Source organism: Denitratisoma sp. agr-D3 (assembly GCF_054658675.1).
In genome coordinates this window covers 958,826-1,014,304 of record NZ_BAAGIA010000001.1, presented here as the reverse complement: position 1 = coordinate 1,014,304, position 55,479 = coordinate 958,826, and the positions used below count along the sequence as shown (strand labels likewise).

The window sequence follows — 55,479 nt, the reverse complement described above, 5'->3', positions numbered from 1 at the left end:
ACGGCCCTGGTATCGGGCGGATTCACCTTCTTCACCGAACGACTGAAGGACCGGCTGGGCTTCGACCATGCCTGGGCCAATGTGCTGGAGGTGCAACAGGGCAAGCTGACCGGCCGCGTGCTCGGCGAAATCGTGGATGCCCGGACCAAGGCGGCCCGCCTGGCCGAGTTGTGCGCCGCCCGAGGCGCCAGCCGGGACCAGGCCATCGCCATCGGCGACGGCGCCAACGACATCGAGATGCTGATGAATGCCCGTATCGGCATCGCCTACCGGGCCAAGCCCATCGTCCGCGAAGCTGCGGCTTGTGCCTTCAACCACACGGCCCTGGACGGCATCCTCAACCTGTTCGACTGACCCGGCGAGTCACCGTTGCCCGTGAAAAAGCCCGGCAATAAGCCGGGCTTTTTCACGGCAGGCAGGGCATGTCCCTGCTTGGGGCACCTCAATGGTGGTGATGGCCCTCGGGGCCGTGCACATGACCATGGGCCAACTCTTCCGCCGTGGCAGGCCGAACCTCGGCCACCGTGCAGATGAAATTGAGCGCCACGCCGGCCAAGGGGTGATTGCCGTCCACCACCACCTTGTCATCGGTGATGTCGGTGATAGTGTAGAGCTCGTCGTCGTCGCCATCCTCGGTGCCGCGCTCGAACTGCATGCCGACCTCGATGCTGTCAGGGAACAGGTTGCGGGACTCAATCAGGACCAGCTCGGCATCGTAGTCGCCGAAAGCGTCCTCGGGCTCGAGGCGCACTTCCAGCTTGTCACCGACATTCTTGCCTTGCAGGGTTTCTTCCAGCAGGGGGAAGATGCCGTCGTAACCGCCGTGGAGATAGACCAGGGGTTGGGCGCCCTCGTCCACCATGTTGCCCTGGGCATCCGTCACGTGGTAGCTCAGTGTGACGACGGTGTTTTTTGCGATTTGCATGTGTTCTTTCCGGAACCGTTGAGTTCCTTGACCAGTTGAAAAACCTGCGCCGCGTGCCCCTTGGGACTCACGTCGTAGAAAGCGTGGCGGATGACGCCGCCCTTGTCGATAATGAAAGTGGAGCGCACCACGCACAACTTGCGGTGCCCGTCCTTTTCCAACATCTTGCACACCCCGTACTTGCGGCAAACCTCGCCATCCTCGTCCGAAAGCAGGCGGATGGACAGGCCATGCTTGTCGCGAAAGTCGGCATGGCAGAGGAAATCGTCCCTGGATACGCCGATGACGGCGCAGCCGAGGCGGCGGAACTCCTCCTCGTGGTCGCTGAAGTCGATGGCCTCCAGGGTGCACAGGGGCGTGCCGTCCTTCGGATAGAAAAACAGCACCACATGCTGCCTTCCCTTCAGGGAATCGAAATCGAACCACTCCATGTCCGCATCAGGCAACCTGAAGGCGGGGGCGCTTTGACCAGGATGCAGCACCATACGATTCCCCTCTGTTGAATCGACGGATTCATTCTAACCGAGGCCTTGTGAGCGTGGACGAACGGGAGTCGCCCCTTGTTTCACGCCGATTACAGCCGAGAAAACCGTCTGAACGGCTTGGTTAAGACAAATCAACGTCCGCTATAATTCTGCGGTCTTTTCTCAGGGGTACCGCAATGGGTTTTCTCGCCGGAAAAAAAATTCTGATTACCGGTCTGCTCTCCAACCGTTCCATCGCCTACGGCATCGCCAAGGCCTGCCATCGTGAAGGCGCCCAACTCGCCTTCACCTACCAGAACGAGCGCTTCCAAGAACGGCTGGCCAAGTTTGCCGCCGAGTTCGACAGCACGCTGATCTTCCCCTGCGACGTGGCGGAAGACGGCCAGATCGAGCAGCTTTTCGCCGAACTGGGCAAGCAGTGGGACAGCCTGGACGGCCTGGTGCACTCCATTGCCTTCGCCCCGGCCGAGGCCATTGAAGGCGACTTCCTCGACGGCCTGAGCCGGGAATCCTTCCGCATCGCCCATGACGTGTCCTCCTACAGCTTCCCGGCCTTGGTCAAGGGTGCCCGTTCCCTGCTGCTGAAGGGCAGCAATCCTTCCGTGCTGGCCCTGTCCTATCTAGGCGCCGAGCGCACCATGCCCAACTACAACACCATGGGCTTGGCCAAGGCCAGCCTGGAAGCGGCCACCCGCTACCTGGCCTTCTGCCTGGGCCCCCAGGGCGTGCGCGCCAACGCGGTGTCCGCCGGCCCGATCAAGACCCTGGCCGCCTCCGGCATCGGCAACTTCGGCAAGTTGCTGGCCTACAACGCCCACCACGCCCCGCTGCGGCGCAATGTCACCATCGAGGAAGTGGGTAATGCCGCCGCCTTCCTGCTGTCCGATCTGGCCAGCGGCATCACCGGCGAAATCATGTACGTGGACGGCGGCCTCAACACCACCGCCCTCGGCAACGCCGATCCCATGCCCGCCTGAAGGCCGTCACCGTAAAAACAAAAGGGGGAGCCCACGGGCTCCCCCTTTTGTTTGCCGTTAACGGTCAGCGTTTGCGGAACTGGCCGGGACGGCTCGCAGCGCTGGCGGCTTTTTCATCCTTGTGGCGGAAGCTGATGCGCGCCTTGGTCAAATCGTAGGGGGACATCTCCAGCGTTACGCTGTCCCCTTCGATGATGCGGATGCGGTGTTTACGCATCTTGCCCGAAACGTATGCCGTCACCTCCATGCCGTTTTCCAGGGTGACGCGAAACCGGGTATCCGGCAGCACTTGGGCGATGGTGCCCTGCATTTCAATGACTTCTTCCTTAGCCATAAAACCTTTCCCGCCCCGCCTGCCCGATTGACGGCAGCGACGCGAAAACAAAAACTGCGGATGAGTAGACGAAAAAAGCCCGGCGAACCGGGCTTTTTACAAGACCTGAAGCAGGACGCTTATTCGGGACGAATATTGGCGGCTTGCTTGCCCTTGGGGCCGGTCACCACATCAAAAGAAACCTTTTGATTTTCGGCCAGGGTCTTGAAACCATTGCCTTGAATGGCGGAGAAGTGAGCGAACAGATCGTCGCCACCGTCATCGGGAGTAATAAAACCGAAACCCTTGGAGTCGTTGAACCACTTAACAGTACCAGTTGCCATGATTGACAGCTTCCTTTGCAAAAAATGAATTCGGGCGATGCGAAGCTCCACCCAGGAAAACGAGAATCAAGACTGAACAGCTGACAAACTGGAGTACCGCTTGAGGCACAGCGTAGGCGCTAATACACAACCTGAAAATCCCGTGCGCGCAGTATGGGGGCGTTAGGCGAATTAAGCAAACACTATTTGCATTCACGCCACCCGGTTGCGCATCATTGCGGCCAGGCCGCCAGAAAACGGCGCCAATGCTCGGCACCCGCATCGGCAAGAAGCGTCAGGGATTGGCGCACCAAGGCCAACTCGTCCTCGTATTCCGCGATGGTCAATTCAGTGCGCATTTTCTGGAAACCGAGATAAACGAGGTAGGTATTGACCACGTCGGTTTCGCAATAGTCGCGGATGTCGTCGATCTTGCCATCCAGCCAGCCCTGCCAGACAGCGGAACCGTCCATGCCCAGCTTGCCCGGGAAACCCATCAGCTTGGCCAGTTCGTCCAGGGGCACGCTGGCCCGGGGCTGGTAAAGGGCAAGCAGGTCCATCAGGTCCAGATGGCGCTGGTGGTAGCGGCTGATGTAATTGTTCCACTTGAAGTCGCTGCGGGTGCCCTCGCCCATGTCCCAATAACGGGGCGCCGTCGCGCCGTGGATCAGCCCCCGGTAATTCAGCACGGGCAGGTCAAAGCCGCCGCCGTTCCAGGACACCAGTTGCGGCGTGTATTTCTCGATGCCCTTGAAAAACATCTGGATGATGTCCGCCTCGCCCGACTGGGGCTCCGCCAGGGAGACCACCTTGAAGCCCTCGTCACTGCGCAGGACGAAGGAGATCACGGCCACCCGTTGCAGGTGATGGGGCAGGAAATCGCTACCGTTCTTGGCGCGCTGCTTCTGGAAGGCGTACTCGGCCACCTCGCTGTCCGACAGCTCGTCGGGCAACTCATGCAGGCGGCGCAGGCCGGCAATGTCGGGAATGGTTTCGATGTCGAAGACAAGGACGGGCGTCATGTTTTACTCAGTGATGAATTGCTCTCCCCCACGACAGGGAGATTGAGAGGAGGCAGTAACTGCATGCGCTGGCACAGCATCGATAGGACGAGAGGCAGCGCCGCTGCTATGCAGGAAACACTCCCGTCGAAAGATAGCGGTCGCCCCGGTCGCAGACGATGGTGACGATGACGGCGTTTTCCACCTGGGCCGCGATCCGCAGCGCCACGTGCAGGGCACCGCCGGAGGAGATCCCGGCAAAGATGCCTTCCTCCGCCGCCATGCGCCGTGTCATGACTTCCGCCTCGCCCTGGCTGACGTATTCGATCTGATCCACCCGGGCCTTGTCGTAGATCTTGGGCAGATAGGCCTCGGGCCACTTGCGAATACCGGGAATCTGGGAACCGTCCTCAGGCTGGCAGCCGATGATGCGGATAGCGGGATTCTGTTGTTTGAGATAGGCGGAACAGCCCATGATGGTGCCGGTGGTGCCCATGCTGGAAACGAAGTGGGTGATGCTCCCGGCCGTGTCGCGCCAGATTTCCGGCCCGGTGCCTTCGATGTGGGCCATCGGATTGTCGGGATTGCCGAACTGGTCGAGCATGGTGCCCTGCCCCTCCTTCACCATGCGCTCGGCCAAGTCACGGGCGGCCTCCATGCCCCCGGCCTTGGGGGTGAGGATCAATTCGGCACCGTAGGCTTTCATGGTCTGGCAGCGCTCGATGCTCTGGTTCTCCGGCATGATCAAGACCATGCGGTAGCCCTTGATGGCCGCCGCCATGGCCAGGGCGATGCCGGTATTGCCGGAAGTGGCCTCCACCAGGGTATCGCCGGGCTTGATGTCGCCCCGGGCCTCGGCACGGGCGATCATGGACAGGGCGGGCCGGTCCTTGACGGAGCCGGCCGGATTGTTCCCCTCCAGCTTGGCCAGGATGACGTTGTTGCGACGGTCGTTCTCGACACCGGGAATCCGCTGCAAGCGCACCAGCGGCGTATTGCCGACAAAGGCCTCCAGGGTCGGGAAAACGGGCCGCGCCATGGTCTTATTGCCCCAGCAGCGTTTGCACGTACTTGCCGACGCCCTGCTCCACACTGTTGAAGGCTTCCGTGTAGCCGGCGGCCCGCAGCTTGCCCAGGTCGGCCTGGGTGAAGCTCTGGTATTTGCCCTTGAGTGCCTCGGGGAAGGCGACGTATTCGATGATGCCCTGACTCACCAGTTCCGCCAGGCTCAAGGCCGGCTTGCCCTCGGCTGCCCGGCAGGCATTGACGGTGGACACCGCCACGTCGTTGAAGGGCTGGGCGCGACCGGTACCCAGGTTGTAGATGCCGGACACCCCGCTATCGAGGAAGTGCAGATTCACCTTGACCACATCCTCCACATAGACGAAGTCGCGGCTCTGTTCGCCGTTACCGTAGCCGTCGTAGCCCTCGAACAACTTGACCTTGCCCTCGGCCCGGTATTGGTTGAAGTGGTGGAAGGCCACGGACGCCATGCGGCCCTTGTGCTGTTCGCGGGGACCGTAGACGTTGAAATAGCGGAAGCCGGTAATGGGCGCGGTGGCCTCGGGCAGGCGACGGCGCACGATCTGGTCGAAGAGGAACTTGGAATAGCCGTAGACGTTGAGGGGCCCCTCGTGGGAACGCTCTTCCTTGAACACCTTGCCACCACCGTACACCGAGGCAGAGGAAGCGTAGAGAAAGGGCACGTCCTGCTCCTGGCACCAGTCCAGCAACACCAGGGAATACCGGTAATTGTTCTCCATCATGTAGTGGCCGTCGGTTTCCATAGTGTCGGAGCAGGCGCCTTCGTGCAGCACGGCCTCAACCGCACCGTCGAAGATGCCGTGCTCGGTCATGTGGAGGAATTCCTCCTTGTCCAGGTAATCGGAGATTTCGCAATCCACCAGATTCTTGAACTTGTCGGCCCGCTTCAGGTTGTCCACGGCGATGATGTTGGTCACGCCGCGGTCGTTGAGCGCCCGGACAATGTTGGAACCGATGAAGCCGGCGGCGCCGGTGACGATGGTGTAAAGGGACATGGTCAATCCAATTGTTTCAGTTCATCCAGTGTAGCAACTGCCGTACCCAACTTGGCCACCACGATGCCGGCCGCCCGGTTGGCGAGGGCCATGGCCTCCGCCAGACTCGCGCCGCTGGCCAGCATGACCGCCATGGTGGCAATCACCGTGTCGCCGGCGCCGGAAACGTCGTAAACCTCACGGGCCTGGGCGGATTGATGGGTTTGTCGCCCTGCTTCAAACAGGGTCATGCCTTCCTCGGAACGGGTCAACAACAAAGCCTCGAGCCCCAATTCCTGGCGCAGCGCCTCGGCCTTGGCGGTCAGATCGGCTTCATCCTTCCAGCGCCCCACCACCTCGCGCAGTTCGGAGCGATTCGGGGTGATGACGGAAACACCGGCGTAGCGGCTGTAGTCGTCGCCCTTGGGATCCACCAGCACCGGCTTTCCCGCCGCCTTGGCCAAGCGGATCATCTCGGTGATGTGGGTCAGACCGCCCTTGCCATAATCCGACAGGATGACGGCATCGCAATTCGCCAGGCGCTGGGCGTACTCGGCCAGCTTGGCCTTGAGCACCTCATGGTCCGGCGCGTTCTCGAAATCGATGCGGATCAACTGCTGCTGACGGGCCACCACCCGCAACTTGACGGTGGTGTTGAGCTGGGCATCCTCATGCAAGCTGGCGTCAATACCCGCCGCAGCCAGCAGCTTAGACAGGCTTTGACCGGCTTCGTCGGCCCCCACCACGGACAACAGGCTGGTCTGCGCGCCCAAGGCGACGCAATTGCGCGCCACGTTTGCGGCACCGCCGGGACGGTCCTCGGTACGCTCGATCTTGGCCACGGCCACCGGCGCCTCGGGGGAAATACGGCCCACGTCGCCGAACCAGTAGCGGTCCAGCATGACGTCGCCAACAACCAGGACCCGGGCCTTGGAGGTGTCGGGAATACGCATGGGTCGCTTACTTTCGGCCGATGGGGAAATACTCCAGACCCGCCTTGCGGGGATGCTGGGGATCGTAGAGGTTACGGCCATCGAAAACCACCGGGTGCTTGAGCTTGACCTTGATGGCGTCGAAATCTGCCGCGCGGAATTCCTTCCACTCGGTGACGATGACCAGGGCGTCGGTGCCGGTCAAGGCATCCATGGGATTCTCGGCGTAGGCGATGCGGGATTCGTCGGCGAAAATGCGCTGGGCCTCGTGGCTGGCGACGGGGTCATAGGCGCGCACCTTGGCGCCACGGGCCAGCAGGTCAGCGATCAGGACGCGGCTCGGGGCTTCGCGCATGTCGTCGGTGTTGGGCTTGAAGGCCAGGCCCCAGAGGGCGAAGGTCATGCCGGACAGGTCCTCGCCGAAGCGCTTGACGATCTTGCCGGTGAGCACGGTCTTTTGCACCTCGTTGGCGGCTTCCACCGCGCGGAGGATTTGCAGTTCCTGGCCAGCCTCCCGGGCCGTGCGCTCCAGGGCCTGGACGTCCTTGGGGAAGCAGGAGCCGCCGTAACCGCAGCCGGGATACAGGAAGTGGTAGCCGATGCGGGGATCGGAACCGATGCCCTGGCGCACGTTCTCGATGTCGGCACCCAGCTTTTCCGCCAGGTTGGCCAACTCGTTCATGAAGCTGATACGGGTGGCCAGCATGGCGTTGGCGGCGTACTTGGTCAGTTCCGCGGAACGCACGTCCATCATGATCAGCCGTTCGTGATTACGCTGGAAGGGGGCATACAGCTCGCGCATCAATTCGATGGCGCGGGCATCCTCGGCGCCCACCACGATGCGGTCGGGCTTCATAAAATCCTCCACCGCCGCGCCTTCCTTGAGGAACTCGGGATTGGACACTACGCTGTAGTCGATGGCGGCGCCGCGCTGCTTGAGTTCGTCGGCAATGGCGGCCCGCACCTTGTCGGCAGTGCCCACGGGCACGGTGCTCTTATCCACCACCACCTTGTAGTCGCTCATGTGCTTGCCGATGTTGCGCGCAGCGGCCACCACGTACTGCAAATCGGCGGAACCGTCTTCATCGGGCGGCGTGCCGACGGCGATGAACTGAATGGTGCCGTGGGCCACGGCCTCCTCGACGTCCGTGGTGAAGCGCAGGCGACCGGCGGCAACGTTCTTCTTCACCATGGCCTCCAGGCCAGGTTCGTAGATGGGAATGCCGCCCTCCTTGAGAATGCGGATCTTGTTGGCATCCACATCCAGGCAAAGCACGTCGTTACCCACGTCGGCGAGACAGGTACCGCTGACCAAACCGACATAACCGGTTCCGATGACAGTGATTTTCATAGTGGCTATCGCAAGTAAAAATAAAATTCGTCAAATAAGGGAAAGCCCAGCGGCATTCCCCGCTTAAGGCGTCAAATCGAATTCCTCGGTACGCCGGGGCGGATAGGTTTCCCAACCGCCGCAGCCCGGACAGCGCCAGTAGAACTGGCGGGCCTTGAAGCCGCAGCTATTGCAGCAATAACGGGCGACCCGCCGGGTGTGACCGTGGATCAGGTTCTTGATCAACTCCAGATCGGCCCGTCGCTCCGGCGGTGCCAGCAATATCTGGGATTCCAGCAATTTATTGAGGCCCAGCAGGGTGGGGTTGCGGCGTAATTCGTCCCGCACCAGCACATAGGCCGCCTCAACGCCGCCCTGTTCTTGCTCGGCCTGTACCACCACGTCCAGCAAATCGAGGGAGGAATGGCGTTGCAAATAGCCCCGCAGCAATTGCAGCCCTTGCTCCGGCTGCCCCAGCTTGCGATGGGCCTCCATCATTTTTTCCGCCACCAGAGCCAGATATACCGGGCTTTGGGTTTCCACCCGCTTCCAGGCCTCGATGGCGGCGTTCACATTGCCTTGTTGCCAGGCCACGTCCCCTTGCAGGATGTTGGCCCGAACGCACTTGCGATTGGCCTCTAGGGCCAGGTCCAATTGGCGCATCGCTTCATCGGCGTGGCCATGGAGCAGTTCGGAGGAGGCCAGCTCGCAATGGAATTCGGCGATTTCCTTTTGCCACAAATGCTCGGCATGGCCGGGCAGGCTTTGGGCGATGGCAATGGCCTTGGCCCACTCTTTTTCCTGTTGGTAGATCTCCAGCAGGAACTTCAAGGCCTCTTCATCCCGAGCCGTATGCCGCAGCTTGATGAAAATATCCTCGGCCCGGTCCAACAGGCCAGCCTTCAGATAGTCCTGGCCCAGTTCGGACAAGGCGTGCAGCCGCTGCTCGTCGGACAGGCCATCCCGATCCACCAGGTTTTGATGAACCCGGATGGCACGATCCATCTCCCCCCGGCGCCGGAACAGGCTGCCCAGGGCGAAATGCAATTCCAGGGTTTCCGTATCCAACCGCGCGGCTTCGAGGAAGGCCTCGATGGCCTTGTCCGGTTGTTCGTTGAGCAGGAAGTTCAAGCCGCGGAAATAGGATCGCGGCAGGGCGCGGGATTCCCGCACCAGATGCTTGATATCAATCCGCGCGGCGACCCAGCCCATGACGAAAAAAGCCGGGAGCGCCAGCAACCACCAGAGATCGATTTCCACCGTGAATATTTTTTCTTTTCGAGTTGATCAGGGCTTACCCGTCGACGCGGTGCCGCCACTTTTACCGCGCAGGGCGGCGATTTCCCGCCGCTGGGCAACCAAGGTGGCGGACAAGGCCGTCAAGCCAACCACGACACCGACAATGAAAGCCACCAGCAACGCCAAGGATAACGGAGCCGCCAGGGTTTGATTGAAGAAAAAGCGCAGGTCTACCGTGCCGCTGTTCTTGACGGACAGGCCGAACAACGCGATGAACACCATGATTCGCAACAGCCAGAGCAGCAGCTTCATAAGGTTTTCGTCAAATTGAAAACGGGCGGCATCCCCAAGGAACACCGCCCGCCGGATCCAGCACCCGTCAACACGGGCACCCCATCGGATACAGACTAGGCCGCAGGCAAGTCCACACGTTCCCGCAACTCCTTGCCGGCTTTGAAATGGGGCACGTACTTGGCGGGCACCTGCACCTTTTCACCCGATTTGGGGTTGCGCCCCGTACGGGGGGGGCGGTAGTTCAAAGCGAAACTACCGAACCCGCGAATCTCGATGCGATCGCCCTTCGACAAAGCGTCGGACATCGCATCAAGAATCACCTTCACCGCATAGTCCGCATCCTTGGCTACCAGCTGGGGAAACCGCACCGCCAGCCTGGCAATCAGCTCAGATTTGGTCATGGGATAGCGCTTTCGGCTCAGTTCTGGTTGAGCTTGGCCTTCAGCAGGGCACCCAGGTTGGTGGTACCGGCGGTTCCGTTGCTTTCAGCGGCCAGCTTCTGCATCGCCGCGTTCTGCTCGGCCTGATCCTTCGCCTTGATGGACAGGCTGATGGAGCGGGTCTTGCGGTCCACATTGATGATCACGGACTCGACGCTGTCGCCTTCCTTGAACAGGGTGGTCAGGTCTTCCACGCGATCACGGGAAGCCTCGGAAGCACGCAGATAACCTTCGACGTCGCCGCCCAGGTCGATCACGGCGCCCTTGGCGTCAACACTCTTGACGGTACCGGTGACCAGGCTGTTCTTGTCGTGGGTAGCGATGAAGCTGGTGAAGGGGTCGCCATCCAGTTGCTTGATGCCCAGGGAGATGCGTTCCTTCTCCACGTCGATGGCCAGCACCACGGCTTCCACTTCGTCGCCCTTCTTGTACTTCTGCTTGGCTTCCTCGCCGGCCTCGTTCCAGGACAGGTCGGACAGGTGAACCAGGCCGTCGATACCGCCGGGCAGACCAATGAAAATGCCGAAGTCGGTGATGGACTTGATGGCGCCCTTCACCTTGTCGCCCTTCTTGTGGTTGATGGCGAAATCGTCCCAAGGATTGGATTGGCACTGCTTCATGCCCAGGGAGATACGACGACGGTCTTCGTCGATTTCTAGGATCATGACTTCCACTTCGTCGCCCAGTTGGACAACCTTGGTGGGATGGATGTTCTTGTTGGTCCAGTCCATTTCGGAGACGTGCACCAGGCCTTCGATACCTTGCTCGATTTCGACGAAGGCGCCGTAGTCGGTCAGGTTGGTCACCTTGCCGAACAGACGGGTATTGGCGGGGTAGCGACGAGCGATGCCCACCCAGGGATCTTCGCCCAGTTGCTTCATGCCCAGGGACACGCGGTTCTTCTCTTGGTCGAACTTCAGCACCTTGGCGGTCACTTCATCACCCACGTTCAGCACTTCGCTGGGGTGACGGACACGGCGCCAGGCCAGGTCGGTGATGTGCAGCAGGCCATCGATGCCGCCCAGGTCCACGAACGCGCCGTAGTCGGTGATGTTCTTGACGATACCCTTGACGATGGTGCCTTCTTGCAGGGTTTCCAGCAGCTTTTGACGCTCTTCGCCCATGGAGGCCTCGAGCACGGCACGGCGGGACAGCACCACGTTGTTGCGCTTGCGGTCCAGCTTGATGACCTTGAATTCGAATTCCTTGCCTTCGTAAGGAGTGGTGTCCTTGACAGGGCGAGTATCCACCAGGGAGCCGGGCAGGAAGGCTCGGATGCCGTTGGCCATGACGGTCAGACCGCCCTTGACCTTGCCGGTGACCATGCCCTTGACCAGGATGCCTTCGTTGAGGGCCTTGTCCAGGTCATTCCAGGCGGCGATGCGCTTGGCCTTGTCTCGGGACAGGCGGGTTTCACCGTAGCCGTCTTCCAGCATCTCGATGGCGACCTGAACGAAATCACCGGGGGCGACTTCCAGTTCACCGCGATCGTTGCGGAATTCTTCTACGGGAATAAAACTTTCGGACTTCAGGCCGGCGTTGACGACCACATAGTTTTGGTCGACTCGGACCACTTCCGCCGTGATGACTTCACCGGCGCGCATTTCCTGGCGGGTGAGGGACTCTTCAAAAAGGGCGGCAAAGCTTTCGGCGATAACTGCGGACATAGATTTGAACTTTCACAAACACCGTCGGGCGACGGCGGGTTAGTTGCACACCATCAGGGCAGCGGGCGCCACCCTGACACCTAAACACACGAAATACGGCTCATGCCAGGCGATCCCGGGCCCAACCCAGTACCGCAGCGACCGCCTCATCTATGGAAAGGGCTGTCGTTTCAAGCAGTTCCGCATCCGCGCATTTTTGCAGGGGAGCCACACTGCGTGCGGCATCGCGGGCGTCACGCTCGCGCAAGTCCTGCAAAAGGGCGGCCATGTTAGCAGTTTGTCCCTTTGCGATCAACTGTTTATAGCGCCTTTCCGCCCGTGCCTCGGCGCTGGCGGTCAGAAAGACCTTGCACTCGGCCTCGGGGAAGATCACCGAACCGATGTCGCGGCCGTCGCCCACCAGGCCGGGCCAGCGCCGGTAGGCCCGCTGCCGGTCCAACAATGCGGCCCGGACGGCGGGCAAGGCCGCCACCTTGGACGCACCAACCCCCATTTCTTCGGTACGAATGGCCTCGCTTACATCGTCGCCGGACAGGGTGATTTTTTCGCCCTCGAACTCGGCCGGCAAGGCGGCGGCAATAGCCGCCACGGCGGGCTCGTCGGCCCAATCGACGCCGGCACGGTGGGCAGCCAGGGCAGTCAGGCGGTAGAGGGCGCCGCTGTCCAGCATGTGGAAACCCAGGGCCTGGGCCACCCGGGCGGCCACGGTGCCCTTGCCCGAGGCGGAGGGACCGTCGATGGCGATGACGGGTGCCGTCACCTGGGCGTAGGCGGCGAAATAGTCGGGGAAGGTTTTGGCCACGCAATTGGGATCGAGAATGCGCACCGGCACGCCGCCCAGGGTCGCCAGGGACAGGCACATGGCCATGCGGTGGTCGTCGTAGGTCTTGATCGCGGCATTGCTCAGCCACTGTGCCGGCGGGCTGACCTTGATGTAATCGGCGCCCTCCTCCACTTCCGCGCCCACCTTGCGCAGTTCGGCCGCCATGGCGGCGATGCGGTCGGTTTCCTTGACGCGCCAGCTGGCGATGTTACGCAGGGTGCTTGGCCCCTCGGCAAACAGGGCCGCCACTGCCAAGGTCATGGCGGCATCGGGAATATGGTTGAGGTCCAGGTCGAAGGATTTCAGCTTGCCGTCGGCCGGCGCGCGGGTTTCGATCCAATTGGGGCCCATGGTGATCTGGGCGCCCATCCGGGCCAGGGCATCGGCAAAGGCGACGTCGCCCTGGATGCTGTCCCGCCCCACGCCCTCCACCCGCACCGGCCCGCCACCAATGGCGCCGGCGGCGAGGAAATAGGAGGCCGAGGAAGCATCCCCTTCCACGTGGATGACACCGGGACTCACATAGCGCTGGCCGCCGGGAATGGTGAAACGCTCCCAGCCCTGCCGCTCCACGCGCACGCCGAAGCGAGCCATGAGTTTGAGGGTGATCTCGATGTAGGGCTTGGAAATCAGTTCCGTGGTCATGTCGATGACCGCCGTTTCCCCCGTGAGGGGCAACGCCATCAGCAACGCCGTGAGGAACTGGGACGAAACGTCGCCGCGCACCTTAATCGGCGCCGCTAGTTTGACGCTGGCCGGCTTCACCGACAGGGGCGGATAGCCTTCGTTGGCCAGGTAATCCACCTGGCAGCCGATCTGCCGCAACCCATCCACCAGGTCGCCGATGGGCCGCTCATGCATGCGGGGGACGCCGGACAGGCGGTAGTCGCCCCCGGACAGGGACAACGCAGCGGTCAAGGGCCGGAAGGCGGTGCCGGCATTGCCCAGGAACAACTCGGCCTGCTTGACCGGGAACGGACCGCCCACCCCCGTCACCTGCCAGTAGTTGAGCCCCTTGGACACCAGGCCAACGCCCAGCTTTTTCAGGGCATCCAGCATGACCCGGGTATCGTCGGAATCCAGCAGATCGTGGATGTCGGTCACGCCATCAGCCAGCGCGGCCAGCAACAGGGTGCGATTGGAAATGCTCTTGGAACCGGGCAGGCGAATGGTGCCGGCCGCCCGATGTAGAGGGGGGAGATCAAGGAATTCCATGGGTACTTTTACTCTTCCACAGAGGGCGTCTGACCCGCCAACCAGGCTTCCCGGGCGGTGCGGGCGGTGTCGAACAGGGCTTCCAGGCCGGGGCCGTCGCTGCCGGCCAGCAAAACGCGCAAACGCAGCAACTGGGCCATGTAGGCATCCAGTTCCTGCAACAGGGCCGGACGGTTGGCAAGACAGATGTCCCGCCACATTTCCGGGTGGCTACTGGCGATGCGGGTGAAATCCCGGAAGCCGCCAGCAGCGAAATCGAACAATTGCGCAGCGTTGTCGCGGCTGGCAATGTCATGGACCAGGGCGTAGGCCAGTAGATGGGGGAGATGACTGACCGCGGCGAAGACCCGGTCGTGGGCCTCGGCGGTCAAGGTCGACACCTGGGCACCGCAGGTCTCCCAGGCGTCCCTCACAGTCGCCACGGCTTGCGGCGCATTTTCCGGCAAAGGCGTCAGCACCACGCGGCGTCCCTGATAAAGGTCTGCCAAGGCGGCGCCGGGCCCGCTCTTTTCCGCCCCAGCGATGGGGTGGCCGGGCACGAACTGGCCGATCTTGTCGCCGAAAGCCGCCCGGGCAGTCGCTACCACGTCACCTTTGGTGCTGCCACCATCCGTGACGATGGTGCTTGGCGCCAGATGGGGCACTAGGGCCGCCATCACCGGTGGCATCTGCCCCACGGGCATGCCGAGCAAGACCAAGTCGGCCCCTTGCAAAGCAGGTGCCCAGTCGCTACCAATCTCGTCGATCAAGTCCAATTGCCGGGCAGCTTCCAGGGTGCTGCGATTGCGCCCCATGCCGACCACATGTTCCACATAACCGGCCTGTTTCAGGGCCAGCGCAAAGGAGCCGCCGATCAGGCCGACGCCGCAGACGACGAGCTTGCCGAGTTTGGCCATTAGCGATGGAGCGCCTTGTCCAGGGCGACGAGGAAGCGCTCGTTTTCCGCCAGCAAGCCGGTACTGATCCGCAGAAAACCGGGCACGCCGACCGGGCGCACGATCACGCCCTGCTGGAGCAGCTTGAGATTGACCGCCTGGGGATCGGGCACCTTCACCGCGACGAAATTGCCGTGGGAGGGGATGTGCTCCAGGCCCAGACGCTTGAAGCCCGCCACCAGCTGTTCCAGGCCTTCCTTGTTCAGCACATAGCTTTCCGCCAGGAATTCATGGTCGTCCAGGGCGGCCTTGGCGGCCTCCAGGGCGAGGTTGTTCACGTTGAAGGGCATGCGGATGCGGTTGAGCAGGTCGGCCACTTCCGCCGAGGCCACGCCGAAACCCACCCGCAGACCGGCCAGGCCATAGACCTTGGAGAAGGTGCGCGTCACCAGCAGATTGGGGAATTGCTTGATCCAGGCCACGCTTTCCTGCCGATCGGCCGGGGCCAGGTATTCGTTGTAGGCCTCGTCCAGCACCACCAGCACGTCGGCGGGCACCTTCTGCATGAAGGCATGCACCGCCTCATAGGTGAGGAATGTCCCCGTCGGATTATTGGGGTTGGCAATCCACACCAGGCGGGTATCGGGCCGAATGGCCGCCAGCATGGCGTCCAAGTCGTGGCCGTAGCCCTTGGCGGGAACGATGATGTTTTCACCGCCGGCCGTCAGGGTGGCAATGGGATAGATGGGGAAGGCGTATTGGGCGGACACGGCGGAACGGCCGGCCATCAGGAAGGCCCGGGCCGCCAAGTCCAGCAGGTCGTTGGAACCGCTGCCCAGAACGATCTGATCCCGGCCCACGCCGAGGCGCTCGGCCAGCTTACTCACCAACTCGAACTGGTCAGGGTAGAGGGCGATGCCGCCCACCGCTGCTTCAACGGCTGCCCTGGCCTTGGGACTCATGCCCCGGGGGTTTTCATTGGAGGCCAGCTTGATGATGCTGTTCGGATCCAGGCCGAATTCCCGCGCCAGTTCGGTGATGGGCTTGCCCGGTACATAGGCGTTGATGGCCCGGACATGAGCCGGTGCCTGGTCAAAAATACTCATGGAAATCTCGCTTGCCTGAAATCAGTAAACCGCCACGGGGTAGGAACCCAGTTCCTTGACGTAACCCGCCACTTCCCGCAGTTCGAACAGGGCCTTGGATACGGCGGAGTCCTCGCGGTGGCCTTCGATGTCGATGTAGAACACGTACTCCCAGCGACTGCCGCCCAGGCCCTTGGCCGGACGGGACTCGAAGTGGCTCATGGACACGCCATTGCGGGCCAGGGGCGCCAGCATCTCGTGCACCGCACCGGGCTTGTTGAGGGTGGAGCAAACCAGGGAGGTCTTGTCCTTGCCGGAAGGGGCCGCGTCGTGCTCGGAAATGATGACGAAACGGGTGGTGTTCTGGGGATCGTCCTCGATGTTGGCGGCGAGGATGTCCAACTTGTACAACTCGGCCGCCGCATCGCCAGCGATGGCGCAGGCACCCTCCTCCGCAGCGGCCAGGCGCGCGGCTTCCGCGTTGCTGGCGACGGATACCCGAGGCACGCCGGGCAGGTTGCGGTTGAGCCATTCGTGGCACTGGCCCAGGGACTGGGCGTGGGAATAGACCCGCTTCACGTCCTTCAGACCGGCAACGTTGCCCATCAGGTTGTGATGGATGGGCAGATTCACCTCGCCGCAGATTTGCAGGCGGGAAGACAGCAGCAGGTCCAGGGAGCGGCCCACGGCGCCCTCGGTGGAATTCTCCACGGGCACCACGCCGTAATGGGCGTTGCCGGACTCCACGGCGCGGAACACGTCGTCGATGGCGGCGCAGGGCTGGAGGGTCGGTGCGCTGCCGAAGTGCTTGCGGGAAGCGCTTTCCGAATAGGTCCCGGCAGGGCCGAGGAAGGCCACGGTCAGGGGTTGCTCCAGGGCCAGGCAGGCGGACATGATTTCCCGCACGATGCGCTGGGCGGAGGCCAGGGGCAAAGGGCCGGGATTGCGTTCTTCCACCCGGCGCAGCACTTGGGCTTCCCGTTCCGGGCGATAGATGTTGCCGTGCTTGATCTGCCCCACGCGCTGAGCCAGCTTGGCCCGTTCGTTGATCAGCTTGAGCAGTTCGGTGTCGATGGCGTCGATGCCGGCCCGCAACTGGGCCAGTTCCGCCGCCTGTTCAGGAGTTTCGGACATAGAAAGTCAGCCCCGGCTACGTTCGAATTCGACCATGTAGTCCACCAGGGCCTGAACACCGGCCAAGGGCATGGCGTTATAGATGGAAGCCCGCATGCCGCCCACGGACTTGTGACCCTTGATCTGCACCAGACCGGCTTCCTTGGCACCCGCCAGGAAAGCGTCGTTGAGAGCCTCGTCCTTGAGGAAGAAAGGCACGTTCATGCGGGAACGGCAGGCCTTGTCCACCCGATTTTCGTACAGGTTGGACTCGTCGATGCAGCGGTAGAGCAGCTCCGACTTGGCAATGTTGAGTTTTTCCACGGCGGCGATACCGCCCTGGGCCTTGAGCCACTGGAACACCAGGCCCGAGATGTAGATCGGGTAGGTAGGCGGCGTGTTGTACATGGAATCGTTGTCCGCCACCGTCTTGTAGTCGAAGGCGCTGGGGCAGATATCCAGAGCGTGGCCAATCAGGTCGTCACGCACGATGACCAGGGTAACGCCGGCGGGACCGATATTCTTCTGGGCCCCGGCGAAGATCAACCCATACTTGGACACGTCAATGGGGCGGGACAGGATGCTGGAGGACAAATCCGCCACCACCGGCACATCGCCCCGCCCGATCTGGGCCAGGTCCGGCTCGAAGGGGTACTCCACCCCCACCACCGTTTCATTGGGGCAGGTGAAGACGTAAGCCGGGTTATCCGACAACTGCCAGTCGGCCATGGCCGGCACAGTGGTGAAACCACCCGCGCTTTCGCTGTTGGCGACGATGCGGGTCTTGCCGTATTTGCGGGCTTCCTTTTCCGACTTCTTGGACCAGGAGCCGGTAATCACGTAGTCAGCGCCATCGCCGCGACCGATCAGGTTGAGGGGAATGATGGCGTTCTCACCAATGGCACCGCCCTGCATGAACAGCACCTTGTAGTTGTCCGGCACCGCCAGCAGTTCCCGCACGTCGGCCAGGGCCTGGGCATGGATGGACATGTATTCCTTGCCGCGATGGCTCATTTCCATCACGCCCATGCCGCAACCCTGCCAATCCAGCATGTCCACGGCGGCCCGGCGCAGCACGGATTCCGGTAAGGCACCGGGGCCGGCGCTGAAATTCCAAACGCGGGTCATTCGTCGGCGTCCTCGCTGCCTTCGCCACCTTCGTCACCCCCCTCAAGGTCAAGACCCTCGCCTTCTTCGCCTTCAGTTTCGATGACTTTTTCCAGGCCGGCCAGATAGGTGCCTTCATCCAGGTTGATCAGGGTCACACCCTGGGTGGCGCGGCTCATTTCACGGATGTCGGTGATGCGGGTACGGATCAGCACACCACCGGTGGAGATCAGCATGATTTCCTCGTTGCTCTCGCCCTGGGCGGTCAGCACGGCGGCCACTACCTTGCCGTTGCGCTCGGAGGTCTGGATGGCGATCATGCCCTTGGTGCCACGACCGTGACGGGTGTACTCGGCGATGGGGGTGCGTTTGCCGTAGCCGTTTTCGGTGGCGGTCAGCACTGACCAGTTCTCACTGTCGGCCACCAGCATGGAAATCAGGGACTGACCGTCTTCCAGCATCATGCCGCGCACGCCACGGGATTCGCGGCCCATGGGGCGCACGTCGTTCTCGTCGAAACGCACGGCCTTGCCGGCGTCGGAGAACAGCATCACGTCGCACTTGCCGTCGGTGATGGCCACGCCGATCAGATGGTCGCCGTCATCCAGGTGGGCGGCGATGATGCCGGCCTTGCGGGGATTGGCGAAGGCCTTGAGCGGGGTCTTCTTCACGGTGCCCATGGCGGTGGCCATGAAGATGAAGTGCTCGTCGTCGAATTCCTTCACCGGCAACACGGTGGTGATCTTCTCGCCTTCCACCAGGGGGAAGAGGTTGACGATGGGCTTGCCGCGGGCGGTACGGTTGCCCTCGGGCACCTCATACACCTTGAGCCAGTAGGCACGACCCCGGTTGGAGAAGCACAGGATGTAGTCGTGAGTGTTGGCGATGAACAGGCGATCGACGAAATCGTCTTCCTTCATGGCGGCGGCTTGCTTGCCACGACCGCCACGCTTCTGGGCACGGTAGTCAGTCAGGGGCTGGCGCTTGAAGTAACCGCCGTGGGACAGGGTCACCACCATGTCTTCCCGGGCGATCAGATCCTCGATGTTGATGTCGGAGGTATTCAGGACGATCTCGGAACGGCGGGGGTCGCCGAATTGCATCTTGATGGCGGACAGTTCGTCGGCAATGATGGCCGTCACCCGTTCGGGACGGGCCAGGATGTCCAGCAAATCAGCGATCTGGGCCATGACTTCCTTGTACTCGGCCACGATCTTGTCCTGCTCCAGGCCGGTCAGGCGTTGCAGACGCAGCTCCAGGATGGCTTGGGCCTGGGCATCGGAGAGGCGATAGCCCTGGGCGGAGAGACCGAATTCGGGCGCCAGCCCTTCGGGGCGGGAAGCCTCGGCGGCAGCCCGGGCCAGCATTTCTTCCACCAGGGTGGAGCGCCACTCGCGGGACATCAGCCCCTTCTTGGCGTCGCCGGGGGTCGGCGCAGCCTTGATCAGGGCGATCACCTCGTCCACATTGGACAGGGCGACGGCCAGGCCTTCCAGGATATGGCCCCGGTCCCGCGCCTTGCGCAGTTCGAACACGGTGCGGCGGGTCACCACCTCACGCCGATGGCTGAGGAAGCAGTCCAGCATCTGCTTGAGGTTGAGCAACTGGGGACGACCGTCCACCAGGGCCACCATATTCATACCGAAGGTGTCCTGCAACTGGGTCTGCTTGAACAAGTGGTTGAGCACCACGTCCGGTACTTCGTTGCGCTTGAGTTCGATCACCACGCGCATGCCGGACTTGTCGGACTCGTCCTGCAAGTGGGCGATGCCCTCGATCTTCTTGTCGTTGACCAGTTCGGCAATCTTTTCCAGCAGGGTGCGCTTGTTTACCTGGTAGGGAATCTCGTCCACCACGATGGCCTGCTTGCCGTTGGGCAGGTCTTCAATATGGGTACGGGCACGCATCACGACGCGGCCACGGCCGGTCCGATAACCCTCATGGACGCCGGACAGGCCGTAGATCAGGCCGGCCGTGGGAAAGTCGGGGGCCTGGACGACCTTGATCAACTCGTCGATCTCGGTGCCGGGGTTTTGCAGCAGCAACAGGCAGGCGTCGATCACCTCGTTCAGGTTGTGGGGCGGGATGTTGGTCGCCATGCCAACAGCAATGCCCGAGGAACCGTTGATCAGCAGATTGGGTACCCGCGCCGGCAGGATCAGGGGCTCCTGCTCGGAGCCGTCGTAGTTGGGGCCGAAGTCGACGGTTTCCTTTTCGATGTCCGCCAGCATGTCATGGCCGATGCGGGCCATGCGCACTTCCGTGTAACGCATGGCGGCGGCACTGTCGCCATCCACCGAGCCGAAGTTGCCCTGACCGTCCACCAACATGTAACGCAGGGAAAAGTCCTGGGCCATGCGGACGATGGTGTCGTACACCGCCGTGTCGCCGTGGGGGTGGTATTTACCGATCACGTCACCGACGATACGGGCCGACTTCTTGTAGGCCTTGTTCCAGTCGTTACCCAACTCGTGCATCGCGTAGAGCACCCGGCGATGCACCGGCTTGAGGCCGTCCCGCGCATCCGGCAAGGCCCGCCCGACGATCACGCTCATGGCGTAGTCCAGGTAGGAGTGACGCATCTCCTCTTCGAGGCTGATGGGGAGGGTTTCCTTGGCGAATTGAACGGTCATGGTCTGGGCTTTACGGGGTGTTCCCGAGGAACAAATGAAGGGCCGGATTCTACCATGCGGAACGCGGCCTCCACCCCGTGAATCCATCGGCAAGAAGGTTAAAATGCCGACTTATCCGATTGATTAATCAAAATTTTGCAGGCATGACTTCCTACGACTCCAGCACCTCCCCGCCGCAAACCGTCGATACCCTGATCGAAGCCCGCTGGATCATTCCCGTGGAACCGACCGCGACTGTTCTGGAAAATCATGCCCTAGTTATCCAGGAGGGACGCATCCTCGACCTGTTGCCGGCGATGGACGCCAGCCGACGCTACCTCCCGCGACAGAAAACCGTGTTGCCCGAGCACATCCTGCTCCCCGGGCTGGTCAATCTGCACGCCCATGCCGCCATGAACCTGATGCGCGGCTACGCCGACGACCTTCCCCTGATGCAATGGCTACAGGACCGGATCTGGCCCGCGGAGGCCCGCCACGTCTCCCCCCAATTCGTCCACGACGGCACCCTGCTGGCGGCGGCGGAAATGCTGCGGGGCGGCATCACCTGTTGCAGCGACATGTATTTCTTCCCCGAGGCGGCGGCGGAGGCTTTTCTCGAAGCCGGCCTGCGGGCTGTCATCGGCATCACCACCCTGGAATTCCCCACGGCCTACGGCAGCGACGCCGACGACTACCTGGCCAAAGGCCTGGCCGCCCGGGACCGTTTCCGCCAGGAACCCCTATTGGGTTTCACCCTCGCTCCCCACGCCCCCTATACCGTCAGCGACCGCACCTTTGAACGGATCGCCACCTTGGCTGCGCAACTCGAACTGCCGATCCACATCCATGTGCATGAGACCCGGCAGGAAATCGAGGACAGCCTCAAAGCCCACGGCATCCGTCCCCTGGCCCGCCTGGCCCGCCTCGGCCTGCTCAGCCCGGACCTGATCGCCGTCCATGCCGTCCATCTGGACGCCGAGGAAATCGCCCTGCTGGCGCGCCACGGCAGCCACATCGCCCATTGCCCCACCTCCAACATGAAACTGGCCAGCGGCATCGCCCCGATTGCGGCAGCCGTGGCGGCCGGCGTTTCGGTGGGCCTGGGCAGCGACGGTGCCGCCAGCAACAACCGCCTTGACCTGTTCCAGGAAATGCGCCACGCGGCCTTGCTAGGCAAGGTCAGCAGCGGCGACGCCGCGGCCCTGAACGCCCATCAAGTGCTGCGCATGGCGACCCTGGCGGGCGCCGAAGCGCTGGGCCTGGCAGACACCATCGGTTCGCTGATGCCGGGAAAGTCCGCCGACCTCTGCGCCGTCAAGGTGGACGAATGGCTGCACCAACCCTGTTTCGATGCGGCTTCCCACCTGGTTTACGTGCTCGGCAGGGACCAGGTCAGCCACGTCTGGATCGATGGGAATTTGCGTGTAAATAACACACAGATCGTGGACATCAGCCCTTCGCGTTTGCCCGCCCTTTGCCGTTTATGGCAAAATACCTTTAGCTCGTAGTTGAGTTTTGCGCTGTATCTCCTTGTCAAAACACGACTATGGGATAGAAGTTCCCGATCTGATTTTCCGGTTTATCTCCATCGCTAGGGGGAAGTTATCAATGAAGAATGTTCAAAAATCGCTGCTACTCGCCGCTCTGTTGGGTTTCACCGCCACTGCCTTCGCGCAAACCCCTGGCGTCGACCTGAAGGGCACCGTCGGTTACGTGGTCGATCAACGTGGCAATGTCGCCAAGAGCGGTACCGGCCTGTGCTGGCGCACCGGCTACTGGACGCCCGCCATGGCCATCGAAGAATGCGACCCCGACCTGGTCAAGAAGGATGCCTCCAAGTCCGGCGCTGCTGCCGGTGGCGTGAAGCCCTCCGCTGAAAAGCTGACCCTGGCCGCCGACGCCCTGTTCGACTTCGACAAGGCCGTGCTGCGCCCCGAGGGCAAGGCCAAGCTGGATGAGCTGGTCGCCAAGGCCAAGAGCATCAAGCTGGAAGTGATCATCGCTGTTGGTCACGCCGACCGTTTCGGTTCCCCCGCCTACAACCAGAAGCTGTCTGAAAAGCGCGCTGCCGCTGTGAAGACCTACCTGGTTTCCAAGGGCATCGAACCCAACCGCGTCTACACCGAAGGCAAGGGCAAGTCCCAGCCCAAGACCAAGGCCAACGAGTGCAAGGGTGCCAAGAGCGCCAAGGTCATCGCTTGCCTGCAGCCTGACCGTCGCGTTGAAATCGAAGTGATCGGCACCAAGTAAGCCATCCTCTTCGGGAAAAAAGCCCTGCCCCGCAGGGCTTTTTTCATTTCTGGACTCCCTGCATCTTCCTTCCATGACACATCCCCTCAATGCCGACCCCCAGGAACTCGCCAAGTTCGGCGATCTTGCCCACCGTTGGTGGGATCCCCAGTCCGAGTTCAAGCCCCTGCACGACATCAACCCCCTGCGCGTGGGTTGGATCGATCGCCACCTGAGCCTGGCCGGCAAGAAAGTCATCGACGTCGGCTGCGGCGGCGGACTGCTGTCGGAGGGCATGGCGGCTTGCGGTGCCCAAGTGACGGGCATCGACCTATCGGAAAAGCCCCTGGGCGTGGCCAAGCTCCATCTCTATGAAAGCGGCCTCGACATCGACTACCGCCTGATCGCGGCCGAGGCCATGGCAGCTGCCGAACCCGCCAGTTTCGACGCCGTCACCTGCCTGGAAATGCTGGAACACGTGCCCGATCCGGCCAGCATCGTGAAGGCCTGTGCCACTTTGGTGAAACCCAATGGTCAGGTTTTCTTCTCCACCCTGAACCGCAACCCCAAGGCTTATTTGATGGCTGTGGTGGGCGCCGAGTACGTGCTCAACATGCTGCCCAAGGGCACCCATGAATACGCCCGCTTCCTCAAACCCGCCGAACTTTCCCGTTTCTGCCGCGAAGCCGGGCTCCAGGTCGAGGAAATCCTCGGCATGAGCTACAACCCCTTCACCAAGACCTACTCCCTGGGCAAGGACACCAGCGTTAACTACTTGGTCCGCGCGCGCCGGATCGACGCGGCGTGAACACGGTGAGCACGCCCCACCTGCGCGCCGTCTTCTTCGACCTGGACGGCACCCTGGCGGATACCGCCCCCGACCTGGGCGGCGCCCTCAACCGGCTATTGCAGGAAGAAGGCCGTGTCCCCCTGCCCATGGACCGTTTGCGTCCCCACGTGTCCGGCGGCGCCCGGGCCCTGCTCCGCACCGGCTTCGGCATCGTGCCCGAAGACGCCGGCTATCCCGACCTGCAACGCCGCTTCCTCGACCTCTACGCCCGCCACATCTGTGTCGACACCCGCCTCTTCGACGGCATGGAGGACGTACTGACCGCCCTTGAAAACAGGGGCATCCTCTGGGGCATCATCACCAACAAAGTGGAACGCTACACCCGGGACGTGGTGGCCGGCCTCGGCCTGGCCGAACGGGCGGCCAGCGTCATCAGCGGCGACTCCGCCCCCCGTCCCAAGCCGGCACCGGACCCCTTGCTGATGGCGGCCGACCTCGCCGGCCTGGCACCGGAAACCTGCCTCTATGTAGGCGACGACCTGCGCGACATCCAGGCCGGCAAGGCCGCGGGCATGGGCACCGTTACGGCGGCCTGGGGCTATCTGGGCGAATCCCCCGACCTGGACGCCTGGCAGGCCGACCACATCTGCCACCATCCGCAGGACCTGTTGTCCCTGATCTGAACCCCGTAGACGTGACGACGGGGACCGAAGTCCCCGCCGGCTGTCTTGGGTAATAAGGCTTCAGCGGCCCCAGCTATGCCGTTTAGGCGGCGATAGCGAAACGCTCATCGTTGGCGTTTATGGATTTGCGCGGATTACGTCCGTCGCCTCTCGGGTTGCCTGCTTTCCTTCTCTCACCCCGTCGAAACCAGTACACCCCCCCAGTGGTGGAGGTGGCGGGAATCGAACCCGCGTCCGAAGCGCTTCCAGATCGCCGGAATTACAACCATGGGGCGAATTATGGGGGCTGCCCCCCACAAGTTCAAGGCATTTCCCCTGGGCATGTCCGACTTGCGACAGAAACCCACCAAGTTCAACGCCGACCTCCCCCGCGACAGCCGATAAGCAGGCCAGAGTTCGGGCTTGGCGCAGTTCCTGCGTTGTCGGGCAAAACGCCGATGGAGCTCGCGATGAAGCTACAAATTGAACGCCCCCACGTGGAAGCCCTGGTGACAGCCTTTCCTACCCTGATGCCGCTGCGGGAACAATTGCGCTTCGGCAACCGCGTGGAACTGGGATTCCACCAACTCTCCACCGACCAATTGGATTTCCTCAGCGACCGCTACCATCAAGCGGGGCCGCGGATGCAGGGCCACGCCGCCCAGTTGAGCACCCTGGTGCAGGCCCTCAAGGCAGACCAGGAGCGCTTCGACGGCGAGGACTTGGAAAAACTGATGCCGGCCCTGGCCCAATATCTGGTCAAGGACGGTATCCGCGGCTGGTTGTTCCGCGCCTCCCTCGGTGGCAAACCCCTGGCCTACGTGGTGACCCGACTCGACTACACCCCGCCGGGCCAGGAGGAAACCGCCCGCATCCTGATCGAGCTCAAGGCCAACGCCAAGGCCAAGCTGGCGACGGAAAACATCATGATCCTCAGCCGCGACGCGGCGGGACGCACCCTCAGCGAAATCCTCGCCGCCAAGGGCTACCTCAAGGAAACGCCGGCGTTGATCGCCGCCTACGACGCCACGGCGGAGAAGTATTTCGATTGGCGTGCCCGTTACGGCGCGCAGTTTTCCGGCCAGGGAACCGGCTACTTTGCCGAGGATCCCACCGCCACCCACCGCAATACCGACTGGGCCCGCAAGGACATCGTGATCCTCAGCTCCGCCGGCGGCCAGGCCCGGCTGGTGAACGACGAAGGCATCATCGGCGAACGCTCCCTGGCATTGGATGCCTCCGGCGACATCCTTGGCCGCTACCTGCGCCGGGCCGCCAAGAGCACCCGCTACGACAGCCGGGTCGAAAGCCAGATGGAGGAATCCCAATCCGCCATTCCCAAGGGGCTGTTCACCGAACTGCCCGTGCACAGCTATATCCTCATGTTCCACCTGGACCTGCACCACCATCTGTGGGTGCACGTGGACGACATCCAGCCCTACCGCTACCAGCCGGAACTCAAGAAGAAACTCGTCCTCCGCCCGGAACAGACCGACCTGATCGACATCCTCACCGCCGAGATGGACGTGCTGATGGACGACATCGTCGCCGGCAAGTCCGGTGGCACCACGGTACTCTGCGCCGGCCCAGCCGGGGTGGGCAAGACCCTCACCGCCGAGGTGTACGCCGAAATCATCCAGCGCCCCCTCTACCGGGTCCACTCGGGCCAACTGGGCCTCAACGTGGGCGCCATGGAGACCGCCCTCAAGGACGTGCTGACCCGGGCCCAGCGCTGGGGCGCGGTGATGCTGATCGACGAGGCCGACGTATACATCAAGCGCCGCGACGACAACATCACCATGAACGCCGTGGTGGGCGTCTTCCTGCGAGTGCTGGAGTATTTCAACGGCCTGCTCTTCCTCACCACCAACCGGGCCGACGACATCGACGAAGCCATCGTCTCCCGCTGCATCGCCATCATCAAATACACCCCGCCGGATCGGGAAGCCCGCCGCCGCATCTGGGAAGTGATGACCGAGCAGTTCGCCCTGACGGTGGCGCCGGACCTGCTGGACACCCTGGCCGACCGTTTCCCCGCTGCCACGGGGCGGGACATCAAGGGCTTGGCCAAGCTGGTGGCGAAATACTGCCAGCACAAGGATGCCGCCCCGACCCTGGCGGTGTTCGAGCGCTGCTCCATCTTCCGCGGCATGGACCTGGGCGACGACGCCTGAAGGAAACAAGACCGTTAGCACCCTGCCGGGGCGATGCCTTCATCGCCCCGGCAGATAAGCCTTATCCATAGGAAAGAAAAGCTTTTTCAGCTTGTCGGCCGCAGTCCGAACAGGGATAATTACGCCCTTTCGCCCCGTGGGTCCATGGCTGTTCATGGCAAGGCGTTTCCGGGTTGCTCCCTCATGACCAGTTACCTTTTTCTGTTGCTCGGCGCGGTCCTCGTCAACAACGTCGTTCTCGTCCGCATCCTCGGCCTCTGCCCCTTCATGGGCGTTTCCAAAAAGCTGGAAACCGCCGTCGGCATGGGCGCCGCCACCACCTTCGTACTGACCCTGGGCTGCGGCACCAGTTACATCCTCGACAAATACCTGCTGATCCCCTTCGGCCTGGAATACCTGCGCACCCTGTCCTTCATCGTCACCATCGCCGCCATCGTCCAGTTCACCGAACTGGTGGTGCAAAAGACCAGCCCCGGCCTGCATCAACTGCTGGGCATCTATCTGCCCCTGATCACCACCAACTGCGCCGTGCTGGGCGTGCCCCTGCTCAATATCAACCTGCGCCATGACTTCATGGAATCCCTGCTGTTCGGCTTCGGCAGCTCCGTGGGTTTCTCCCTGGTGCTGATCCTGTTCGCCGGTATCCGCGAGCGGCTGGAGGGGGCCGACGTGCCCAAGTACTTCAAGGGCACCGCCATCGCCTTCGTCACCGGCGGGCTGATGAGTCTGGCCTTCATGGGCTTTGCCGGATTGGACAAGTTCAAATGATCGCGGCCATTCTTGTCATGGCGCTTGGCGCCATCGTCCTTGGCGCTGCCTTGGGTTACGCCTCCGTCAAATTCAAAGTGGAAGGCGATCCCCTGGTCGAAAAAATCGACGCCATCCTGCCCCAGACCCAGTGCGGCCAATGCGGCTTCCCCGGCTGCAAGCCCTACGCCACCGCCATTGCCGCCGGTGAGGCCGACATCAACTGCTGCCCGCCGGGCGGCGAGGACGGCATCCGCAAGCTGGCCGATCTGCTGGGCCGGGAAGTGAAATCCCTGTCTGCCGAACACGGCGTCGAAAAGCCCAAGAGCACGGCCTTCGTGGATGAGAACACCTGCATCGGCTGCACCCTGTGCATCCAGGCCTGCCCGGTGGATGCCATCGTCGGCGCTGCCAAGCAGATGCACACCATCGTCGAATCCCTGTGCACCGGCTGCGAACTATGCGTTCCGCCCTGCCCGGTCAATTGCATTTCCATGGTGCCCATCGGCGAAACCGTCGAAAACTGGAAATGGAAATACCCGGTGTTCGCCATCAATACCCCTGTCGCCCCCCAGAAAGCGGCCTGACCCATGCTGCGCCAATTGTTCAAGTTCCACGGTGGCGTCAAGCCCGCCACCCACAAGACTGACTCCACCACCCAGCCCATCGGCCAGGTGCCGCTACCGGCCGAGCTGGTCATCCCCCTGCACCAGAGCGTCGGTGGCACGCCACGTCCCCTGGTCCAGGCCGGTGACGTGGTCAAAAAAGGCCAGCGTATCGGCGAAGCCGACGGCAACGTTTCCTCCGCCGTCCATGCCTCCACCTCCGGTACCGTCAAGGCCGTGGAAATGCGCACCATGGCCCACTCCTCCGGCCTGTCCGCCCTTTGCGTGGTGCTGGTGCCCGACGGCAAGGATGAATGGATTGATCTCGCCCCCGTGGCCTGGCAAACCATGGAACCCGCCGCCGTCCGTGACATCCTGCGCGATGCCGGCGTGGTCGGCCTCGGTGGTGCCGTATTCCCCACCCACCTCAAGGTAAATGCCGGCAAGGCAGGCAAGCTCAAGACCCTGGTGATCAACGGTGCCGAGTGCGAGCCCTTTATCACCTGCGACGACTTGCAGATGCGCGAGCGCTCCGCTGGCGTGCTGGGCGGCGTCATGATCCTCAAGACCTTGCTCCAGGCGGAAGAAGCCCTGGTAGGGATCGAGGACAACAAGCCCGACGCTATCGCCGCCATGAAGGCCACGGTGCAATCCCTGGGCGATGCCGCCAAGGGTATCGAGATCGTGGCCATCCCCACCCGCTACCCCGCCGGCGGCGCCAAGCAGTTGATCCGCGTGCTCACCGGCATTGAAGTGCCCCACGGCGAGCGCTCCACCGACTACGGCGTGCAGTGCTTCAACACCGGCACCTGCTACGGCATCCACGAAGCCCTGAACCTGGGCAAGCCCCTGGTGTCCCGCATCGTCACCGTCGCCGGCAACGTGGAAGCGCCGCGCAACTACGAAGTGCTGTTCGGCACGCCCATGAGTCACGTCATTGCCCTGGCCAAGGCCAAACCGAATACGGACCGCGTCATCATGGGTGGCCCCATGATGGGTTTTGCCATGCCCAATGCCGACGTGCCCGTGATCAAGGCCACCAATTGCATCCTGGTGGGCAGCCCTGAACTGTTCCCCGAGCCCGAGCCCGAGATGCCCTGCATCCGCTGCGGTGAATGTGCCAAGGCTTGCCCCGCCGACCTGCAGCCTTTCGAACTCTACTGGTACTCCAAGTCCAAGCAGTTCGGCAAGGCCCAGGAATACCACCTGTTCGACTGCATCGAGTGCGGTTGCTGCGCCTTCGTCTGCCCCTCACGCATCCGTTTGGTGGATTACTACCGTTTCTCCAAGGCCGAAATCTGGGCCCGGGAAAAGGAAAAGTCTGCTGCCGACGCCGCCCGGGAACGTTTTGAATTCCGCCAGTTCCGCGAAGAACGGGAGAAGGAAGAAAAGGCGGCCCGTCTCGCTGCCAAAGCCGCCGAAACCAAGGCCAAGCTGGCCGCGGAAGCAACTGCGGCCGCCGCTGCGACAAACGCTCCAACCGCCGAAGGTGCTGCGACGACCGCCGCCCCCGCAGCAGCAGCCGCCGCCAGCGACGACGACGCCAAGAAGGCCCTGATCGCCGCGGCCATGGCCCGGGCTGCCGCCCAGAAGGCTGAAGTCAAACCAGCCAATACCGAGAACCTGTCCCCGGCCCAGCAAGCCCAGGTGGACGCCGCTGAAGCCCTCCACGCCAAGGTAGACACCCTGGTTACCGGCAATGAAAGCGGGGAAAAGTAAAACCATGCTCTACAACTCACCCTATCTGGTCAAACCCGCCAGCGTCCGCAGCGTCATGCTGCGGGTCGCGGCCGCCCTGATCCCCGGCATTGCTGCCTACGTCTGGTTCTTCGGCGCCGCCATCCTGGTGCAACTGGCCCTGGCCTCCGCCGCCGCCCTGGCCGGTGAGGCCCTGATGCTCAGCCTGCGCAAGAAACCCGTGTGGTTGTTCGTCTCCGACGGTTCCGCCCTGGTCACCGCCTGGCTGATCGCCCTCACCTTCCCGCCCATCGGCCCCTGGTGGCTGGTGGTGGTGGCCAGCCTGTTCGCTGTGGTCATCATCAAGCACCTTTACGGCGGTCTCGGCCAGAACCCCTTCAACCCCGCCATGGCGGCCTTTGCCCTGATGATCGTCTGCTACCCGCAGCTCATGAGCCAATGGCCCGCCGCGGGTTTCACCGACTTTCACGCTCAGTTGGGCCTGATCTTCGGTGAGCGCCATCTGGATGCCGTGACCATGGCCACGCCCCTGGATGCCCTGCGTACCGCCCTCCACACAGCCGAAGCCAAGGCCACCGTCGCCGGCATCTTCGGCCACAGCGCCAGCTTCGGCAACGTGGGCGGCAAGGGATGGGAATTCGTCGCCGCCGGCTACCTGCTGGGCGGTCTCTTCCTGCTGCAACAGCGCATCATCACCTGGCACATGCCCGTCGCTTTCCTGGCCGCTTTGGGCCTGATGGCAGGCATCGCCCACACGCTGAATCCCGACCAGTTCGCCGGCCCCCTGTTCCACCTGTTCAGCGGCGGCGCCATGCTCGGTGCCTTCTTCATCGTCACCGACCCGGTGTCCGGCGCCACCACGCCCAGAGGCAAGCTGATCTTCGCCGCCGGCATCGGTTTCCTCACCTGGGTAATCCGCAGCTTCGGCGCCTACCCGGACGGCATCGCCTTCGCCGTGATGCTGCTCAATATTTGCGTGCCGCTGATCGACATGGCCACCCAGCCCCCGGTCTTCGGCCACAAGCTCGACAACAAGAAAAAGGGACACGCATGAGCCAGGAACAGCCCCAGGCCCCGACCACGCCCTCGACCCTAAGCCACGACGACATTCCGCCCCCCGGCGAATCGTCCATCCTGCGCATTTCCGCCCGCACGGCGGTGATCCTGCTCTGGTACTGCATCGCCTTCACCGCCCTGATGGCCGCCACCTACTTCGCCACCAAGCCGGCCATCGAGGCCAGTGCTGCTGCCGAAAAACTGCAGATGATCAATGCTGTGCTGTCCAGCGACCGCTACGACAATGAACTGCTGAAGGACACCATCAGCCTGCCGGCCACCGCCGCCCTGGGCACCGACGACAGCACCACCCTCTATCGGGCCCGCAAGAACGGTGAGGCTTCCGCCCTGATTCTGGAAGCCGTGGCCCCTGACGGCTATTCCGGCAAGATCCGCCTGATCCTAGCGGTCAAGGCCAACGGCGAACTGGCCGCCGTGCGCGTCACCGAGCACAAGGAAACCCCGGGCCTGGGCGATTACATCGACCCCAAGAAGGACCGTAACAAAGCCCGTCCCTGGATCACCCAATTCAACGACGTGGGCTTTGAACAGATTCCCGTCGCCGAATTCAAGGTGAAGAAGGATGGCGGCCGCATCGACCAGATGAGCGGTGCCACCATCTCGCCCCGGGCCGTGACCAACGCCGTGCGCCGCGCCCTGGAATGGACCCTGCCCCGCCGCGAAGCCCTGTTTGCCCTGCCTGCCGGCCAGACGCTGGAGGAACAACCATGAGTACTTACCGCGAAATCACCGCCAACGGCCTCTGGAAGCAGAACAGCATCCTGGCCCAGGTGCTGGGCATGTGCCCCACCCTGGCGGTCACCACCAACTTCACCAACGCCTTCAGCCTCGGCCTGGCCACGGCCTTCGTCATGGCCTTGTCCAACGGCGCCGTGTCCCTGCTGCGGGCCTTCATCCCCTACGAAATCCGCATCCCCGTGTTCATTCTGATCATCGCCGCCCTGGTGACGGTGGTGGATTTGGCCTTCAATGCCTGGATGCACGACCTCTATCTGATCCTGGGCATCTTCATTCCCCTGATCGTCACCAACTGCATCGTGCTAGCCCGGGTCGAAGCCTTCGCCGCCAAGAACCCGGCCCTCAAGTCCACCTGGGACGGTTTCATCATGGGCTTCGGCCTCGCCCTGGTGCTGGGCGTGCTGGGGCTGGCGCGGGAGTTCGTCGGTCAGGGCACGCTGTTCTCCGGCATTGAGGTGGTGATCCCCGGCCTCCACGGCATCCAGATTCTGCCCGAGGACTACAGCTTCCTGCTTGGCATCCTGCCCCCCGGCGCCTTCATCCTGCTGGGTTTCATGATCGCCATCCGCAACTGGCTCGATGCCCGGGCCACCGCCGCCAAGGCTGCCGCCGCCCGCATCAGTCCCGAGCCGCAAGCCGGCTGAAACAAAGCTCGCCGCTTGCTCAGCAAGTCCGGCGAGTCCCAAGAAAAAGGGCTCTTGCTGAATCAGCACAGGGCCCTTTTCCTATGGTGGCTTCCGCGTTTCTGTTGAAGCACGAATCCCTGTCCGTTCCCCTCAACCGAGGTGGGGATGCACGACGATATTGCAGCTCATGCCTGCCGCCAGTTGGGCACCGGCGGGCACCTCATCGATATGAATGCGCACGGGAATCCGCTGCGCCAGTCGTACCCAGTTGAAGTTGGGATTCACGTCCGCCAGCAGACTGCTGCTGGTGGCATTGTCCCGGTCCGTGATGCCTCGGGCTAGGCTTTCCACATGGCCCTTGAGAACAAAGGAGGTCCCGAGCAGGGTCATTTCCGCCGCATCGCCGACGTGGATGGAGGCCAGGCGGTTTTCCTCGAAGTAGCCGTACACCCAGAAGGAATCCTTATCCACCAGGGCCAGGCGGGCTTGGCCGGCCTGGATGAACTCGCCGCGATGGACCAGCAGGTTGGCCACCCAGCCGTCCACACTGGCGCGAATCTCCGTCCGCTCCAGGTTGATGCGGGCCACCTCCCGTTGGGCCAGGGCTTCGTCCAGACGCGCCCGGGCGGCGGCCTCGTCGAGGCTGGCGTCCTCACGGTTTTCCCGGGAGATGGCCTGGTCGTCCAGAACGGCCCGGCGGCTGGCCTGGCGATGGCGCATTTCCAGATCGGCCTTGCGCTGGGCCACCAGGGCATCGGCCTGGGCCAGGGCCTGCTTGAATCGCTGGCTGTCGATGCGGAACAGCAGCTCGCCCTTTTTCACGAACTGGTTGTCCGCCACGGCCACCTCGGTCACCAAGCCGGCCACGTCGGAAGCCACGCTCACCACGTCGGCCCGCACCCGGCCGTCCCGGGTCCAGGGACCGTCCATGTAGCGGGACCAGAGGGTTTGGCCTGCGGCCAGGGCCAGGATGAGCAGGGCCAGGGTTGGCAAGTAGGGAAGACAGCGCTTGAGCAAGGAGGATCGGAGCATGGAAAACCGTTGGAATCAGGGAATGAACAACAAACCGGCACCGGCGAACAGGCAGAAGAAGACCGCCACCCGGAACAGCCCCGGATGCCAGACCCTGCCGTAACCGCCGAAGCGGGCGATCAGCCGGTCGAGCAGCAGATGGACGGCGCCGCAGGCCAGCAGCAGGCCCAGCAGGAAAGGCAGGCGCACGCCGACCAGAAGCAGATCAGCCATGACGCAGCTCCGCGCTATCGAGCACCGACACCGGGTCCGCCAGGGCGCCGCGGATGAAATGCAGGTCGAGCATGAGGCCGCGCCGGAGGCGGTCCGGCAGCGCCGGGGTGGCCCCAGGGGCAAGGGACAGGATGGCGCACTCCACCGCCTCCCTGGCCTGCTGACGCCGGCCAAGGCCGGGCTGCTCGAACAGGGCGGCGAGACGGTCCAGGGCGAGGGACAAGGCCAGGGGCATGGCCTGACGGTGATCACCTTCAAGATGGTTGCGCAGGTCGATGGCGGCCCGGCCCACTTCCAGCACCGTCAGCAACCAGTCAAACACCCACAGATCGGTGGCATCGGCCAATTGCCCGCGAGTGGCGATGCGCTGCACCAGGTCGCGGCTGGCGCTTTCCAGCACTTCCCGCTGCAAGCGACCGGGACCGCGACAGGCTTCCACCATCTGCCGACGCAGGGCGCCGACGATGCGACGGCGGCCCCAGGGCCCGGCGTTGAGATCGATCAGGCTGTAGAACACCCCCGCCGTGACGAAGCCCACCATGTCCGCCAGGCAGGCGTCGAAGTAGTCCGGCAAGCTTGCGCTGAAACTGCGGTCCAGGCTGGTGTGCAGCATGAAGGAGATGTACATGCCGGCACCGAGGCCAGCCCAACGTGGCTTCGCCGCCAGCCAGGCGATCAGCGCCAGGGGCGGGATCAACAGCAGGCATAGCCCCACCCAATCAGTGGCCTGGGGAATCAAAAAGAAATTCCAGGCCAGCCCCAGGGGCAGCGCCAGGACCGAACCGAGCAAGGACTGGCGGATCACTTTGGTCGGATTGGGCAAGGCGGCGAAGATGGTGCCCGAGGCCACGCCGTTGATGATGGGGCTGGTGCCCCAGACCCAGCCGCTGGCCAGCCAGAAGCAGGCCGTCACCGCCATCACCAGCACGCCCCGCCCGGCAGCGGTGAAGGCTTGCAGGGTGTCGGTGCGGGTGGAAAAGCGTAGCCGTTCGGCATCGGCGATCCAGTCCGTGCCGCTCCCTTCCGGCGACTCCACCTGAACCTGGGACTGGCAGTAGGCCCGCAACTCCTCCGCCAGGCGTTGGAGCAACTCCACCCCGGTATCGAAGTCCAGCCCAGTACCCTCCCCGGCCTCGGCCGGCAAGGCCAGGCCTTGGCGCAGGGCCGCCGCCTGGGCGGGCAGTGCGGCCTGCCAATGGGCGATGCGGGCGGCCAGGGCCGGCGCCGCATGCCGGGGATGGCCAGTGGCCTCCCGACACAAACGACTGAAGGGTTCATAAAGATCCAGCAAGCCGGCCGCCAGGGGCGTGCCCTGCCCCAGCCGCCGCAGCATCTGGTGAAAAGCGTGCAGGGTGCTGCTGACGCCCATGAAGCGGTGGTTGAGCAATTGCAATTGCAGACGGGAACGGCGCAGATCGCTGCTTTCCAGCCCGGCATTGGCCTGGGCCGACTCCAGGCCTAGGGCATCGCCGGCGAAGCGCAGCATGGCGTCCCGCCCCGTGTCGCCGGCCCGGAGCTTGGCCGGAGCGCCACCGATGGTGGCGGTGAAATCGTGGAAACGGCGGGCCAGGCTGGCCTTGACCACATCGGCCATGCGTTGGGGAAACAACGTGTCGCTGACCACGGCGGCGCAAAAGACGCCGACGAACATTTCCAGCACCCGGGTCACCGCCACGTCGAAGACGTGCAGGGGATCGTTGAGGGACGGCAGGGCGACAAAACAGACCGTATAGCCGGCGAGGACGAAACCGTAGGACTGGAAGTTGCGGAAGACGAAGGAACCGGCGGTACAGAAAGCCACCCAGAGGGCGAAGCCGGCAAAGAACAGTTCCGGCGATTGGGCGCAGGCGGCGATCAACATCACCGAGACGGCGCCCCCCACCACGGTGCCGATCAGGCGGTAGTAGCTCTTCTGGAACACCAGGCCACTGCGGGCCTGCATCACCAGGAACACGCTGAACATGGCGGTGCGGGGCGAATCCAGGTCCAGGACCAGGGAGATCAAGAGGGCCGACAGGGCCGCCAGCACCACCTTGAACACCTGCATGCCCTCGCCCTTGCTCAGGCCGGCCAGGCCCTGCACCACTCGCCGCCCTAGAGTAACCGGGGCGGATGACGACAGCGCTGGCGCGACATTGCTCATGGCCGGGCCCCAGCCTGGGCCGCCGTGCTGATCACGGTGCTCGTCATGGTGCGGGCAGCGGGCGTTGCGCGGGAAGACGCCTGGGGGCCGCGTGCTCCGGAGTCGACTCCAGCGGAACCGTCATTCCCAGCACCAAGGCTTCCGGGACCGCCATCGCCGCCACGGCGCTTCTCGCCCAACTTCTTTGGCATCTCCAGCTCCCCCGGCAAGCCACCGCCGAGGGCCAGCATCAGGCCGGCATAACTGCGCCGCCGGGCGGCGGCCAGGCTGGCCAGGGTTTCCCGCGCGCTGAGTTCCGCCCCCTGGGCATCCAGCACGGCCGAGTAGGCCAGCACGCCGGCCTGCCAAGCCCGCAAGGTGCTGTCCAGACGGCGCTGGGCGGCACTGCGGGATTGCTCGGCGGCCCGGGTTTCCCGCTGGTTGGCATCCAGTTCCGTCACCCGATCCGCCACGGTTTGCAGGGACTTCACCAGCAGGCCGTTGTAGGCCTCCACGGCGCCGTCGTAGGCGGCGGTTTCCTGGCCCAGGCGGCTGCGGCGGCGACCGCCGTCGAACAGGGGCAGGGACAGGGCCGGACCGAAACCATGGACGCCGGAGGCGCCGTCGAGGAAACGGGTGAAGCCCAGGGCCTGGAAGCCGACGAAGGCCATCAGGTCGATGTTGGGATAGAAGGCCGCCTTGGCGGCGTGGATGCGCTCACCCGCCGCCTCCACCCGCCAGCGCTGGGCGATCAGGTCGGGACGGCGACCCACCAGATCGGCGGGCAAATGGGCAGGCAAGGCCAGGGTTTCCGCTGCGGCCAGATGGGGAGTTTCCAGTCCGTCGGCCGCGCCGGGGGCCAGACCGGCCAGGGCGGCGAGTTGATGGCGGGCCAGGGCCACGGTGGCGGCCAGGGCTTCTTCCTTCGCCTGCTGGCGAGCCAGGGCGTCGGCCAGGGCATCGCCTTCACGACCGGCAGCTAGGCCGGCCTGCTGGCGGCGCTGGATCAGGGCCAGGCCCTTGGCCAGGCGCTGGCGCTCTTCCCGGGCCAGGTCCCGCAGCGCCAGTTGCCGCGCCCACTGGGCATAGGCCTCGGCCACGGCGGCGGCCAGGGCCTGGCGCACCTGCCAGGCTTCGGCCAGGGCGGCATGGTGTTCATCCAGGGCAGCAGCGGCCAGGCTGTCCTGGCGGCCCCACAGGTCCAGGTCGTAGGCCAGGCTCAGGGCGGCCTCGTTGTTCCAATACACGGCGCCCCCCAGGGGCGGCGGGAAAACGTGGGTTTCGGAAAATCGTTCGCGGCGGAAGTCCGCCTTGGCATCTGCCCGCAGGGAGGTCAGGCTTTCCGCCTCGTCAGCGCTGGCAGCGGCCAGTTCGATACGGTTGCGGGCCACCCGCAGGGTGGGATTACCGGCCAGGGCCTGGGCCATGAGCCGGTTCAGTTGGGGGTCGCCCCAGGCTTCCCACCAGGCGCCGCTGTCCGGCACCGTTTCCTTGGCCAGGGGTTCACGCAACACCTCGGCGGTGGTCTTGAGTCGGGACTGGGGCACGATGCCGCCCTGGTCGGCGCAGCCGGTGGTCAAGGCCACGGCGAGGACAGCGGCGCCAGCCATCAGGCACCGCCAAAGAAAAATCGGCAACCGAACAGCACACGGTTGCCGACAAAGCGCGTGGAGATATTGCATGTACGGACTATAGGGATTTCCCTCACCGGGAAAAATGCGCTTTCATGGATAATCTATTCCACCAATGGAACAATTAAAGCCAAGAAAGGGCACCAATGGCCTATAACTGGAACGATATCGAGGTTTTTTGCACCGTGGCCACCCTGGGCAGTTTCACCCGGGCGGCGGAGCGCCTGGACATGCCCAAGTCCAGCACCAGCCGGGCCGTGACCAACCTGGAAAGCCGCCTCGGCCTGCGTCTGCTGGAACGCAGCACCCGGCGCCTGCGCCTTACCGCCGCCGGCCAGGAATTGAGCGAGCAGATGGCGCCCCTCTTCGCCCGCTTGGAGGACATCATCGAGGCGTCCCAAGCCCAGCGCCAGCAACCCCAGGGCGTGCTGCGGATTTCCACGCCGTTCGAATTCGGCGTGCTGCAACTGAACCAGGTGATCTGCGCCCTGCTCAAGGAACACGCGGGACTGGAGGCGGAAATCGAAATGTCCACCCGCAGCGACCACCCGATCGAAGGCAACTTCGACCTGGTGTTCAGCCTCCAGGATCAGGATCCGGAAAATTCCAGCCTGGTGGCGCGGCGGGTGTTTTCGGTGGACACGGTGCTCTGCGCGGCACCGGAACTGGTGGCCCAACTGGGGCAACCGCGCCACCCCAAGGACCTGGCCACCTGGCCCTGCCTATGCGAGGACGGCAACACGGTATGGCGCTTCGCCAGCGGCGACAGCGCGGAAATCCACGAGGTACCGGTCAGGGGCCGGCTGCGCACCGGCAACGCATCCTTGCGCCTGGGTGCGGCCGAGGCCGGCTTGGGCGCGGCCATCATCTCCGCCACCCTGTGTCGGGAATCCCTGGAATACGGCCGCCTGCAAGCGCTGCTTCCCGGTTACCGGACCATGCCGCGCCGGATCTACGCCTCCATGCCCAGCCGCAAGCACGTTCCGCCCCGGGTGCGGATCTTTCTCGACGCCCTCGCCTCCTACGGCGAAAGCCTGCACGGCCAAGTCGCGCAGATTTCGCCCCTGCGCTACGGCACCAGCCAGACCAACCGCTGACGTCGCGACGGACGTCGTCAGGAATCAGGACGGGCGGCGGGCAGGGTGAAGCAAAACTCGCTGCCCACGCCTTCCTGGCTGGCCACGCCGACGACGCCGTCCATCGCCTCCACCAGGGACTTGACCAGGGCCAGGCCCAGACCGGTGCCCTCGACTTCGCCTTTGCGCTCCATGTGCAGCCGGGAGAAGGGTTTGAACAGGTCCTGCAAGAACTCCTTGGGCATGCCCCTGCCGGTATCCGCCACCACGACCTGGACGCCATGCTCGTCGGCCTCGCGGCAATAGACGCGGAGACTGCCCTGTTCCCGGTTGTACTTGATGCCGTTGGACAGGAGATTCAGCAACACTTGCTTGAGACGCTGGGGATCGGCCCGCAGGCAGATGCCGGGCGGCACCTGGTTTTCACAGCGCAGGCGACGCTTCTCGACCTGGGGCCGCAAGAGACCGAAACACTGGTCCAGCAGGGGGGACAACTCGACATTCTCGGCAATGACGGTCAAGCGCCCGGCCTCGGCCTTGGAGAGTTCAAGGATTTCGTTCACCAGGCGAAGCTGGTCCTCGCCGGCGTCGCAGATCTGGTCCACGGCCTTGAGCAGGCTGTCCTGATGGACTTGCGGATCGGCACTGGGGGAGCGGACTTCCAGGGCGATCAACTGGGCATAGCCAAGCATGGCATTCAAGGGGACCTTGAGCTCGTGGTTCATGTCAGCCATGAAACGGCTCTTGGCCCGGCTCGCCTGTTCGGCGCCACGGCGCGCCTCATCCAACTCATGGCGCACCCGCTTGAGCATGCGCGCCCGCTTGGCCCGGGCCAGGATGGCGGGCACCAGGACCTCCAGGGTCACCGGCTTGGTCAGGAAATCGTCGCCGCCCAGATCGAGGGCGGCCATCTGGCGTTCGAGATTGCTTTCGCTGGAGAGGAAAAGGATGGGCGTGTCCACGAGGGCTTCGTCCTGGCGCAGCAGGGCCGCCAGTTCCAGCCCATTGCAGCCGGGCATGTAGACGTCGGTGACGATCACGTCGGGGGCGAAGCGGGCGACGACCGAGGGCGCCAACAGGGCATCGTTGCACACCTCGACCCGGCAACCGGCCTCGGCCAGCACCGTGGAATAGATCAGGGTATGGGCGCGATCATCGTCCACGAACAGCACCCGGAACGGTTCCATGGGAATGCGCGCGGTGACGCCGTTGAGGATATCCAGCAGCTTTTTCACGTCCACCGGTTTTTTCATGAACCGGGTCGCGCCGAGGCGGACCGCCTCCAGGCGGGCCTCGAAGTCGTCGGCCTCGGAAAGACAGAAGAGGTGCACGGTATTGCCCGATTGCTGTCGCACCTGGGCGATGACCCGGGCGATGTCGAGCTCCTCTCGGCAACGGGAGAGGTCCGCGACAATCGCCAGGGGCAGGATGTCCGGCGCCAGGGAAGACAAGGACTGGATCGAGTCCAGGGGCGCCAATTCGTAACCGGCATCGACCAGGGCGGTCTGCAACAGCATCTGGATGGCCGGACTCTCCACCATCAGGGAAACGACCCGGTTGCTGGGCGGCGGCCCGGAATGGGCCACGGGCGCCACGAGCTCCGGCATGTCCGAGGCGGCATCATCCTGTCCGAGCAGGCGGTGGCGCAAGGACAGCCACATCGACCGGACCTGGTCGCGATCCCCTTCCGACAGGGCAAGCTCACTGGCCGTCTTAAAGAAGCTCAACAGGGAGGCGGCCATTTCCCCCAGGCCGACGCTGACCTCCTCGAGCAACAGCACCTCGCGGGAAAGGGAGGCAATCGAGCGGTCCCGCGCCTCGGGCGCCCCGCCCTCAAGAAAGGAAGCCACCACCTGATCCAAGCGGGATACCAGGTCGTCAATCGGATTCTGTACGCTTTGATTCATGAAATGTTTGTCGTCGCCCGTGGCGTCAGCCACGCCCGTGTCCGATCATAGCGAAACTCGTCGGACTCGCCCACCACGGCGGTGCCTGTTTGTCGGATTTGCCTGGACCATCGGCTAAACTTGGGCCCCATGAGCCCGAAGAAGATCCGCGAGTTCTACAGCCGGCTGGCGTCCGCCAACCCCGAACCGGCCACCGAACTGGACTACAAGACCCCCTATCAACTGCTGGTGGCCGTGGTGCTCTCCGCCCAGGCCACGGACAAGGGCGTCAACCGGGCCACCCGCCCCCTGTTCAAGGACCACCCCACGCCCAAGGCCATCGCCGCCCTCGGCGTGGAAAAGCTGATGGACTACATCCAGACCATCGGCCTGTACCGGACCAAGGCGAAGAACGTCATCGCCCTGACCAACCTCCTGCTGGAACGACACGGCGGTGAAGTCCCCCATGACCGCGCCGCCCTGGAAGCCCTGCCCGGCGTCGGCCGCAAGACCGCCAACGTGGTGCTCAACATCGTTTTCGGCGAACCCACCATCGCTGTGGACACCCATATCTTCCGTATCGGCAACCGCACCGGCCTCGCCCCCGGCAAGGATGTGCGGGAAGTGGAGGACAAGCTGGTCAAGGTCACGCCGAAGGAGTTCGGCCTCCATGCCCACCATTGGCTGATCCTCCATGGCCGCTACGTCTGCAAGGCCCGCACTCCGGAATGTTGGCGCTGCACCGTCGCCGAGCTGTGCGCCTTTCAACCGAAAACCTCCGCTCCCTGACCCCACATGAACACCATTGCCGCCACCGGTTTTGCCGCCGGAGACAAAGCCACACCCGACCTGGCGGCCACCGCCGTCAAGAATGCACTGGCGGAAGCCGGCTGCGACTACGCCCACAGCGTGCTCCTGCTGCTCACCAGCGACTTCGCCCGCCATCGCCAGGACAGCCAACTGGCGATCACCGCCGCCTCCCGCGCGGCCCGTTGCCTCCAGGTCAGCGGTTGCACCACCCCCGGCGTGTTCACCGAAAGGAGTTGGGCACTGCACCAACCCGCCGCCGCCGCCCTGGTGCTGTGCGGCCCGGTCAGCCTGGGGCTGGTCCAGAACGGCGAACCGGTGTTGACCCTGGCGCCGGCAAACCAGGTGAACCCCGACTGGCTGATTCCCTATCCGCCCCGCTACGGCATCATCGCCAGCGGCCTTGACGACCGGGATGGCGGCCGGGTCTGGGGCCACGGCAAGTTGCGCGACGACCGACTGGAGGCCAGCTTCCATTGCGCCAGCGTCCGCACCGCCCTATCCCGCGGCTTGCGCTTTCTTTCGCCCACCCTGTTCGTCACCGAGCAGGACAGCTTCGAGGTGTTCCGCCTGTCGGACAACCCAGCCCTGGACACCCTGCTTCACCAACTGCCGCCAGAAGCGGGCGACCTGGACAACCTGCCGCTGCAACGGCTCTGCGCCCTGGTGCTGGAACCGGGTTTGCCGACGCCGCTGGCCCTGCGCGACGGCCGCTACACCCTGCTGCCCCTGCTGGGCATCAACAGCAGCGAACGGTCGGTCACCCTGGCCGCCCCCCTGCCCCAGGACACCGCGCTGATCTGGGCCTGGCGCGAACCCGCTGCCGCCGAGGCCGACACCAACGAAGCCCTCGACCACCTCACCGCGGGGCAACAGGCGGAACCCGACTTCGCCCTCATATTCGCCTGCATGGGCCGCGGCCCCTACTTCTTCCAAGGCCACGACCGGGACCTGGCCTTGTTGTCGGCACGCTATCCGAGCCTGCCGGTGCTGGGCGCCTACAGCGGCGGCGAGATCGCCAGTCTGGGCGACGGCAACGTGCTGCTCAGCTATTCCACCGTCTTCACCCTGGTGAGCGCCCATGTTTAGCCCCAGCCGGGACCAAGCCCGCAAGTTCCTGATGGAAGCCTGGCGCAAGCGCCTGTCCGCCCTGCCGGCCACGCCCTTGGAAACCATGGCGGCCGACATCATCGGCGACCATCCCGAATACCACGCCCTGCTCGGGGCGGGCGAAGACGCCCTGGCCAAGGAATGGACGCCCGACTCCGGCGAGACCAATCCCTTCCTTCATCTGTCCTTGCACCTGGCCATCGCCGAGCAATTGCAGATCGACCAGCCACCGGGCATCCGCGCCGAATTCGATCAGCTCTGCCAGCAGTTGGGCAATCGCCACGACGCCCTACACCGCATCCTCGACTGCCTGGGTGAAACCATCTGGCAATCCCAGCGCAACAATCGCCCCCCGGACGGCGACGCCTATCTGGCCTGCATCCGCCGCCAGTCCCGTCAGGGCTGACGGAATACCGCACATCCTCAAAAAAAGAAATAGGGCGGATAAACCGCCCTATTCCCCCTCTTTACCCAAGCCCCATCCCCTTGTCAAAACGACACCCCTGTCGTTAAATCAATCGCATTGACAAAAAACGTCATCGATTAAGTAATTTCATCGTGATTCATTTACTCCCGCCTGCCGCTTCATGCCACGTGACTTTCCCAAGGACGGGGCGGCGCGACAATCCCCTCCACGCCGAACCGCCGGGCCATTGACCGTCGGCTGCTTCCAGACTCGCCATGATCCCAACCGCCCCCATCATCGGCTCCACCAAGGTTCTGGAAGCACTGGGCTATTGGCCCTCCTTCCACGACGCGGAAGTCATCGCCTTCTCCGCCGAACGGGCCTTGCCCTTCCGCCACGGCAAGACCCTCGCCCGGCTGACCGTCCATGTCCGCCATTGCGTTCCCGACGATGAAATGGACGCGGTTGCCGTGCCGGACATCCCGCCTGCGGCGGTGATCCGCTTCCTGTTCAATGGTATTTGCGACCTGGACCTGACCCAGTTCAACCACCTCAACGTGATCGACTGCATCGCGGTGTTCGCCAGCGAGGCCGGCGCAGAGGCCGAACTGCAAGTCGCCATCGATCCGATCTGGGGCTTTGGCGGCACCCTGTGCTGCGCCTCGGTGGAGATCGAGGGGATTGAAGTCCTGCCCCCGGCCTGTTAGCTTCGGCATCCCGCTTCGACGCACCGCGCACCCGCCATGCCCCACCTGACCCTGGAATACACCGACAACCTGGGCGACTTCCCCGCCGCCACCATCCTCGCCCGCCTCAATACCGTCCTGGCCGGCTCCGGCCAGTTCGAGGAAGTGGACATCAAGAGCCGGGCCCGGCGCCTGGACTGCTATGCCATCGGCACCGCTTCGACGGGCCGGGCCTTCGTCCATGTCCGCCTCTCCCTGCTCAGCGGCCGCTCGCCCCAGATCAAGCAGGAACTGTCCGCCGCCCTTCTGGCGGCCCTGGCGGAATGCCAGCCGCGCCCGGCCACGCTGCACGTGCAGCTCAGCGTCGAACTCCAGGACATGGCGCGGGAGTGCTACGGCAAGGCCAGCCTCGGTCCCGGCTGAGCCCCTATTCGATTTCGAGATCCTTGCCACCGGTCATGGCGGCCTTGAGCAAGGGTTCCTGCAACTCGGGAGAGCAGTACTCGATGAAGCGATAGGCGTAACCCCGCAGGTAATGTCCCCGGCGCACGGCGATGCGGGTGGTGTTGCGGGGGAAGAGATGGTCGCCGGCCAGCAGCTTGAGACCGGCATCCTTCTGGGGATTGAAGGCCATGGCGGCGATGATGCCGACTCCCAAGCCCAGTTCCACGTAACTCTTGATCACGTCCGCGTCCAGGGCCGCCATCACCACGTCGGGCACCACGCCGGCCTCGGCGAAGGTGCGGTCGATGCTGGCGCGGCCGGTGTAACCCTCGTGGTAGGTGATGATCGGGTATTCCGCGATCTGTTCCAAGGTCAGTTTTTCCACCTTGGCCAGGGGATGGTCGTCCGGCACGATGACGCCGTGGTGCCAGGAGTAGTAGGGAAAGGAAGCCAGGCTGGGCACGCCCTCCAGCGCCTCGGTCGCGATGCCGACGTCGGCGTCACCCCGATTGAGCAGGGTGACGATCTCGCCGGGATTGGCCTGGTGCAACACCAGATGCACCCGGGGGAATTCCTGTTTGAAGCGGGCCACGATCTGGGGCAGCATGTAACGGGCCTGGGTATGGGTGGTGGCGATGTGCAGGCGTCCCTCGTCCTTGTTGGAGAACTGCTCGGCCAGACGCTTGATGTTGCGGGCGTCCATCAACATGCGCTCGACGATTTCCGCCAACTCCTTGCCCGGCTCGGTCAGCCCGGTCAGCCGCTTGCCGCGCCGGACAAACAACTCGATGCCCAATTCGTCCTCCAGGTCCTTGATGTGCTTGGACACACCGGACTGGGAGGTGAACAGAACGTTGGCCGCCTCGGTCAGATTGAAATTCTGCCGGACCGTCTCGCGGATGATGCGCAGTTGCTGGAAGTTCATGGTCAGATGCCCTCGCCCTCATGCAGCACATAGCCGCGATGGCGGATCTTGGCCTGCAACAGCCAGAGCGGGCCATGATCTTTCAGATCCAGGAAGTCGGCGACGAAATCCGTAGTGGGCTGCTCCACCAGTTCCTGGGGCGTGCCCACCTGTTCCACCTTGCCCTTGTTCATGACGACGACGCGGTCCGCCACTTCCAGGGCTTCCTCCTGGTCGTGGGTCACGAACAGGCTGGTGATGTGCAGTTCGTCATGCAGGCGCCGCAACCATTGGCGCAATTCCTTGCGCACCTTGGCGTCGAGGGCGCCGAAGGGCTCGTCCAGCAGCAGCACCCGGGGCTCCACGGCCAGGGCACGGGCCAGGGCGATGCGCTGGCGCTGGCCGCCGGAAAGCTGGGAAGGGAAGCGGTCGCCAAGCCAGGACAGTTGCACCAGTTCCAGCAGGGCGCCGACCCGCTTTTTGATTTCCGTCTCAGGCAAGCGATCCTTGCGCGGCTTGACCCGCAAACCGAAGGCCACGTTGTCGAACACGGTCATGTGGCGGAACAGGGCGTAATGCTGGAAGACGAAACCCACCTGACGCTCGCGCACGTGGGTATCGGAAGCGTCCTCCCCTTCCAGCAGCACCTGGCCGCTGTCGGCCACTTCCAAACCGGCGATGACCCGCAGCAGGGTGGTCTTGCCGCAACCGGAAGGCCCCAGCAGCGCGGTCAGTTCTCCCGTGGGAAATTCGAGGGACACGTCGTCCAGGGCGACAAAATCCTTGAAACGCTTGTTGATGTTTTTGACTTCAATGCTCATTTCATCAGTCCTTAATGCTTTGGGCGGCACGCCATTCGACGTAGGTCTTGACGGCCAGGGTGACCAGGGCCAGCAGGGCCAGCAGGGAAGCCACGGCGAAGGCGGCGGCAAACTGGTACTCGTTGTAGAGGATTTCCACGTGCAGGGGCATGGTGTTGGTCTCGCCGCGGATGTGGCCGGACACCACCGACACCGCGCCGAACTCGCCCATGGCCCGGGCGTTACACAAAATCACGCCGTAGAGCAGACCCCACTTGATGTTGGGCAGGGTCACGTGCCAGAAGGTCTGGAACCCGGACGCCCCCAGCACCACGGCCGCTTCCTCTTCCTCGCGGCCCTGGGACTCCATCAGGGGAATCAGCTCCCGGGCGACGAAGGGAAAGGTGACGAAGACGGTGGCCAGCACGATGCCGGGCACGGCAAACAGGATCTTGATGTTGTGGTCCGACAGCCAAGGACCGAACCAGCCCTGGGTACCGAAGATCAGCACGTACACCAGACCCGCGATCACCGGCGACACCGAGAAGGGCAAGTCGATCAGGGTGATCAGGAACTGCTTGCCGCGAAACTGGAACTTGGCGATCAGCCAGGCGGCGGAAACACCGAACACCAAGTTGAGCGGCACGGCGATGGCCGCCGCCGTCAAGGTGAGGCGGATGCTGGCCAGGGCGTCGGGCTCCGTCAGGGCGGCGAAGTAGGCTTCGCTACCCTTGCGCAGGGCCTCGGTGAACACCGCCGCCAGGGGCAGCAACAGGAAGAAGGCAAAAAACGCCAGGGAAAGGCCGACGATGGTCCACTTGACCCAAACCGGTTCCCGGGTGGCCGCGGAAGATTCATAACGGCGGGCGTTGTCGCCCCCCCAGGCATGTGCAACGGCGCCGGCCATCAGCGGTCCCTCCCAGTTCGTTTCGAGGTCCATCCTTGCAGCAGGTTGATCACCAGCAGCAGGATGAAAGACACCACCAGCATCACCACGGCGATGGCGGTTGCGCCGACGTAGTCATACTGTTCCAGCTTGGTGATGATCATCAGCGGCGTAATCTCGGACACCAGGGGGATGTTGCCGGCAATGAAGATCACCGAGCCGTACTCCCCCACCGCCCGGGCAAAGGCCAGGGCGAAGCCCGTCAACAGGGCCGGCAACAGGGTGGGAAACACCACCTGGCGGAAGGTCTGCCAGCGGTTGGCGCCAAGGCTGGCCGCCGCTTCCTCAAGCTCCGTTTCCAGGTCTTGCAGAATCGGCTGCACGGTCCGCACCACGAAGGGCAGGCCGATGAACACCAGCGCCAACAGGACGCCAAAAGGGGCAAAGGCGATCTTGATGCCGTGGGGCTCGACGATGCTGCCGACCCAGCCGTTCTTGGAATAGATGGCGGTCAGGGCGATGCCGGCCACGGCGGTGGGCAGGGCGAAGGGCAGGTCCACCAGGGAATCCACCAGCTTCTTGCCAGGAAAGTTGTAACGCACCAGGGACCAGGCCAGCAGCAAGCCGAACACGGCATTGATGCCGGCGGCCAGCAGGGAGGCACCGAAGCTGAGCTTGTAGGAGGCCAGCACCCGGGGCGTGGTGGTCACCGCGAAGAACTGCTCCCAGGTCAGGGACGAGGCCTTGAGGAAGGTCGCGCCGAGGGGGATCAGTACCAGCAGGGAAAGATAGATCAGGGTGTAGCCGAGGGAAAGATTGAACCCCGGCAGCACCCGACGGGCGGATTTGCTCATCGACGCCCCTTCACATTGGCGATGATGATCTGGTCGTACACACCGCTGTCGCTGAAGTGGGTCTTCTGCGCCTTGTCCAGGCTGCCGAAAACTGCATCCACGGTAAACAACCTGAGAGGCTTGAACTCTTTCGCGTATTTCTTCAGCACAGCTTCGTTACGGGGACGGAAGTAATGCTTGGCAATGATGTCCTGGCCTTCCGGGCTATAGAGGAATTCCAGATAGGCCTGGGCCTGCTTGCGGGTGCCCTTCTTGTCCACCACCTTCTCGACGATGGCCACGGGTGCCTCGGCCTCGATGCTGACGGAGGGATAGACGATGTCGAACTTGTCGCCGCCCACTTCCTTGTCGATCAGCACCGCCTCGTTCTCGAAGGTCACCAGCACGTCGCCGATGCCCCGTTGGGTGAAGGTGGTGGTGGCGCCACGACCGCCGCCATCCAGCACTGGCACGTTGGCGAACAAGCGGGTGACGAAATCCTGTGCGCTGGCGTCGTTGCCGCCCTTCAGCTGCTTGGCGTAGCCCCAGGCGGCCAGATAGGTGTAGCGACCGTTACCGGAGGTCTTGGGGTTGGGCACGATGACAGAAGTACCGGGCTTGACCAGGTCGTCCCAGTCCTTGATGTTCTTCGGATTGCCCTTGCGCACCAGGAACACCGAAGTGGAGGTGTAGGGCGCCGCGCCGTTGGGGAAGCGCTTGCGCCAATCCTTGGCCACCAGGCCGCCCCGCTCCACCAACACATCAATATCGGTGGATTGGTTCATGGTCACCACGTCCGCTTCCAGGCCGGCGGCCACGGAATTGATCTGGGAACTGGAACCGCCGTGGGATTGGTTGATGCTGACCTTCTCGCCGGTCTTGGCCTGCCAGGCCTTGATGAAGGCCGGATTGATTTCCTTGTACAGCTCCCGGGTCACGTCGTAGGAGACGTTGAGCAAAGCGGCATCGGCCCAAGCCAACGGGGTCGCGCCCCATGCCAGGGACAGGCCCAGCAGTAGCGCCGGACCCCGCAAGAAGCGGGAAATTCGCTGGGGTGAAGACATTTTTAACTCCGTTTTGTTATAGCCAGGACGGAGCTTATGAGCTTCAGTTCATAACCAAAAATAATTTATTGCGATTTTCTTATTCGATTTGTTGCAAAACCCTTGGCGCACAAGCCGTAGCGAATGAAACACCGATCGTCAAAAAACATCGGCGTTAAGGCTCATTCCGCCACCACGCAAAGGCAGCAATGCCGATTCTCTGATTAGCTTATGAGAAGCAATTCGTTAACCGGCAGGAACGGGGCTGCTAGATTAAACCATCCCACCACCGACGATACGACGCTGCCATGGCCGCAGAAAAAAGCCCCTGTCCCGCCGATCGCGCACCCAAGACAAGCGGCCGCCACCCAGGACGTCATGAGGGATTGTCCACCTTGCAGATCAATGCCCTCGCCCAATTCCTGGAAACCCGCAATTTCACCGCCCACGACATCGCCCGCTACTCCTACGAAACCATTGCCCGCCTGCCCAAGATCGGCAGCAAGGGCATCGTCAGGATCGAGGCCTGGCTAGCGGGCTACAACCTGAGCCTGGTTCGTTTTGAGCAACGGGGAAACAACAGGGAGTCAATGCCCGCACAAGGCTCACGCCTTGCAAAAGCGGCGAAGCTGCTAAGGGAAAACGGTTACGGTGTGTTTCCGCCAAGTGACGACCCGGACATGCCCCATTCCTACTGAGGCACGCACTCATTCGGGAAACCATGTCGACGACACCGGCACCAGGGATCTAGCTCTCCTTGGCAAGCCCTGCCAAACAAGCATGAATCTCCAGAACGGAATGACGACAAAACACCATGGGGATCGCCATGCTTTCCGCTTGCTTGCGGACATTCCTCATCAGCATGTGATTGGTCCGGTCGCAAACGAAGATCACCAGACGCGTGCAGTGTGGAATCGTGCGCCGACAATCGGAAACCTTCCGGCCCGGCCAATGGGCCACGCTTTCAATACCCAACCGAGATCCGGATCGCAGTATTTCGGCGCGCAGTGTATCGACCCGATCAGCACCGACGATCAACGCTTGCATGGCATTCCCTTGGACCAGCCACATCATGTGGCGACCGATACAGTGTGCCTCGCCGGTCCGTGAGCCGGAACCAATAAATCCTGATTTGCATATGCCAGATTGTCGTCAGTGCGTTTCACCAGCGACCACAACGGCCCTGGAAAACCTGGTGACGGAACAAAATTCCCTCAACGCCAAGCGTCAGGTCCTGCGCTGGAAAGACAGCAGTGGGGCAATGCGGTGCTGTTGATCAAGGCGCAGGGGGGAGGCTGGTAGCAACACCGGGCAAGCAGATACAGACTGCGGGTTGTTAATTCAATTTACAGATCCTAATTTGTAAAGCTACAATACAAACAATAGGCTGTTATTGTAATTTACAGCCCAAGGCCTGTATTTCAGCCGAACACAGCAACGGAGGTGGAGATGATTTACCCCATCAAGACACTCAGCCAACTCCCCTTAGTGCTCAAGGGTTTTCGCAAGAGCAAAGGGTTGACCCAGGCCGCCATGGCTGAGAAGTTGGGCATCACCCAGCAAAGCTATGCCTATTTTGAGGCCAACCCGTCAACAGCGACCCTTGAGCGGCTGTTCATGGTACTGCGTCTGCTGGACATCGAAATTTCCCTGGATCAACCAGCGGCAACCCGCGATGCAATCGCCGCCACCAACACCACGACAATCACCAAAGCGAGACCGACCAAGTCATCCGGCGCCAATGCAAGGAAAAAGACAAACTCACCCGTCATCACCGGGGCAAGTCCCAAGGCAAAGCGGATAGCGGCCCCATCATGCAAGAAGGAAACTTGGTAATCATGGCCCGCCATGCGAAGACAAAAAGACTGAACGTCTGGATGAATGGCATCCCGGTAGGCTACTGGGAAACAACGCGATACGGCGAACGCTTCGGCTACTTCGACGAATGGCTGACGGATGAACAGGCCCGCCCCTTGTCCCTGTCCCTACCGTTCCTGCCCGACAATGCGCCCTATCAGGGCCAGCTTGTCAGCGATTACTTCGACAACCTGATCCCCGATAACGACGCCATTCGCCGGCGGCTGGCGCAACGCCATCACACCGGCGGGACAGATGCCTTTCAGCTACTGGCAAAGCTTGGCCGTGACTGCGTTGGCGCCATCCAACTTCTCCCCGAGGACGAGGCGCCAACAGACTTGTATGCCATCAACGGTGATGTGTTGAATGCTGCCGGGATCGCCCAACAGTTGCGCAACACCACTTCGGCACAACCGTTGGGACCACACGAGCAAGACAACGATCTACGACTGTCCATCGCCGGTGCCCAGGAAAAGACCGCTCTACTGCGTCACAAAGGGAAATGGCTGTTGCCCAAAGGCAGCACCCCGACCACACACATTTTCAAACTGCCCTTGGGCTTGGTCGGCCATATGCAGGCGGACATGCGCACGTCCGTCGAAAACGAATGGCTGTGCTCGAAGATCATGGCCGCCTACGGCATCCCCATCGCCCACTGCGAGATCGCGCAATTCGAGGATCAGAAAACCCTCATCATCGAACGCTTCGACCGCAGTCCGGCAAGCGATGGAAGCTGGATCCTCCGCCTGCCCCAAGAGGATATGTGCCAAGCCAGCGGCACCTCGCCCCTACACAAATATCAGGTGGATGGCGGCCCCGGCATCGCACGCATCATGGACATCCTGCTTGGTTCGGACAATGCCGAGCAGGACCGCATAAATTTCTTCAAAACCCAGATCATCTTCTGGGTGCTCGCCGCCACCGACGGTCACGGCAAGAACTTCAGCATCGCCCACCTTCCCGGTGGCCACTACCGTGCCACACCGATCTATGACGTGCTTTCAGCCCACCCTGTCATCGGCAAAGGCTCGAATCAGATTTCCCCGAAGAAGGCCAAACTGGCAATGGCGGTCAGGGGTAGCGCCAACTACTACCTGATCGACAAAATTCAACGCCGTCACTGGATCTCCCAGGCCCAGCAAGTTGGACTCGGCGCAACAGCGGCAGAGCAGTTGATCGAAGAAGTCATTGATACAACCACAACGGTGATGACCGACGTAGGCAAGATGTTGCCGAAAGATTTCCCTATGGATATGGCTGAGGCCATATTTAATGGAATGAAACAACAGACGGCCAAGCTAGGTGCCATCGCACAATAGTCGATGCTGTAAGTCCTGCGCTACAAAGCAGCTTTGCTCACTTGTCCCCCGCCGTCGCCAGCAGCGAGACTCGCGGTTTGTCCCGAGGGCTATTTTCTCAACTAAAAGGCGTAGCTAACACCGATGGACAGATTCGAGAAATGGACTGCATTGGATTGCTTAAGTGAAGCATCGGAAGCGCCGGTATCAGAGCGACCGTAATAGGTCGTCTTTACATTGCCAAAGTCAACATACTCATAGTTGCCTCGGAACGACCATTTATCATCCCACTTATATTCAACGCCAACACCCAAGACATAACCAGATTTTGTTTTGCTGTCTGAAGTCACCGTATTGGCAGCAAACCATTCAGCCCCGGTGTTACGAAGTGTTCTTTTTATTTGGCCCAATGCGGCACCACCCGACACATAAACCAGGACGGCGTTATCCAGAATACGTCCGAATCTCAGAGAAAGTGTTTCGTAAGTGTTGATCTTGGTTTGCGCCTTTAATAAATGAGCTGAGATGTCGACAAAAGGTGTCGGGGATGTGTGATCCAACTGGTAAGTATTGGGCTGTTCGTTTTTGGATTTCGCGTTTTGCCAGGTACCGCCAAACTCAATACCCACCAAATTGGCATCCAGCTGTTTGTTGTAACCCAGCTTCAGACTACCTCCCCAGCCACCAATGGATGCCCCAATCCCCCGGGATATAGCTGCTGAATAGGAAGATCCGTTTGTCATCTGAACAAAGCCATCCCCCTCGTTCACATGACCAGAAACACGCCCCGCCAATACTGCCCCATAAAACCCGGTCCAATCGGCATGACCTTCTGCAAAAAGAGGCGAAGCGTAGACGAGCAGTGCAGCCAATATCATTTTTTTCATCATGATTTTCTGTTCGCGATGGGGTCGGCGGTTCGGCAATATATCCCAAGGGGGATACTTCTATCCATCGTGGCAGACTGGTCCAAAAGGACCAGTTCATCTCTTTCCACAGGCCGCGCATACGCTGTTGCGCCATCAACATCCCGCACGCCTGCTGCTGCACCAGCAACAATCACTCCCCACCTGCTGGCACTGCCTGCTCCCATCGGCTGCTCTGCCCATGTTCACATCGGCATTTCCGGTACTTTCGGCGGGGACATGGATGCCACCTGCACCCAGGCCGGTATCAACAAGATCGCCAAGGGCCTGGAACCACCCTCGCCTTGTTGCTGTTGATTCCCCGCTGGAGCTACACCCCTAGCGCAGGAGACTGATCAAAACGCCGGCCGTGGCGCCGGCGAGGATCACCTCGATCACGCTGCGCTTGAAGCGGAACAGGGCCAGGGCGGCCCCGGCGGCCAACAAGAGGGCAAGGAGATCCGGCATGGCCGACCAGCCCTGGGGCCAGAGCACGTGATAGGCGAAGAACAAACCCAGGTTGAGGATCACGCCCACCACGGCCGCGGTAATGGCCGTCAATGGCGCGGTGAACTTCAGATCGTTGTGGGTGCGTTCCACCAAGGGGCCACCGGCGAAAATGAACACAAAGGAGGGCAGGAAGGTGAACCAGGTCACCAGCAAGGCCGCCGTCGTCCCCGCCAGGAAAAGATGCTCCGGCCCGAACAGGGCACGGACCTCGCCATTGAGGTAGCCGGCCACGAAACCGACGAAAGTCAGCACCATGACCAGCGGCCCCGGCGTGGTTTCCCCCAGGGCCAGGCCATCGATCATCTGGGTCGGGGTCAGCCAGCCGTAATGCACCACCGCCCCTTGATAGACATAGGGCAGCACGGCGTAGGCGCCGCCCAGGGTGAGCAAGGCCGCCTTGGTGAAGAACCAGCCCATCTGGGTCAGCGGATGCAGCCAGCCCAGCCAGGCCGCCATCGCCCCCATCGGCAAGCCCCAGCACAACAAGCCCAGGGTCGTCACCAGCAGCAGCCGCGACCAGCGGAAACGAGCATGGGGCGGCGTGGGCGTGGCATCGTCGATCAAGGCCGGCCCCCAGGACCGATCGGCCGCGCCGTGGCCGTCACCGACGCGGAACTTTTCCGGGGCGAAGCGCCCGCCCAGCGCCCCCAGCAAGGCCGCCGCCAGGACGATGGCGGGGAACGGCACATTGAAGGCGAAGATCGCGACGAAGGAGCCCGCCGCCAGCGCCCAGAGCGTGCCGTTCTTCAAGGTCCGGCCGCCAATGCGGTGCAGGGCCTGGAAGACAATGGCCGTCACGGCGGGCTTGATGCCGTAAAGCAGACCGGCCACCAGCGCCAGGTGGCCGAAGGCGACATAGGCCCAGGACAACAGGATGAGCAGCACCAGGGACGGCAGCACGAACAAGCCGCCGGCGACGATGCCGCCCCAGCTTCGATGCATCAGCCAACCGATGTAAGTAGCCAGTTGCTGGGCCTCGGGGCCTGGCAACACCATGCAGTAGTTGAGGGCATGGAGAAAGCGACGCTCGCTGATCCAACGGCGGCGTTCCACCAGTTCCCGATGCATGATCGCGATCTGTCCTGCCGGGCCGCCAAAGCTGATGAAGCCCAGCTTGAGCCAGAATAGGAAGGCGCTGAAAAAGGGAATAGGCAGGGGGGCCGGGGATGTTTTTGATTCGGTCATGGCAAGGACTCCTTCTCGGCGAATGATCCGATGGAGCAGGCCTTGGATGCGGAGGCATCTTGAAGAACGGGGAGGCTGCGGAATCCCCATGGATGACTGATGCGCCGGGTTTATAGCATGTTCCCCGACGGGGAAAGACGATGCCCAACGGCCAAGGCCGCCGGGCATGAGACATTGGCTACGGAATCAGCCCTGGGTCCAGGGCAGGCCCGAGTTTTTCCAGCCGTTCTTGAGACGGTGCTTGTTTTCGTCCAGGTCGCCCTCGAAGCCTTCGAGGACATTGAACACACTGTTGAATCCCTCCGCCAGCAGGGCCTTGGCCGCCGCGTCGGAACGCACGCCGGAACGACAGAGGAACAGCACGTTGTCGTCCAGGCGCAATTGCCGCTGAAGATCGTCGATGAAGGAGCCATTGGGCTTCCAATCGGGGAAGAACTTGAACTCCACCTCGATGGCGCCGGGAATACGGCCGATCAATTGCCATTCGGCCTTGGAGCGCACGTCCACCAACCGGGTGTTGGGCAGGTGCTGGACCAGCTCCCAGGCTTCCTGGGGCGTTACCGCGCCCCGATAGGGCAGGCCCGCTTCCCGTGCCCGCTGCTCGGCCTTTTGCAGGATGGCGTCTACTGCTTGATTGCTCATCGAATCTCTCCTAGTTGGTCACGCCCAGGGACTGGACGGTGGACTTGCTGCCGCGGATGCGGTGGATGGCCGCGGCCAGGGCATCCAGTTCGGCGCAGGTATTGTAAAAGGCCAGGGACGGTCTGACCGTGGCTTCGACACCAAAACGCCGCAGGATGGGCTGGGCGCAGTGGTGGCCGGAACGCACGGCAATGCCTTCGCGGTTGAGGGCTGCCCCGATCTCTTCGGTCTTGTGACCGTCGAGTACGAAGGACAGCACCCCGGCCTTTTCATGGGCGGTGCCGATCAGACGCAGACCGTCGATGCCCTTGAGCAGCCAGGTGCCGTATTCCAGCAGGCTGTGTTCGTAAGCGGCGATCTTTTCCATGCCGATGGCGGTAACGTAATCGATGGCGGCCCCCAGGCCCACGGCGTCGGCAATGTTGCCGGTCCCGGCCTCGAACCGACCCGGCGCCTTGTGGTAGCGGGTCTGTTCAAAGGTCACGTCTTCGATCATGTTGCCGCCCCCCTGCCAGGGATCGGTGGCGTTGAGCAGATTTTCCTTGCCGTAGAGCACGCCGATACCGGTGGGGCCGAACACCTTGTGACCGGAGAATACGTACCAGTCGGCATCGAGACCGATCACATCGACGGGCATGTGGGAAACCGCCTGGGCGCCATCCACCAGCACCTTGGCCCCTGCCGCATGGGCCAGGGCCACCATCTGCTGGGCCGGGGTCACGGTGCCCAGGGCATTGGAGACCTGGGTGAAGGACACCAGCTTGGTACGGGGACCCAGCAGCTTGGCGTATTCGTCAAGACGGATCTGCCCGGTGTCATCCACCGGAATCACCTTGATCTTGGCGCCGGTTCTGGCGGCCAGTTGCTGCCAGGGCACGATGTTGGCGTGGTGTTCCAGATTGCTCACCACGATTTCGTTGTCCGCACCAATGTATTGCTGGCCCCAGCTCTTGGCCACCAGATTAATGGCTTCGGTCGCCCCGCGCACGAAGACGATTTCATTCACCGAACGGGCCTTGAGGAAGCCCCGCACCTTCTCCCGCGCTGCTTCATAGGCGTCGGTGGAACGCGCGGCCAGCTCGT

Annotated in this window: 55 protein-coding genes, 1 other RNA gene and 2 pseudogenes (2 of these 58 only partly in view); 23 read left to right on the top strand and 35 right to left on the bottom strand. The window is 63.0% G+C overall.

Features of this window, described 5'->3' with window-relative positions; translation table 11 throughout:
* Positions 1-354, top strand: partial view of a phosphoserine phosphatase SerB gene (serB, locus tag ACYQ2U_RS04870; protein WP_459949197.1) — the 3' end only. Its footprint begins 480 nt before the window's first position; only the last 354 of its 834 coding nucleotides appear in the window; the start codon falls outside the window, past its left edge; it ends in the stop codon at positions 352-354.
* A gap of 88 nt (positions 355-442) precedes the next feature.
* On the opposite strand, the gene ACYQ2U_RS04865 is transcribed toward serB, so the two are convergent.
* Together ACYQ2U_RS04865 and ACYQ2U_RS04860 are read right to left on the bottom strand one after the other, a co-directional pair.
* On the bottom strand, positions 443-925 hold the full coding sequence (locus tag ACYQ2U_RS04865) for an FKBP-type peptidyl-prolyl cis-trans isomerase (protein WP_459949196.1): 483 nt from the start codon (positions 923-925) through the stop codon (positions 443-445).
* The gene (locus ACYQ2U_RS04860; RefSeq protein ID WP_459949195.1) at positions 892-1,356 is read right to left on the bottom strand and encodes a peroxiredoxin; all 465 of its coding nucleotides are present in this window, start codon (positions 1,354-1,356) and stop codon (positions 892-894) included. Before ACYQ2U_RS04860 ends, ACYQ2U_RS04865 begins: the two co-directional genes overlap by 34 nt.
* 230 nt (positions 1,357-1,586) lie before the next feature.
* On the opposite strand from ACYQ2U_RS04860, the gene fabI reads away from it, so the two are divergent.
* Positions 1,587-2,387, top strand: a complete 801-nt coding sequence (fabI, locus tag ACYQ2U_RS04855) for an enoyl-ACP reductase FabI (RefSeq protein WP_459949194.1) — start codon at positions 1,587-1,589, stop codon at positions 2,385-2,387.
* 64 nt (positions 2,388-2,451) lie between these two features.
* Here fabI and infA read toward each other — a convergent pair whose 3' ends face one another.
* The 17 genes from infA to gyrA form a co-directional block, all read right to left on the bottom strand.
* On the bottom strand, positions 2,452-2,721 hold the full coding sequence (gene infA, locus ACYQ2U_RS04850) for a translation initiation factor IF-1 (RefSeq protein ID WP_459949193.1): 270 nt from the start codon (positions 2,719-2,721) through the stop codon (positions 2,452-2,454).
* Between the two features lie 119 nt (positions 2,722-2,840).
* Positions 2,841-3,044: a cold-shock protein gene (locus ACYQ2U_RS04845; protein WP_459949192.1), complete on the bottom strand. Its 204-nt coding sequence runs from the start codon at positions 3,042-3,044 to the stop codon at positions 2,841-2,843.
* Positions 3,045-3,256: 212 nt separating this feature from the next.
* Positions 3,257-4,045, bottom strand: coding sequence for a 3'-5' exonuclease (locus tag ACYQ2U_RS04840; RefSeq protein WP_459949191.1), 789 nt, complete (start codon positions 4,043-4,045; stop codon positions 3,257-3,259).
* 106 nt (positions 4,046-4,151) lie between these two features.
* Positions 4,152-5,063, bottom strand: coding sequence for a cysteine synthase CysM (cysM, locus tag ACYQ2U_RS04835; RefSeq protein ID WP_459949190.1), 912 nt, complete (start codon positions 5,061-5,063; stop codon positions 4,152-4,154).
* A 4-nt stretch (positions 5,064-5,067) separates the two neighbouring features.
* Positions 5,068-6,063 (bottom strand): ADP-glyceromanno-heptose 6-epimerase, encoded by a 996-nt coding sequence (gene rfaD / locus ACYQ2U_RS04830; protein WP_459949189.1) that lies wholly within the window; start codon positions 6,061-6,063, stop codon positions 5,068-5,070.
* A 2-nt stretch (positions 6,064-6,065) separates the two neighbouring features.
* Positions 6,066-6,995 carry a D-glycero-beta-D-manno-heptose-7-phosphate kinase gene (gene rfaE1 / locus ACYQ2U_RS04825; RefSeq protein WP_459949188.1) on the bottom strand — a complete coding sequence of 310 codons (930 nt, stop codon included), beginning with the start codon at positions 6,993-6,995 and terminating at the stop codon, positions 6,066-6,068.
* Positions 6,996-7,002: 7 nt separating this feature from the next.
* On the bottom strand, positions 7,003-8,325 hold the full coding sequence (locus ACYQ2U_RS04820) for a UDP-glucose dehydrogenase family protein (RefSeq protein ID WP_459949187.1): 1,323 nt from the start codon (positions 8,323-8,325) through the stop codon (positions 7,003-7,005).
* Positions 8,326-8,388: 63 nt separating this feature from the next.
* A complete protein-coding gene (gene lapB / locus ACYQ2U_RS04815) occupies positions 8,389-9,564 on the bottom strand; it encodes a lipopolysaccharide assembly protein LapB (RefSeq protein WP_459949186.1) in 1,176 nt (391 codons plus the stop codon).
* Between the two features lie 27 nt (positions 9,565-9,591).
* Complete coding sequence (locus ACYQ2U_RS04810; protein WP_459949185.1) at positions 9,592-9,855, bottom strand: lipopolysaccharide assembly protein LapA domain-containing protein; 264 nt, start codon at positions 9,853-9,855, stop codon at positions 9,592-9,594.
* 95 nt (positions 9,856-9,950) lie between these two features.
* A complete protein-coding gene (locus ACYQ2U_RS04805; protein WP_459949184.1) occupies positions 9,951-10,238 on the bottom strand; it encodes an integration host factor subunit beta in 288 nt (95 codons plus the stop codon).
* 17 nt (positions 10,239-10,255) lie between these two features.
* The gene (gene rpsA, locus ACYQ2U_RS04800) at positions 10,256-11,944 is read right to left on the bottom strand and encodes a 30S ribosomal protein S1 (protein ID WP_459949183.1); all 1,689 of its coding nucleotides are present in this window, start codon (positions 11,942-11,944) and stop codon (positions 10,256-10,258) included.
* Between the two features lie 100 nt (positions 11,945-12,044).
* Positions 12,045-13,982 carry a bifunctional 3-phosphoshikimate 1-carboxyvinyltransferase/cytidylate kinase gene (locus ACYQ2U_RS04795; protein ID WP_459949182.1) on the bottom strand — a complete coding sequence of 646 codons (1,938 nt, stop codon included), beginning with the start codon at positions 13,980-13,982 and terminating at the stop codon, positions 12,045-12,047.
* Positions 13,983-13,990: 8 nt separating this feature from the next.
* On the bottom strand, positions 13,991-14,878 hold the full coding sequence (locus ACYQ2U_RS04790) for a prephenate dehydrogenase (RefSeq protein WP_459949181.1): 888 nt from the start codon (positions 14,876-14,878) through the stop codon (positions 13,991-13,993).
* Positions 14,878-15,963: a histidinol-phosphate transaminase gene (hisC, locus tag ACYQ2U_RS04785; protein WP_459949180.1), complete on the bottom strand. Its 1,086-nt coding sequence runs from the start codon at positions 15,961-15,963 to the stop codon at positions 14,878-14,880. The genes ACYQ2U_RS04790 and hisC overlap by 1 nt, the downstream gene beginning before the upstream one ends.
* 21 nt (positions 15,964-15,984) lie before the next feature.
* A complete protein-coding gene (pheA, locus tag ACYQ2U_RS04780) occupies positions 15,985-17,076 on the bottom strand; it encodes a prephenate dehydratase (protein WP_459949179.1) in 1,092 nt (363 codons plus the stop codon).
* Between the two features lie 6 nt (positions 17,077-17,082).
* Positions 17,083-18,183 carry a 3-phosphoserine/phosphohydroxythreonine transaminase gene (gene serC, locus ACYQ2U_RS04775; RefSeq protein WP_459949178.1) on the bottom strand — a complete coding sequence of 367 codons (1,101 nt, stop codon included), beginning with the start codon at positions 18,181-18,183 and terminating at the stop codon, positions 17,083-17,085.
* Complete coding sequence (gene gyrA / locus ACYQ2U_RS04770) at positions 18,180-20,795, bottom strand: DNA gyrase subunit A (RefSeq protein WP_459949177.1); 2,616 nt, start codon at positions 20,793-20,795, stop codon at positions 18,180-18,182. The genes serC and gyrA overlap by 4 nt, the downstream gene beginning before the upstream one ends.
* A 143-nt stretch (positions 20,796-20,938) precedes the next feature.
* Here gyrA and ACYQ2U_RS04765 point away from each other — a divergent pair, with 143 nt between their 5' ends.
* The 4 genes from ACYQ2U_RS04765 to ACYQ2U_RS04750 all read left to right on the top strand — a co-directional run bounded on the left by ACYQ2U_RS04765 (position 20,939) and on the right by ACYQ2U_RS04750 (position 24,476).
* Complete coding sequence (locus ACYQ2U_RS04765) at positions 20,939-22,282, top strand: TRZ/ATZ family hydrolase (RefSeq protein WP_459949176.1); 1,344 nt, start codon at positions 20,939-20,941, stop codon at positions 22,280-22,282.
* Positions 22,283-22,382: 100 nt separating this feature from the next.
* A complete protein-coding gene (gene ompA, locus ACYQ2U_RS04760) occupies positions 22,383-23,024 on the top strand; it encodes an outer membrane protein OmpA (protein ID WP_459949175.1) in 642 nt (213 codons plus the stop codon).
* 73 nt (positions 23,025-23,097) lie between these two features.
* A complete protein-coding gene (gene ubiG / locus ACYQ2U_RS04755) occupies positions 23,098-23,811 on the top strand; it encodes a bifunctional 2-polyprenyl-6-hydroxyphenol methylase/3-demethylubiquinol 3-O-methyltransferase UbiG (protein ID WP_459949174.1) in 714 nt (237 codons plus the stop codon).
* Positions 23,808-24,476 carry an HAD family hydrolase gene (locus tag ACYQ2U_RS04750; RefSeq protein WP_459949173.1) on the top strand — a complete coding sequence of 223 codons (669 nt, stop codon included), beginning with the start codon at positions 23,808-23,810 and terminating at the stop codon, positions 24,474-24,476. Before ubiG ends, ACYQ2U_RS04750 begins: the two co-directional genes overlap by 4 nt.
* Positions 24,477-24,488: 12 nt before the next feature.
* Here the strand turns inward: ACYQ2U_RS04750 and ssrA are convergent.
* Positions 24,489-24,795: a transfer-messenger RNA gene (gene ssrA / locus ACYQ2U_RS04745) on the bottom strand.
* Positions 24,796-24,925: 130 nt separating this feature from the next.
* Here ssrA and ACYQ2U_RS04740 point away from each other — a divergent pair.
* The 7 genes from ACYQ2U_RS04740 to ACYQ2U_RS04710 all read left to right on the top strand — a co-directional run bounded on the left by ACYQ2U_RS04740 (position 24,926) and on the right by ACYQ2U_RS04710 (position 32,138).
* A complete protein-coding gene (locus tag ACYQ2U_RS04740) occupies positions 24,926-26,629 on the top strand; it encodes an ATP-binding protein (RefSeq protein WP_459949172.1) in 1,704 nt (567 codons plus the stop codon).
* A 183-nt stretch (positions 26,630-26,812) separates the two neighbouring features.
* Positions 26,813-27,397 carry an electron transport complex subunit RsxA gene (gene rsxA, locus ACYQ2U_RS04735; protein WP_459949171.1) on the top strand — a complete coding sequence of 195 codons (585 nt, stop codon included), beginning with the start codon at positions 26,813-26,815 and terminating at the stop codon, positions 27,395-27,397.
* Positions 27,394-27,963, top strand: coding sequence for an electron transport complex subunit RsxB (gene rsxB, locus ACYQ2U_RS04730; protein WP_459949170.1), 570 nt, complete (start codon positions 27,394-27,396; stop codon positions 27,961-27,963). Before rsxA ends, rsxB begins: the two co-directional genes overlap by 4 nt.
* Positions 27,964-27,966: 3 nt before the next feature.
* Entirely contained in the window at positions 27,967-29,700 is a 1,734-nt protein-coding gene (rsxC, locus tag ACYQ2U_RS04725; protein WP_459949169.1) for an electron transport complex subunit RsxC, read from the top strand.
* A gap of 4 nt (positions 29,701-29,704) precedes the next feature.
* Positions 29,705-30,733 carry an RnfABCDGE type electron transport complex subunit D gene (locus ACYQ2U_RS04720; RefSeq protein ID WP_459949168.1) on the top strand — a complete coding sequence of 343 codons (1,029 nt, stop codon included), beginning with the start codon at positions 29,705-29,707 and terminating at the stop codon, positions 30,731-30,733.
* On the top strand, positions 30,730-31,467 hold the full coding sequence (gene rsxG / locus ACYQ2U_RS04715) for an electron transport complex subunit RsxG (RefSeq protein ID WP_459949167.1): 738 nt from the start codon (positions 30,730-30,732) through the stop codon (positions 31,465-31,467). The genes ACYQ2U_RS04720 and rsxG overlap by 4 nt, the downstream gene beginning before the upstream one ends.
* Positions 31,464-32,138 carry an electron transport complex subunit E gene (locus ACYQ2U_RS04710; protein WP_459949166.1) on the top strand — a complete coding sequence of 225 codons (675 nt, stop codon included), beginning with the start codon at positions 31,464-31,466 and terminating at the stop codon, positions 32,136-32,138. Before rsxG ends, ACYQ2U_RS04710 begins: the two co-directional genes overlap by 4 nt.
* Positions 32,139-32,270: 132 nt before the next feature.
* Here the strand turns inward: ACYQ2U_RS04710 and ACYQ2U_RS04705 are convergent, their stop codons facing one another.
* Genes ACYQ2U_RS04705 through ACYQ2U_RS04690 form a run of 4 tightly spaced genes read right to left on the bottom strand, consistent with a single transcriptional unit; the run spans position 32,271 to position 37,097 of the window.
* On the bottom strand, positions 32,271-33,152 hold the full coding sequence (locus ACYQ2U_RS04705; protein ID WP_459949165.1) for an efflux RND transporter periplasmic adaptor subunit: 882 nt from the start codon (positions 33,150-33,152) through the stop codon (positions 32,271-32,273).
* A gap of 15 nt (positions 33,153-33,167) precedes the next feature.
* On the bottom strand, positions 33,168-33,365 hold the full coding sequence (locus tag ACYQ2U_RS04700) for a DUF1656 domain-containing protein (RefSeq protein ID WP_459949164.1): 198 nt from the start codon (positions 33,363-33,365) through the stop codon (positions 33,168-33,170).
* Entirely contained in the window at positions 33,358-35,508 is a 2,151-nt protein-coding gene (locus ACYQ2U_RS04695; protein ID WP_459949163.1) for an FUSC family protein, read from the bottom strand. Before ACYQ2U_RS04695 ends, ACYQ2U_RS04700 begins: the two co-directional genes overlap by 8 nt.
* A complete protein-coding gene (locus ACYQ2U_RS04690) occupies positions 35,505-37,097 on the bottom strand; it encodes an efflux transporter outer membrane subunit (RefSeq protein ID WP_459949162.1) in 1,593 nt (530 codons plus the stop codon). Before ACYQ2U_RS04690 ends, ACYQ2U_RS04695 begins: the two co-directional genes overlap by 4 nt.
* A 167-nt stretch (positions 37,098-37,264) precedes the next feature.
* Between ACYQ2U_RS04690 and ACYQ2U_RS04685 the strand changes: the two are divergent.
* Both ACYQ2U_RS04685 and ACYQ2U_RS04680 read left to right on the top strand, forming a co-directional pair.
* Positions 37,265-37,444: pseudogene (locus ACYQ2U_RS04685) on the top strand (LysR family transcriptional regulator); the annotation flags it as partial.
* 27 nt (positions 37,445-37,471) lie between these two features.
* Positions 37,472-38,215 (top strand): substrate binding domain-containing protein, encoded by a 744-nt coding sequence (locus ACYQ2U_RS04680; protein ID WP_459949247.1) that lies wholly within the window; start codon positions 37,472-37,474, stop codon positions 38,213-38,215.
* 17 nt (positions 38,216-38,232) lie between these two features.
* On the opposite strand, the gene ACYQ2U_RS04675 is transcribed toward ACYQ2U_RS04680, so the two are convergent.
* On the bottom strand, positions 38,233-40,134 hold the full coding sequence (locus ACYQ2U_RS04675; RefSeq protein ID WP_459949161.1) for a response regulator: 1,902 nt from the start codon (positions 40,132-40,134) through the stop codon (positions 38,233-38,235).
* Between the two features lie 96 nt (positions 40,135-40,230).
* On the opposite strand from ACYQ2U_RS04675, the gene nth reads away from it, so the two are divergent.
* The 5 genes from nth to ACYQ2U_RS04650 all read left to right on the top strand — a co-directional run bounded on the left by nth (position 40,231) and on the right by ACYQ2U_RS04650 (position 43,512).
* On the top strand, positions 40,231-40,869 hold the full coding sequence (gene nth, locus ACYQ2U_RS04670; RefSeq protein ID WP_459949160.1) for an endonuclease III: 639 nt from the start codon (positions 40,231-40,233) through the stop codon (positions 40,867-40,869).
* Between the two features lie 6 nt (positions 40,870-40,875).
* Positions 40,876-41,976: an FIST C-terminal domain-containing protein gene (locus ACYQ2U_RS04665; RefSeq protein WP_459949159.1), complete on the top strand. Its 1,101-nt coding sequence runs from the start codon at positions 40,876-40,878 to the stop codon at positions 41,974-41,976.
* On the top strand, positions 41,969-42,403 hold the full coding sequence (locus tag ACYQ2U_RS04660; protein WP_459949158.1) for a DUF1841 family protein: 435 nt from the start codon (positions 41,969-41,971) through the stop codon (positions 42,401-42,403). The genes ACYQ2U_RS04665 and ACYQ2U_RS04660 overlap by 8 nt, the downstream gene beginning before the upstream one ends.
* Positions 42,404-42,678: 275 nt before the next feature.
* On the top strand, positions 42,679-43,110 hold the full coding sequence (locus ACYQ2U_RS04655) for an Imm50 family immunity protein (protein WP_459949157.1): 432 nt from the start codon (positions 42,679-42,681) through the stop codon (positions 43,108-43,110).
* Positions 43,111-43,146: 36 nt separating this feature from the next.
* Positions 43,147-43,512 (top strand): 5-carboxymethyl-2-hydroxymuconate Delta-isomerase, encoded by a 366-nt coding sequence (locus ACYQ2U_RS04650; protein ID WP_459949156.1) that lies wholly within the window; start codon positions 43,147-43,149, stop codon positions 43,510-43,512.
* A gap of 4 nt (positions 43,513-43,516) precedes the next feature.
* Here ACYQ2U_RS04650 and ACYQ2U_RS04645 read toward each other — a convergent pair whose 3' ends face one another.
* From ACYQ2U_RS04645 to ACYQ2U_RS04625, 5 genes and pseudogenes are all read right to left on the bottom strand, one after another.
* The gene (locus ACYQ2U_RS04645) at positions 43,517-44,458 is read right to left on the bottom strand and encodes a CysB family HTH-type transcriptional regulator (protein WP_459949155.1); all 942 of its coding nucleotides are present in this window, start codon (positions 44,456-44,458) and stop codon (positions 43,517-43,519) included.
* A 74-nt stretch (positions 44,459-44,532) separates the two neighbouring features.
* Positions 44,533-45,258 (bottom strand): annotated as a pseudogene (locus ACYQ2U_RS04640) (sulfate/molybdate ABC transporter ATP-binding protein); the annotation flags it as partial.
* A gap of 4 nt (positions 45,259-45,262) precedes the next feature.
* Complete coding sequence (cysW, locus tag ACYQ2U_RS04635; protein ID WP_459949154.1) at positions 45,263-46,144, bottom strand: sulfate ABC transporter permease subunit CysW; 882 nt, start codon at positions 46,142-46,144, stop codon at positions 45,263-45,265.
* Positions 46,144-46,977, bottom strand: a complete 834-nt coding sequence (gene cysT / locus ACYQ2U_RS04630; protein WP_459949153.1) for a sulfate ABC transporter permease subunit CysT — start codon at positions 46,975-46,977, stop codon at positions 46,144-46,146. Before cysT ends, cysW begins: the two co-directional genes overlap by 1 nt.
* Positions 46,974-48,020 carry a sulfate ABC transporter substrate-binding protein gene (locus tag ACYQ2U_RS04625; protein WP_459949152.1) on the bottom strand — a complete coding sequence of 349 codons (1,047 nt, stop codon included), beginning with the start codon at positions 48,018-48,020 and terminating at the stop codon, positions 46,974-46,976. Before ACYQ2U_RS04625 ends, cysT begins: the two co-directional genes overlap by 4 nt.
* A gap of 287 nt (positions 48,021-48,307) precedes the next feature.
* On the opposite strand from ACYQ2U_RS04625, the gene ACYQ2U_RS04620 reads away from it, so the two are divergent.
* Positions 48,308-48,697, top strand: a complete 390-nt coding sequence (locus ACYQ2U_RS04620; protein WP_459949151.1) for a hypothetical protein — start codon at positions 48,308-48,310, stop codon at positions 48,695-48,697.
* Between the two features lie 49 nt (positions 48,698-48,746).
* On the opposite strand, the gene ACYQ2U_RS04615 is transcribed toward ACYQ2U_RS04620, so the two are convergent.
* On the bottom strand, positions 48,747-49,073 hold the full coding sequence (locus ACYQ2U_RS04615) for a DUF2325 domain-containing protein (protein WP_459949150.1): 327 nt from the start codon (positions 49,071-49,073) through the stop codon (positions 48,747-48,749).
* A gap of 375 nt (positions 49,074-49,448) precedes the next feature.
* On the opposite strand from ACYQ2U_RS04615, the gene ACYQ2U_RS04610 reads away from it, so the two are divergent.
* Both ACYQ2U_RS04610 and ACYQ2U_RS04605 read left to right on the top strand, forming a co-directional pair.
* Positions 49,449-49,835, top strand: coding sequence for a helix-turn-helix transcriptional regulator (locus tag ACYQ2U_RS04610; RefSeq protein ID WP_459949149.1), 387 nt, complete (start codon positions 49,449-49,451; stop codon positions 49,833-49,835).
* A 2-nt stretch (positions 49,836-49,837) separates the two neighbouring features.
* The gene (locus ACYQ2U_RS04605; RefSeq protein ID WP_459949148.1) at positions 49,838-51,175 is read left to right on the top strand and encodes a type II toxin-antitoxin system HipA family toxin; all 1,338 of its coding nucleotides are present in this window, start codon (positions 49,838-49,840) and stop codon (positions 51,173-51,175) included.
* Positions 51,176-51,276: 101 nt separating this feature from the next.
* Here the strand turns inward: ACYQ2U_RS04605 and ACYQ2U_RS04600 are convergent, their stop codons facing one another.
* The 4 genes from ACYQ2U_RS04600 to ACYQ2U_RS04585 all read right to left on the bottom strand — a co-directional run.
* Positions 51,277-52,044, bottom strand: coding sequence for an outer membrane protein (locus ACYQ2U_RS04600; RefSeq protein WP_459949147.1), 768 nt, complete (start codon positions 52,042-52,044; stop codon positions 51,277-51,279).
* A gap of 354 nt (positions 52,045-52,398) precedes the next feature.
* A complete protein-coding gene (gene chrA, locus ACYQ2U_RS04595) occupies positions 52,399-53,754 on the bottom strand; it encodes a chromate efflux transporter (protein ID WP_459949146.1) in 1,356 nt (451 codons plus the stop codon).
* A gap of 186 nt (positions 53,755-53,940) precedes the next feature.
* Positions 53,941-54,396 (bottom strand): rhodanese-like domain-containing protein, encoded by a 456-nt coding sequence (locus ACYQ2U_RS04590; RefSeq protein WP_459949145.1) that lies wholly within the window; start codon positions 54,394-54,396, stop codon positions 53,941-53,943.
* Between the two features lie 10 nt (positions 54,397-54,406).
* Positions 54,407-55,479 carry the 3' portion of a family 2A encapsulin nanocompartment cargo protein cysteine desulfurase gene (locus tag ACYQ2U_RS04585; protein ID WP_459949144.1) on the bottom strand. The gene runs 931 nt beyond the window's last position, so the window shows 1,073 of its 2,004 coding nt (coding positions 932-2,004); the start codon falls outside the window, past its right edge; it ends in the stop codon at positions 54,407-54,409.

Coding starts and splice junctions, on each gene's coding strand:
- ACYQ2U_RS04865 (WP_459949196.1), bottom strand. CDS start 925: ATGCAAATCGCAAAAAACACCGTCGTCACACTGAGCTACCACGTGACG.
- ACYQ2U_RS04860 (WP_459949195.1), bottom strand. CDS start 1,356: ATGGAGTGGTTCGATTTCGATTCCCTGAAGGGAAGGCAGCATGTGGTG.
- fabI (WP_459949194.1), top strand. CDS start 1,587: ATGGGTTTTCTCGCCGGAAAAAAAATTCTGATTACCGGTCTGCTCTCC.
- infA (WP_459949193.1), bottom strand. CDS start 2,721: ATGGCTAAGGAAGAAGTCATTGAAATGCAGGGCACCATCGCCCAAGTG.
- ACYQ2U_RS04845 (WP_459949192.1), bottom strand. CDS start 3,044: ATGGCAACTGGTACTGTTAAGTGGTTCAACGACTCCAAGGGTTTCGGT.
- ACYQ2U_RS04840 (WP_459949191.1), bottom strand. CDS start 4,045: ATGACGCCCGTCCTTGTCTTCGACATCGAAACCATTCCCGACATTGCC.
- cysM (WP_459949190.1), bottom strand. CDS start 5,063: ATGGCGCGGCCCGTTTTCCCGACCCTGGAGGCCTTTGTCGGCAATACG.
- rfaD (WP_459949189.1), bottom strand. CDS start 6,063: ATGTCCCTTTACACCATCGTCACCGGCGCCGCCGGCTTCATCGGTTCC.
- rfaE1 (WP_459949188.1), bottom strand. CDS start 6,995: ATGCGTATTCCCGACACCTCCAAGGCCCGGGTCCTGGTTGTTGGCGAC.
- ACYQ2U_RS04820 (WP_459949187.1), bottom strand. CDS start 8,325: ATGAAAATCACTGTCATCGGAACCGGTTATGTCGGTTTGGTCAGCGGT.
- ACYQ2U_RS04810 (WP_459949185.1), bottom strand. CDS start 9,855: ATGAAGCTGCTGCTCTGGCTGTTGCGAATCATGGTGTTCATCGCGTTG.
- ACYQ2U_RS04805 (WP_459949184.1), bottom strand. CDS start 10,238: ATGACCAAATCTGAGCTGATTGCCAGGCTGGCGGTGCGGTTTCCCCAG.
- rpsA (WP_459949183.1), bottom strand. CDS start 11,944: ATGTCCGCAGTTATCGCCGAAAGCTTTGCCGCCCTTTTTGAAGAGTCC.
- ACYQ2U_RS04795 (WP_459949182.1), bottom strand. CDS start 13,982: ATGGAATTCCTTGATCTCCCCCCTCTACATCGGGCGGCCGGCACCATT.
- ACYQ2U_RS04790 (WP_459949181.1), bottom strand. CDS start 14,878: ATGGCCAAACTCGGCAAGCTCGTCGTCTGCGGCGTCGGCCTGATCGGC.
- hisC (WP_459949180.1), bottom strand. CDS start 15,963: ATGAGTATTTTTGACCAGGCACCGGCTCATGTCCGGGCCATCAACGCC.
- pheA (WP_459949179.1), bottom strand. CDS start 17,076: ATGTCCGAAACTCCTGAACAGGCGGCGGAACTGGCCCAGTTGCGGGCC.
- serC (WP_459949178.1), bottom strand. CDS start 18,183: ATGACCCGCGTTTGGAATTTCAGCGCCGGCCCCGGTGCCTTACCGGAA.
- gyrA (WP_459949177.1), bottom strand. CDS start 20,795: ATGACCGTTCAATTCGCCAAGGAAACCCTCCCCATCAGCCTCGAAGAG.
- ACYQ2U_RS04765 (WP_459949176.1), top strand. CDS start 20,939: ATGACTTCCTACGACTCCAGCACCTCCCCGCCGCAAACCGTCGATACC.
- ompA (WP_459949175.1), top strand. CDS start 22,383: ATGAAGAATGTTCAAAAATCGCTGCTACTCGCCGCTCTGTTGGGTTTC.
- ubiG (WP_459949174.1), top strand. CDS start 23,098: ATGACACATCCCCTCAATGCCGACCCCCAGGAACTCGCCAAGTTCGGC.
- ACYQ2U_RS04740 (WP_459949172.1), top strand. CDS start 24,926: ATGAAGCTACAAATTGAACGCCCCCACGTGGAAGCCCTGGTGACAGCC.
- rsxA (WP_459949171.1), top strand. CDS start 26,813: ATGACCAGTTACCTTTTTCTGTTGCTCGGCGCGGTCCTCGTCAACAAC.
- rsxB (WP_459949170.1), top strand. CDS start 27,394: ATGATCGCGGCCATTCTTGTCATGGCGCTTGGCGCCATCGTCCTTGGC.
- rsxC (WP_459949169.1), top strand. CDS start 27,967: ATGCTGCGCCAATTGTTCAAGTTCCACGGTGGCGTCAAGCCCGCCACC.
- ACYQ2U_RS04720 (WP_459949168.1), top strand. CDS start 29,705: ATGCTCTACAACTCACCCTATCTGGTCAAACCCGCCAGCGTCCGCAGC.
- rsxG (WP_459949167.1), top strand. CDS start 30,730: ATGAGCCAGGAACAGCCCCAGGCCCCGACCACGCCCTCGACCCTAAGC.
- ACYQ2U_RS04710 (WP_459949166.1), top strand. CDS start 31,464: ATGAGTACTTACCGCGAAATCACCGCCAACGGCCTCTGGAAGCAGAAC.
- ACYQ2U_RS04705 (WP_459949165.1), bottom strand. CDS start 33,152: ATGCTCCGATCCTCCTTGCTCAAGCGCTGTCTTCCCTACTTGCCAACC.
- ACYQ2U_RS04700 (WP_459949164.1), bottom strand. CDS start 33,365: ATGGCTGATCTGCTTCTGGTCGGCGTGCGCCTGCCTTTCCTGCTGGGC.
- ACYQ2U_RS04695 (WP_459949163.1), bottom strand. CDS start 35,508: ATGAGCAATGTCGCGCCAGCGCTGTCGTCATCCGCCCCGGTTACTCTA.
- ACYQ2U_RS04690 (WP_459949162.1), bottom strand. CDS start 37,097: ATGGCTGGCGCCGCTGTCCTCGCCGTGGCCTTGACCACCGGCTGCGCC.
- ACYQ2U_RS04680 (WP_459949247.1), top strand. CDS start 37,472: ATGGCGCCCCTCTTCGCCCGCTTGGAGGACATCATCGAGGCGTCCCAA.
- nth (WP_459949160.1), top strand. CDS start 40,231: ATGAGCCCGAAGAAGATCCGCGAGTTCTACAGCCGGCTGGCGTCCGCC.
- ACYQ2U_RS04665 (WP_459949159.1), top strand. CDS start 40,876: ATGAACACCATTGCCGCCACCGGTTTTGCCGCCGGAGACAAAGCCACA.
- ACYQ2U_RS04660 (WP_459949158.1), top strand. CDS start 41,969: ATGTTTAGCCCCAGCCGGGACCAAGCCCGCAAGTTCCTGATGGAAGCC.
- ACYQ2U_RS04655 (WP_459949157.1), top strand. CDS start 42,679: ATGATCCCAACCGCCCCCATCATCGGCTCCACCAAGGTTCTGGAAGCA.
- ACYQ2U_RS04650 (WP_459949156.1), top strand. CDS start 43,147: ATGCCCCACCTGACCCTGGAATACACCGACAACCTGGGCGACTTCCCC.
- ACYQ2U_RS04645 (WP_459949155.1), bottom strand. CDS start 44,458: ATGAACTTCCAGCAACTGCGCATCATCCGCGAGACGGTCCGGCAGAAT.
- cysW (WP_459949154.1), bottom strand. CDS start 46,144: ATGGCCGGCGCCGTTGCACATGCCTGGGGGGGCGACAACGCCCGCCGT.
- cysT (WP_459949153.1), bottom strand. CDS start 46,977: ATGAGCAAATCCGCCCGTCGGGTGCTGCCGGGGTTCAATCTTTCCCTC.
- ACYQ2U_RS04625 (WP_459949152.1), bottom strand. CDS start 48,020: ATGTCTTCACCCCAGCGAATTTCCCGCTTCTTGCGGGGTCCGGCGCTA.
- ACYQ2U_RS04620 (WP_459949151.1), top strand. CDS start 48,308: ATGGCCGCAGAAAAAAGCCCCTGTCCCGCCGATCGCGCACCCAAGACA.
- ACYQ2U_RS04615 (WP_459949150.1), bottom strand. CDS start 49,073: ATGATGTGGCTGGTCCAAGGGAATGCCATGCAAGCGTTGATCGTCGGT.
- ACYQ2U_RS04610 (WP_459949149.1), top strand. CDS start 49,449: ATGATTTACCCCATCAAGACACTCAGCCAACTCCCCTTAGTGCTCAAG.
- ACYQ2U_RS04605 (WP_459949148.1), top strand. CDS start 49,838: ATGGCCCGCCATGCGAAGACAAAAAGACTGAACGTCTGGATGAATGGC.
- ACYQ2U_RS04600 (WP_459949147.1), bottom strand. CDS start 52,044: ATGATGAAAAAAATGATATTGGCTGCACTGCTCGTCTACGCTTCGCCT.
- chrA (WP_459949146.1), bottom strand. CDS start 53,754: ATGACCGAATCAAAAACATCCCCGGCCCCCCTGCCTATTCCCTTTTTC.
- ACYQ2U_RS04590 (WP_459949145.1), bottom strand. CDS start 54,396: ATGAGCAATCAAGCAGTAGACGCCATCCTGCAAAAGGCCGAGCAGCGG.